Source organism: Bacillus sp. AFS002410 (genome assembly GCF_002556365.1).
Classification (GTDB): domain Bacteria; phylum Bacillota; class Bacilli; order Bacillales; family Bacillaceae_G; genus Gottfriedia.
Map to the genome: position 1 here is coordinate 1 of NZ_NUEU01000105.1, position 45,139 is coordinate 45,139.

A 45,139-nucleotide genomic window follows, 5' to 3' on the forward strand; every position below is an offset into this window, starting at 1 on the left:
ACCAGTATTACCAGTAGCACCAGTAGGACCAGTAGCACCAGTAGGACCAGTAGGACCAGTAGCACCAGTATTACCAGTAGCACCAGTATTACCACTAGCACCAGTATTACCAGTAGCACCAGTAGAGCCAGTAGCACCAGTAGCACCAGTAACCCCAGTAGAGCCAGTAACACCTGGATCACCAGTAGCCCCAGTTAGACCAGCAGCACCTGTAGTTCCACTTGATCCTGTAACACCGGTAGCACCTCTTTTACCTCTTTCCCCTTCTTCGCCTTGTTTACCTCTTGGCCCTCTAGGTCCCGGAGGCCATGGAATATAACAACATTGACAATTACCATGGCTGTAGCAACCACATTCGCTATGACAATCACGTTGTTTACAATGATTGCATTGACAATTACATTGTTTAGATTTGTTACAATTACAACCATCATTTTTTTTTCGATCTTCTTTGCCCAATAAATCACCTTTTCTATATTTATATAGACAATTTTCCTCAATTGATAGCTAGCTTGTCCTATTTATAACTAGCCCTATATTACTATGCTTACTTGACATGTTTTGTTCATACATTTAACTAGTTTATTAATATTCTTATTTTTATTTCAAATAGATTTGTTCCCTAAAAAATGAATCGATTTTTAGTAAGGTTGAGGATGACCAACACTGAAGTCTAAATAAATAGTTTAAATCTATTAAAGCTTTATTTAACTTACTTAATTACAGTTTCTTTTGAGGTAAAAAGCAAATGGTTAAAGATGAAAAGAAGGAGATTTACTAAGTAAATTGAATTAAAGTTAAAGGTTAATTAAAATTATTTAGTTTTTTGGCAGCTCTTATTCTACGTATCTGACAAAATAACTATAAAAATAACTACTTTATATTATTTAAATGTACTAAATGACAAAGTTGATAGGAGAAAGATTTAATATGAACTACATAAAAGAAATGAGAAAGTTAATTGGAAATGAAATACTATTTACAGTTGGTTGCGGGGTCATTATTGAAGAAGACAATGCTATATTATTACAGCACCGTACCGATGAAGATAATTGGTGTATTCCTGGTGGAGTAATGGAAATTGGAGAAACATTTGAAGATGCTGCAATGAGGGAAACATTTGAGGAAACAGGTTTAACAGTTAATGAAATAGAGTTATTTGGTATTTATTCTGGAGAAAGCTGTTTTGTTGAATATCCTAATAAAGATAAGGCTTACAGTGTCCAAGTAATTTTTAAGACAACAAAATTTACTGGTGAGTTAATACAAAAAGGGATTGAAAGCAAGGAGCATAAATTCTTTAGCAAAATGGAATTACCGAGTAACTTAAATCCGCGTCAAAAACCATTTATTCTTGATTGGGTAAATGGAAATAAAAGCCCAATAATTAGCTAATGAATGATTTTGACTATTAAAACATTCGATCAAAAGGATATTATACTCATTAATTGGTTAATCATATAAATTTATATTAATTACATAAGTCTGTGGAGGTAAAAATGACGTTTAAAAGAAAAATGCTTAACTCTAGTTTATTCATTTTAACAACTATTACACTAGCAGCATGTAATACTGAAAATATTTCAACAAAAAAAGCGACAGTAAATAAAGCAGTCATCTCTTCAAATGAAATACAAAAAGGTTTTACTTTAGAAGAATTAGATATTGAAAAGATTAATGAATCGGATTTAAAACAAAAAATTAATATGCAAAATGATAATGGTGTCTATTTATATGATTATAAAAGTAAAAAAGAAATATATATTTTGTTTAATGGAGTAGGTACAAACTATTCCAATATTAAATTCAAAATGAACGGTCAAAAATTAGCAATCTCATATCGATCAACAGTAGATAAAGGTATGAACATACAGTCATTATTTGAGCTTAAATCAACTAAACAATTCGATGGAAATTTTACAATCATTTTGAAAAATAACGATAAAGAAACTGCATTTGCTAATATTTATACACAGTAAATATAAAAGCACTTCAAATAATCTTGGAGTGCTTTTCTGTTTACTTAAGAGCATTTATCTATGTATATAGATGTTTTGTTGCATAATCAGTTGGATATGGATGGGAAAATAAAATTAAATATTTACCATTAGGAGAATTATTATGAAAAAGTTACTTAAAATCTTTAAAAATATGTTTTTGGATATATTTTCAATGGGAAAGGGTTTTATATATGGCTTTTTTATGATAGGGTTATTAGTTATAATTGGTAGTACTATTGTTTACGGAGTTCTTTTATTAAAAAATATTATTTTTTAATGATTAAATCTTATTATAGAACTAACTGAACGTTAGTCGTCAATATGTAGTTTAATGTCGTATATTAATGAGGTGTTTATTTGAGTAAAGCTAAAGGTAAAGGCGGAACAGGTAGAGGTACAGATAAGAAGGGTTGGAATAGGTGGCAAGCTAGTGCAAAAAAAGCAAAAAGTGCGAAACCGTATGTAAGTAAGGGTACCAAAAATAAGACAAAAACAAATGAAAGTAAATAAATAATATAATATTTTTTAGGTGAATTTGATTATTTTTAAGTTTATTGTTAAAATTGGAATATTAAAATGTGTGTAACTCACACAAGGAGGAAACATTAATGGAACATGGTAAAGTAAAATGGTTTAATGCAGAAAAAGGTTTTGGATTTATCGAGCGTGAAAATGGTGATGATGTATTCGTTCATTTCTCAGCAATTCAAACTGATGGATTTAAATCATTAGATGAAGGACAAGCAGTTACATTTGAAGTAGAACAAGGTCAACGCGGACCACAAGCAACTAATGTAAAAAAAGCATAATTTAACTAAAAGAAGTCGGACTCTATGAAATAGAATCTGACTTTTTTTCTTAATAAATATAAACTTATTTAGAATAACTTTAGGTATTTTTTTTAGTAATAGTTTTTTAATGAAAGTTTAATCAGCAATCGTTGGAACTTGTTTATTAAATAACTAAAGGAGAAAATTAAATGAAAAAGTATTTGTTGTTTGTTTTAAGTTTTATTTTATTATTTGGTGTTATAAATGTTTTTTCAGGAATGTTGCAAACTGTTTTTTATCAACCTGATTTTTCTAATTTATGGAACAATGTTGAGCAATTACATAATGAAGTGATCTTTGTAAAAAGTTCATCAACTCCAACTATAATTGTTACGCTGATTTCTGCTACGATCGCTTTTTATCTGCAAAGTCGCTTAAGTAATAAGTCAGTTTTAACTAACTAATTCTTTGTTAGTCAATAAAAAATGAGTCACAGCAGTGGCTCAATTTTTTATGATTCATAGTTAAAAGATATTGGTATGAAAATGAGAAGTTACATAAAGGGTGTTGCAAAATGAATAAAAGAATTTGTGGTAAGATTGTCACAGAGGGCGATGAACTATTTTACAAAGTAACTGGGAATGGGGTACCGCTAATATTAATTCCTGGTGGTGGCGGTGATGGAGATACTTTTCTGCCACTAGCTGATGCGATGTCTAATCAATTTAAAGTGATCACTTTTGACCGTAGAGCAAATGCAAGAAGTACAGCAAATAATACGGAAAATTTTTCAGTTGCACAACAAAGTCGTGATGTGCTTGCTGTCATTGGAGCAGTTGGCGAAGAATCTGCCTTGTTTTTGGGAATAGTAGTGGGGGAGTAATTGCACTGGAGCTAGTTCAGAATTTTCCCGAGGTAGTTCGATTAGCGGTAATTCATGAACCACCGTTAGCAAACTTTGCGAATGATCAAGAGAGATGGTTGAAATTCTTTGATGACTGCTATCAACTAGCTTTGAGCAAAGACTCAAATAAGGCAGCTACAAAGTTTGGAATGGGTGTTATGGGACGTAAAACGATCGCACCTTTGCTATCAGATATCAGGTTGAAAGCATACTTGAGGAAAGAGCCAAAACTTCCAGGAGAGGTGCGTATACCTGAAAGAATTGCTGATGCTATTTTTATCAAACATGAATTAATTGCAGTAACAAATTACATACCAAATATGGATATCTTGCGTGAACATAAAGAAAAATTAATCTTTGCAGCGGGCGACTGGTCTGTGAATAAGAATGTTTGGTTTGCTGAGGTGGCACAAAATCTATCTAATGAAATTGGTAGTACATTGATCACACTCCCAGGCTCGCACGTATCATTTATGGATAAGCCTAAAGAATGGGCAAGGGTCTTAAGCGCTTGCTACAATAAACCACAGTAATTTAGGTAGTGCCGAGTGTTTAGGGGTACCTTGGAGCCTTTTAAAGTTTAGCAAAAAAAGGAAAGATATGATCGAGCATTTGGAAATAATACAGTGAGTTGTTCACAATTGGTCGTCTTCATTATTTAGGTTCTAGGAAATTGCTTACTTGAATAAATCAGGTGTGTGGAGCAGTAATTCAAGGAGGAATATGCTCCTTTTTGCTGAATGTATCTTGAAAGCAATTATTTTGTGAAATTTAACAACGAAAATTTATCATTAGAGGTATTGTGATTATGGGGAACTTAAAAAGATATGTTAAATGGGTTTTCAAATTTAACAATAGAAAATATGATTTAATCGAATTATTATTAGAGATTATATTTTTGCCTTTAATTTTTGTTGGAGCTAGATTTCTTCTAAGTCATTATCCTTTTATGGTTACTTTATTAGCGGTGTTTGTGGCGATCAATCTTTATGCATTCGCAGATACCTTATTGAGAAAAACTTTGGAAGGAATTAATGTAAATATTCCAAAATGGATTAGTATTATTCCGAGTATATGTGTCTTTGCTTGTATTATTTTTATTTATAAGTAGAGGTGATCATTAAACTTACTCAACAAAGAGAACAATTTTTCAAATTTAATTTAGAAAATAAAGTGTATTAGTTCAATAAACGCATATATACCAGTCTAAAGTAAGACCACATTTTTTATGGTCTTTTTCTTTTGTTCAAAAATCATCATTCAAATTTATTAGAATCTATTAAATAAATGTAGGACTAATTTAAAACATATAGAATATTTATTTTAAAGAATAAATGGACTTTGGAGGAGAAAAAATGAAAATTGCTTTGTTAATTATTGATATGCAAAAGATATTTTTAGAGGATAAAAAAGAGCAGTTGAATGTCGAAGGTGCTTGTGAGTATATTAACTATGTTGCTGAGTCGATTCGGTCAAAAAAACATTTAGTCATACATGTTCAGGATGTTGAAGGTGCCGATGAGATTAATTCTGAATCGCTTGCTTTTATTCCTGAAATAAATGTAGATCAACAAGATATTTGTATTAGGAAGGAACAGTCAAATGCATTTTGGAATACAGAATTGGAATCGATTTTAAAAGAAAATGATGTTAAGTTAGTGATTGTGGCTGGCTTTGCAGCAGAGCATTGTGTACTTTTTACATATAATGGAGCTATTGAGAGGGGATTTAAAGCGGTTATATTACAAAATGGGATATTAAGCACAAAAAGTGATGTAATAACTCAAACATATCGTGATCGTAATATAATTTCTTATAATGTATTGCCATTTATTGTATAAGCTTTTGTATTCAAGTAGAATTTCAAAGTATGTTTATAAAGAAAAAGGTCCTCAACTTTAGGAGCAAACAAAAAACCACAAGTTAATTTAAACTTGTGGTGATTTTTTTTATATTTATCTTTCTATAGCAATCTTAAATTTTTTAGTGTATGCGAATTAATTCATAAATATCAGAGTCAAATCGAACTCTTGTATGTTTAGATTCAATTCGTTCTAGTTCTTCTGCTTCTTCTCTCAACTCTCCAAACCACCAAAATTTGATTTCAGTTAATAAATTAGTAAGCATCTTATTCCCCCTAGGTTGAAAATACCTTAACACTTATAGATTATAAAACTCTTTTTTTAAGCTAAGATTAATCTGATGTAAAATGATGGAAAAGTTTTTATGAAGTGAACGCAACGAACTCTATTAATTGTAGGGAGTAGAAACTGTTAAAAATAAATCCAATGACGCTAAATAAAAATTTTGAAAATTTGAATTAAATAAAAGGGAAATTATGGATAGATGTAGAATACTAAATTATACCTCAAAGATTTATCCTTTATGTATAAATCCCAAAAAGGAGCTGGTAGCATGTCAAAATTTAGATTAATTCCTTTTAAGTTGGAAGAAGTTAAGGATTATACGAAGGAAGTACCACCTGGAGTTCAGTTAATCGAAGCTAAGTCTATTTGGGAAAAAGGGTGTCAAGGGGAAGATGTGGTCGTTGCAGTTATTGATACAGGCTGTCAAACCGACCATCCTGATTTACAAGATCGAATTATTGGTGGATATAATTTTACTGAAGACTACGGTGGAGATCCAAACGTATTCTTAGATAATAATGGACATGGGACACATGTATGTGGAACGATTGCTGCTTCTGAAAATGGAGAAGGAGTAGTCGGCGTTGCTCCAAAAGCAAAGATTCTAGCTCTTAAAGTACTGACTGGTGCTGGTGAGGGAAGTATTGAATCAATTGTACAAGCCATTGATTATGCAACAAATTGGAAAGGTTCTAATGGAGAAACAGTGCGAGTGATTTCAATGTCATTAGGTGGACCAGGGGATGATACTTCGTTACATGCGGCGATTCAAAGAGCGGTTGAACAGAATATTGCCGTTGTATGTGCAGCTGGAAATGAAGGTGACGGAGATGGATCGACTGATGAATACAGCTATCCTGGTGCATATGATGAAGTAATAGAAGTAGGTTCTGTAAATCTTCAAAAACGGTTATCACAATTTAGTAATACAAATGATGAAATTGATTTGGTTGCACCAGGAGAAAAGATTCTATCGACCTATCCAACAAATCAATTTGCCGTACTTTCAGGTACTTCGATGGCAACACCGCATGTTTCAGGAGCGCTTGCTTTATTAATTCAACTATACGAAACTGAGACGAACAAGAAAATCACAGAATCAGAACTATTTGAGCTTCTAATTAGTCACACTGTCCCACTCGGATACAGTACACTAGAGGAAGGTCATGGACTTTTAAATCTAGGCGTAAATGTTCCTGCTAAATCTGGAATGTAATATATTAATAGGTAAGTCCCGGGTAGTGTTAGTAGACTATTCGGGACTTTTTTTGTTAGATTGAAAATAACTAATAAATGGGGTGAAATTGATGTTCAAAAACCAAGTAACAGAACTTTTAAATATCGAATATCCAATTATTCAAGCACCAATGGCTGGCGGAATTACAACTTCGAATCTTGTTGCCGAAGTATCAAATTGCGGTGGTTTAGGTACAATCGGGGCCGGATATATGACGCCTCCGCAAATACGTGAACAAATTAGAGAAATAAAAAAATTAACCACTAAACAATTTGGAATAAATTTGTTTGTTCCAAATGATTTCAAAATTGATGAAAATGAAATAGAAGCAAGTAATAATTTGTTATTACCAATAAATGAAGAACTAAATTTAAAACAAGATGAGCGGGTACAAGTACCAAATTTTAATAGACTTACAGAAACATTTCATGAACAAATTAAAGTAATTATTGAAGAGAAGGTTCCTATTTGTTCTTTTACTTTTGGTTTACCGTCTATTGAATTAATTAAAGAATTAAATTTTCATAATATTATTTTGATCGGAACAGCTACAACGGTAAAAGAAGCGATTGAAATCGAAAAAGCAGGAATGGATCTAGTTGTTGTTCAAGGTAGTGAGGCAGGTGGACATAGAGGTAATTTTATAAGTGACGATCAAGAAAGTTTAATTGGGTTAATGTCACTAATTCCACAAGTTGTAGATCACGTGAATATTCCAGTAATTGCTGCAGGCGGTATTATGGATGGAAGAGGATTAACTGCGTCCATGTGCTTAGGGGCAAAAGCGGTTCAAATGGGTACTGCATTTTTAACTTGTATGGAAAGTGGGGCACATGAAGTACATAAAAATGCAATTTTAAATGCAACTGAAGAGCAGTTAGTTTTGACACGAGCATTTTCAGGGAAATGGGCAAGAGGAGTCGGAAATAAATTTGTTATGGAAATGAGACAACACGAAAACACATTTCCTCAGTTTCCTATACAAAATACGATAACACAATCAATTCGAAAAGCAGCTACCATACAAAGTAATAAAGGGTATATGTCTCTTTGGTCAGGACAAAGTCCGAGATTAGCTAATCATGTAACTGTAAAAGAATTGATTACTAAAATAATAGATGATGTCAAAAAAATAAAAATAGAATTTTAACATCTAATGAAAATGCGATTAAATAAGGTTCTTATTTTAGTTCTCGTAAAGCTAATTAAAGAACCTTATTAATCTATTAAAGTAAAGATTTTTCGACTACTTCAATAACATTTGATCAATATAAGTCTTAATCGCATCAATATTACCAGAAACTTGCTCTTCTCTAAGTTCATCCTTTTTCAATTTATGTAGTGACTTTTCCAAAATTGTTTGTGCATCAGATTGAGGGATTACAACAACTCCATCAGCATCACCTACAATAATATCTCCTGGGTTTACTGATGCACCTCCACAAGAAATCGGAACATTAATTTCTCCAATTCCATGTTTCCCACTTGAAGCTACAGTGGTGCCTTTACAAAATACTGGGAAATTTAATTTCTTCGTACCGCTTATATCGCGAATTACCCCATCAACAACAATCGCACTAACCCCCATTGTTTTTGCCATTCCTACAACAAAGTCTCCTGCGATTGCTCGATACTGATCTCCTTTAGCGTCAATGACAATCACATCTCCAGGAGTCGCTTCTCGAATTGCTTTTAACACTGCTAAATTATCACCAACAGGAATTTTAACTGTCAGTGCTTTTCCTACAAAATTATATTCTTCTTTTAAAGGCTTAATGGAAGGATCCATATTATTTAATCCATCCATCACATCTGAAATGCAAGTTGTTGGGATATTTTTAAATTGATTAATCATAAAAATCACTCCTCAAGTCGATTAGTTCTTATATTATTGTACAAAAAACTTAATTAAGTGAGAATTTTAAAAAAATTATTGAGCTTGATAAAAAATAATTATCGATTTAAAAAAGGTTGCAATGGATTAATATAGAATAAAATAAGTTGATAATAAAAATTATTGAATTTTTAATACAGACGTTTGGGATGTTTGTCTCAATTTGAATGAAAACTGTCAAACGTAAAAAACAACAAACCCATTATTATTAATATTTTATATATGATACTTTTTAGACCAAACATAGCTCAATTATATGTACATACAGTGCATGTAATGTAACATGATTGACTTCATTTTTTAATATATAGATACATCCTTGTATAGTAACATTTAATTAAGGAGTTGAGGTGCTTGAGAGGAAAAGCTAAATACGTCTATATAACTCACAAAGTTAAAATAGAATCTACAGAAAAATTAGAAAAGCTATCCCAACTTACAGGGAAAAGCAGTGCAGAACTATTGGAAAAAATGATTGAAGAAATGTACGAATTTCAAATAAATCAAAATGAATTTGAAAATCATAATGAATTTGAAAATCATAATGAATTTCTTAACAATAATGTAGATTCGGATAGTATAACAGATCAGGAAATAAGAGATGCAGAACAAAGATGGAGAAACTCAAAAGAAGGCGTAAAAGATTTTAGTCAAAGAATGGAAGACTGGAAAAGGGAAGAAAAAAGAAAAAATGCTGAGAAAGCAAAAGAATACAAAAAGAAAATAGTTGATTGGGCTAGAGTATGGGAAGAGTATTTAAGAAATTACTCTACTTCAATCAAAAAAAATAAAAAACATAATTTTAAGTACTTCGATCCTAATGAACATGCTGAAGTTTGGAAGAAGCAAATGAGAGAATATACAAAAATGTGGCATCCAGATTATGCACCGGATAACGGAAATGCTCAGAAGTTTGGTGAGATGAAGGCCGAATACGATATTTTAAAAGGTAAAATTCCGACTGAGAAATATAGTTTATAAAATGTCTCTAATACATAATAATTCAATATAGTATTAGTAATAGATAAATAGTAGTGGAGCAAAATAGTTCCACTACTCTTATTAGCATATTCTAGATAGATTTTTAATCTTCTTTTGCACTATCCTCAGCGATCACTCTAAGCTCTTGATAAAAGATATCGTGATTGCACTCCGGATTTTCTGCTTGTTTATATTTGTCAACAATTTCAAGCAATTCACCAGTGTCACCTTTTGCATTTATTATTTCCAACAACTGATTCATATCATCAGTATATTCATCCTCTTTTTTCATTACATAACCCCCATTCATTACGTTTTGGTACATATTTGCAACCATGTATTATTTAAACAAATACTATAATTGTTATCTCCTTACTAATTGTAAAAAATTCTTCATTCATTAAATTTAAAACGACGCACAGCAGTAAACTCCTATTTTGACTCAATTATATTTCTAATTAGAATGACCAATTCATCGAATCTTAAAGTTTCTTGTGTATTTTCACGTACTAACAATTTTAAATAGAGCAGCATTATGAGTATTAAATTAAAAATTTGAAGAATATAGATTTGATTTTTTTTGTGAAATAGTATAATTAGGATATAAATTACGTTTGCAGAAATACTATTAGTTAACTAAAAACTTAATTATTGTAATCACTGATTGAATGAAGAACGGTAGGGGATTAATATGACATTTAACTTTAATGAAGAACATAATCGAAGAAAAACGAATAGTACGAAGTGGGATTCAGTTGATAAAGTATTTGGTAATACAGAAGTTTTACCTTTATGGGTTGCTGATATGGATTTTGCTTGTGCTCCTGGAATTGTAGAAGCGATCACTAAAAGAGCCCAACATCCTATTTACGGGTATGGCCATATTCCTGAAGATTTTTTTGCTTCAGCTATGAAATGGGCAAACAAGCGCTATAATACTTCAATTAAACGCGAATGGTTAACGACTGTACCTGGTGTAGTTCCAGCGTTAAATTTAGCAATTGATGCATTTACGAAGCCTGGAGATGAAATCATCATTCAACCACCAGTTTATTTTCCATTTTTCAGTACGATCAAAAATAATGGTAGAAACATCATTGAAAATTGTTTAATCGAAGAAGATGGCTATTACTATATGGATTTAGAAGATCTACAAAATAAAATTACAACTAAAACTAAAATGATAATTTTATGTAGCCCAGCAAACCCAATCGGAAGAGTATGGACGAAAGAAGAATTATCAGGACTATTAGAAATATGTAAAAAGAATAAAATTATTGTCATAGCAGATGAAATTCACGCTGATTTAGTTTATGAAAAAGGAAGTCATACACCATTTTATTCTTTAAGTGAAGACGCGGCAAACATGAGTATAACGTTTATGTCTCCAAGTAAAACATTTAATATTGCGGGCTTATTTTCTTCACTTGCTATTATTCCAAATCCAGATCTATCAATTGAATTTACACATGCTATTGCACGTGCGAGTTTGGAAAATTTAAATATATTTGGTATTGAATCAGTAATTGCAGCCTATAACGAAGGAGAAGAATGGTTAGATGAGCTACTGGTCTATTTAAAAGGGAATGCAGAGTACATACATAATTACTTAAAAACGAATATTCCAGAAGTGAAAATGAGAGTTACTGAAGCGACCTATTTAGGATGGCTTGATTTTAGAGGTCTAGGCCTAAAAGGCGACCATTTAAACGAATTCATAATAAACGATGCGAAATTAGGTTTAAATGAAGGTCGTGGTTTTGGACAAAATGGTGATGGCTTTATGCGATTAAATTATGCCTGCACTAAAAAAACATTAGAAGAAGCGATGGCACTTTTAGAGAAAGCAGTCAAAGCTTATAAATTAAACGTTTAATCAAAATTAACAAGGAGGTGGTTTTAATGACTATGAAAATTACACCATGTATTGTAATGAGTGGTAATGCTAAAGAAGCAGTTCATTTTTATGAAAGGGAACTTGAGGCAAAAATTCTTTCTATACAAACTTATGGAGAAATGCCATTCCCTTGTTCTGAAGCCTTAAAGAGTCGTATTTCTAACGCAATACTAAAAATTGGTGAAAGTGAACTGATCTTATTTGACGCACCTACTCAGACAAATCCAGACGTAAGTAGTGAAGAAGTGGAATTTGTACAACCTGCTCAAAATAAAAAAGTAGAAGTTACCATTAACCTTTCAGTAGATAATGTAGAAAAAACTAGACGTATTTTTAATTCATTACGACAAGGTGGACAGATCATCGCACCACTAGAGGAGGTTCCATTTAGCCCTGCATTTGGAACAGTAACAGATCAGTTTGGCGTTACATTCATTTTAATTACTCAACAATAAAAAATAGATTAATTGTTAATGTTTTATAAAATGAGCATTAACACTGAGGAGAAAAAATGGAAAATATTAATGTTGATTTAGTTAAAAACTTAATCAAAGAACAATTTCCACAGTGGTCTAATTTAGAAATAAAACCTGTTGAATTAAGCGGACATGATAACAGAACCTTCCATTTAGGAGATCGAATGAGTGTTAGATTACCAAGTGCAAAAGGCTATGTCCCTCAAGTTGAAAAGGAACATACTTGGCTGCCAAAATTGGCTAGTAAACTAAGTTTACCGATCTCTAAACCGCTAGCTAAAGGAAAACAAAGTAAATACTATCCATGGCCTTGGACTATAAATGAATGGATTGCTGGGGAAACATTGAATAAAAATAATATAAGTGATTTAAATAATTTCGCAACTGATCTAGGGCAATTTTTAAATGAACTACAGTTAATTGACGCAAGTCACGGACCAAAAGCAGGAGAGCATAATTTCTATAGAGGCGGAAATCTAGCTGTTTACGATAAAGAAACAAGAGAGACAATCGATCAAACAAAAGAGATTTTTAACGAAGATTTAGTAACAGAAATTTGGCAAACAGCTCTTAACTCCAAATGGGACCGAGTACCAGTATGGGTACATGGTGATATTGCTCCTGGGAATTTACTTGTAAATAATGATAAGCTATGTGCTGTAATTGACTTTGGAATTCTTGGCGTAGGAGACCCTTCTTGCGATGCTGCAATGGCGTGGACATTTTTCGATGCTCCTAGTAGAAAAACCTTCAAAGAAGTTTTAAAGTTTGATGAAAACACTTGGAATAGAGCAAGAGGTTGGGCATTATGGAAGGCTTTAATTACTTATGATGCAAATAAGGGATCTAATATAGCAATTGAAGATGAAGCATTTAACACGATTAATATCATAGTTAAAGAATACATTTCTAATAAGTATTAAATTGAATTGAGCTGCGAATATTGCAGCTCGATTTTTTTTTTGGTAAACGTTATAAAGGAAAAAACATGAAAGTATTAAATCTTGTTCATACTAAAGTTGGGAGGTAATCCAACTATGTTGCAAAAATTATTAGCTAGTTTTTTCATATTAACACAATCTGTTGAACTTCCTGACAGCTTAACTGTTATTCAACAGGGTCATCCAATTGCAGTTGTAAATCGGACGGATTTTACAATAGCACTACCAGGGACACCAATGATAAATGATAAAAAGTTTAATGAATTTATTGAAAAACTTGATCAACAAATTTACCGTAAACCGATCAATGCATCTATTAATGATGCAGGTAGAATTGTGCCTGGTCAAGTCGGTTACAGACTTTATCGAAAAGAGTTTAAAGATAAATTTACTACATATTTTTATGGAAAAGGTCCATCACAAATTGAAGTACCAGAATTAGATATTTATCCGAAAGTTGATAGCGAATTATTAGCCCACATTAAAATTCAACAAATCGGTCAATATGTAACATATTTTAATGCAAATAATACAAGTCGTGTACACAATATTTCACTTGCTGCAAAAGCAATAGATAATTATGTGGTTTTCCCGAATGAAGTTTTTTCCTTCAATAAGGTTGTAGGAGAAAGAAGCGGCGCAAAGGGATATAAACGAGCACCAATTATCGTAAGAGGCGAATTGTCTGAGGGCGTTGGAGGAGGAATATGCCAAGTGTCTTCAACACTTTTTAATGCCGTTGATCGTGCGGGTTTAAAAATAATTGAACGATATTCACATAGTAGGCGAGTACCGTATGTACCTGCAGGCCGTGATGCGACAGTTAGCTGGTACGGGCCGGACTTCCGTTTTCAAAATAAATATAATCAACCAATCTTAATTCGAGCAAAAAGATATGGTGCTAGCATGATTGTTACACTACATTCTTCTGATGTGATTAATTATGAAATGAAAAATGTTCCGATTGCACCAAAACGTCTACCTGAGGAAATAAATACAGAAGAAGACCGACATCATTCCAATCCTTCTAGAAAAGGAAAAATTGTACCACCGCATAATTTGGTTGGGGATTAAAATTATTGAGCAATTATATGGTGACCCACAAGGTAAATTAATTTACCTTGTGGGTTTTTAATGTTTTTCGTGAATCGGTGGGTATAATTAGTCGATTAGGTGATATATCAACGAGAACAATCAATATATCAACGAGAATAGCCTATTTATCAACGAAAACTAGTATTATATCAACGGAGTTCACAACTTTATCAATATTGTTCACTTAGTGTTCGTAATTTAAGAAATAAACTTCAACCCACAGAATACGCCTCAAACCCGTTATGCACGAAATTCCGTATTTTATGAACAAAAATCAGTACTTTATGCACGAAAATACTTACTTTATGAGCAAAGTTCACAACTTTATGAATAAAGTTCAAAATTTGTTCGTATTTAGGTAAAAGCATGCCATTATATTTAATTCAAAATTATGTGAAATCTAATACGTTCAACCCTAGACATATAGAAACGAAGGATTTAGAATGATAAGAAAGATTGGAAAACAAAGGAGAATTGCATGACAAAAAGAACTGTCTTATTTGATTCGAAAGATATGGAACGAAATACTTTACCTTTTTATTACGATTACGGGAAGATCATCTCAACAATCCAACATAAGCTTTTTGAACGATTTGATGTAGAATTCCAAATGTATTCTGATGAAGAAACAACAAATGAAATTTGGGAAATTCTTGAAGAGGATCTTAAAGAGGAATCGATTGAAGTTCAATTAATCAGCCATATTTATAAAGAGCTTGAAACAAAAACTATTTCTTCGAATCACACTGAAAAAGTAATGGAACTCATTATTAAACCTCGAGTTGAAAATGGGCTATATTATTATCCGAATTATGGGGTAGCTTTATCGAAAGCAATGATTTTTGAAGCTGATAATCAGTATAATAGAGACTTAATTTTTGCTAAAAATGATGCGTGTCTTTCATCCTTTTTTCAATATGTGTTAAAAAGAAAACGAGATTATATTAAAAATTATGTAACGGTATATACAGATACAGATGACGGTGTAGAGACTTCAATTGAAAATATCACTAAAATGGTTAGTAGGGAAGATGTGTTTTTAGAGGAGCCGTTAAAAAGAGAAATTTATCGATCAATTGACCATTTTTTTAATGAAGGGCGAGAGTTCTTTAAAACTTATGATATCCCTTATAAACGAGGATTTTTATTGTTTGGAGATCCGGGTAATGGAAAAACGACTTTAGTAAAATCAATCGCAAGTAGTATTAATGCACCAGTTGCGTATTGGCAAATAACAGAATATACATCAAGCTACACAATTAAGGAAGTCTTTAGTTCAGTATTAAAATTAACGCCAATGGTATTGGTAATAGAGGATATTGATAGTATGCCTGCATCAGTACGTTCAGTATTTCTAAATACGATTGATGGTGCAACTTCAAAAGAAGGTTTATTTTTAATTGGGACAACTAATTATCCTGAAAGAATCGATCCAGCATTAATGAATCGCTCTGGTAGATTTGATCGAGCTTATGAAATTAAGCAACCAACAAAAGAAATGCGCTCTAGTTATTTACAGAAGAAAAAACTATCTAGGATTTTAAATGATGATGAAATGCAGTTATTAATTGATTCAACAAGTGATTTTTCATATGCCCAATTGAATGAGTTATATATTTCAATCATTATCGAGTGGGATTGTGAACAAAAGGTTGATATTATTCGTCTTTGCGATGAAATGAGATCAAGTTTACGTAAACAGAAAAAACAAAATTGGGAAAAGGCTCAATCTGTTGGGTTTTCTTTTGAATAATTGGATTCAGTATTTGGGTGTACATTGGATATGAAAATAAATTAAATTAAAGATAGAAGCCGAATTGTGCTTCTATTTTTTTTTACGAAATTGACTACTTGAGCAGGATGACATTAATCCGACAAATTTTCAGTAATTTTTTTTATTTATTCTTCAATAGTTTTTATATAGTCTCTTATAGCTTTTTCTGTCTTTTTTCTATAAAACCATTTGAGAATTGGTTTTAATAGATTTAACATTGCAGCCAATGTTGTCTCACCTTCACTTAGTTTTAATATTCTTAAATGTCGACATTAAATACATTATTCAATCCCTTTCAATTGGACAGGGTGATTAAATTAGTTAGTATATAATTTTTCTGTCAGTTTTACGTAAATAATACGATTGCCTACAAAAAAAGTTGCCTAAGCAACTTTTCGTTCTTTAAGTTAAATAAATTTTTACTGTGAATTTACTTCATACGCAACTCGAATGCCAGATTCAATCGCACCTTGCATCCAACCTGGTATTGATGATGTGTGTTCACCTGAAAAATGTATTCGTCCTTCTGGAGAACCGATATAATCTCCAATTTCCTTTTGTTGATCTGGCTTTAACATGGAAACTGCTCCGGCTGCATATGGATCTTGGGTCCAGCTATGAGTGAAGCCTGTTACAAATTCAGTATATACTTGATTGCCAAATAAATAGGATAAATCTTTTAATGCTTGTTGAATCCGTTCATTTTCAGACAGACTATCCCAATATAAGGCATCGTCCTCCCAAGTGTAGCTAGCTAAAACAGTTCCAGGTCCATCACTGCCTAAATTTCTACTAGGATAATAGGTAAAACGTATAGGTAAATCAGTAATTGACCTTCCTCCATATATTCCTTCTTTCTCCCAGAATCTCGTATTAAATTGTAAACCAATTTTAGTGGATGCCAAATAGTGAGTGGTTCGGATTGCTAGCCACTTACTATACGATATGGAATTCTGAGGTATGATTTCTACAAAATTAAGTACTGAGAATGGAACAGTAATAATCGCCAGATCTGAAGAAGTTTGAAATGATTCGTTACTTTGTGTGTGTACCGTTTGAATTGTTATTTGCTCCTTATCTTGAGTTATTTTTGTCATTTTTTGACCATAAAATAGTTCTTTTTTTAATTGAGATAAAAATGCATTTGGCAGTTTATCGTTTCCCCCAGTAATTTCATATAAATTGGGGTTTGAAAATAAAATCATGAATTCTCTTAATATACCTGTAAATGCTAATTCTGGAAATCCTCTTGTACCTACAAGGGCTTTAATTGATTCAACAGCATTTTGGGATAATTTAGTACCGTTCGGATTATATTTTAAAAACTGATCCATCGAATAATGGTCAAAATGCTTGATAACCTCTTCCCAATGAGCATCAGGATTTTGATTAATATAATCTAAAATAGGTTTAAGAACTAATTCTAAAAGCTGTTCATAGCTCAATCCATTTTCTGAAGGAGTGACTGGATAGCCTAAAATATCTGGATTTTGTTCGTATTCCTTTTTTGTAGTTTTTACTCCATTAATATAAATCAAGTCATTCTGAGTACTATTAATAAACCTATGAACAGATAAATTAAATTTATTAATATATTCAAAAACAAGATAATGAGTTTCAGGTATACGCATAGCACCATAATCCATGTATTGGCTATTGGTAAAAGCTTTTCTTTCCGTATAAACTCTCCCACCTACACGATTATTTGCTTCTAATATGATCACTTGATGACCTGATTCCTTTAATAATGAAGCGGCTACTAGACCTGCCAATCCTGCTCCGACAATCGTAATTTTTTGTGGATTATTCGTTTTAGTTAATCCATTACGAATGATGGAAATCATCTGGTCCTTTGAAAGTTTATGGATTAGACTCATAAGAACCAACTCTTTCTATAAATTTTTTTATCATTTGAAATTTTATTCTCTTTTAATCATATTTAGAATAATTAAGGCTACTGCTATATAAAAACTGCGCAAAGACAACTTACTTAAAGGGAAGTTTGCAAGTAAGCAAAAAAAATATACTTTTAATCCCATTTTTGAATAAAGTTAAACGAAGAATTAATAAATAGTTGGAAATTATCAGAAAAAACTGATTGAAAAACGACATCGGTGTCGCTATAATTAAATAAAAAAGACACCAATGTCGTTTTAAGGGGGTAAGTTTGATGAAGGGGATCATGAATAATAAAGGTTTCTTGACATTAATGACGGCTCAAGCAATTTCTAGTATAGGAGATTGGTTAAGTATTGTAGCAATTGTTACTCTTGTTGGGATAAAGTGGAATGCAACGCCGATTGAAGTATCATTTATTATTTTATGTCTTGCTGTCCCAATGGCTTTATTAGGACCGGTAGCAGGGACGATAGCAGATCGGTTTGGGCGAAAATATTTAATGGTTATCTCTGATCTTGTTCGGGCGGGATTGTTTGTTATCCTTGCATTAGCAAATACTTTGTGGATGGTTTATATTTGTTTGTTTACAATTGGCCTATTTTCTGCAATTTTTAATCCTGCAAAAAACGGTAAATTAAAAGAATTAGTTCCGAATGAAGAAATAAAGAGTGCGATGTCTATTACAACGATGATTGACTCGGCAACGAAAATTTTTGGACCGATTTTAAGTGGGATACTAGTTTCAGCAGCTGGTACTACGCCAGTTTTTTATATTAATTCAGTTTCTTTTATTATCTCGGCAATCTTAATTTTCTTTCTGCCAAAAGCTGTTGAGCAAATTAAAGAAGAAAAAGAAAAGGGCAAATCTACTTTTAAAGCTGAATTTTTGGAAGGCGTTACATTTATTAAATCAAATACACAAATTTTAGTAGGTATGTTGTTTTTAGGTTTTAGTCTATTAATCTTGCAATTATCAGATTCACAAATTATCGTTTTAATCAGGGAACTTAAAAATGCATCTCCAGGTTTATTCGGCTATTTAGTAACTGGATCTGGGGTTGGAATGTTTTTTTCTAGTTTAATTTTAGTTAAGAAAACGAATTATCGTGCCTATCCTTTAATGTTAATTGGAGTTTGTGGAATCGGACTTGGTTTTGGTATGATGGCGGTATTCACACATTATAATGTCGATTATTCAATTGTTTGGGCACCGTTATTAGGTCTGTTTGCAGGCTTTGCAGCTTGTTTAGTTTTTGTACCATTCCAGGCATCAGTTCAAGTCGAAACACCTGTTGCGTTAACAGGAAGAGTATTTGGTGTAATAGGTAGTGTAACAACTACTGCAACAATTATCGGCCCGTTATTAGGAGGGTGGTTATCAACGGTTTTAGGTGTTATTCCAACATTTATAATAACTGCGTCTCTTTTAGTGTTTGTTTCACTAATCGGACTTTTAACAAAAAACAGATTAGAGCGGAGGAAGAAAGATGTCTCCGAAAGTCAGCAAGGAGCACCAACAGCAACGTCGAACTAAAATATTAGAAGCTGCTAAACAAGTATTTATTGAAAATGGTTATGAAAGAACTACGATGAAGCATGTAATGGATGCATCAAACGTAAGTCGAGGTGGATTATATCAATATTTTGCTAATAAAGAAGATTTGTTTGAAGCCATCCTAGCTGATTCACTTTCGAGGGTGTATGATGAAACACGTAAGAAGTTAAATCAAAAAGTTGATTCATATTGGGAGTTACTTTTACTAAGACTATTTGGTGAAAGCAGGGTGCCAAATGATAAAATGGATCCTTTGGCACCAAGTACTTTAGAGTTTTTTATTACTGGTCGAAATGATAGCAGAAGAAGAAAATATGGAAAAGAGCGCTATCATTTTGGGATAAAAATCTATTCTGATGTCATTAAAGAAGGTCAAAAAAATAAAGAATTTAGCACTAAGTATGATAGTGAAATAGTAGCAAGAATGATTGTTTCTTTTATTGATGGACTAGCGTTAGATTATGCAATCATTTCGAATGAGGAATTGATGATGAGAGAACAATCAATCTTGTTTGTAGAATTTTTAAAAATGGCTCTAGAAGTCTAATAAAAAAGTGGGTGTCCAATAGGCTATATGGACACCCTCATTTTCTATATATGGAAAATATTCTGAAGAAAAGTGGTTGAAATAAAAGTCGGAGTGCAAATAAAACTGTGCAATGTGCAAATAAGAAATTAGAGACTGCAAATAAAGGCCGAAGTGCAAATAAAACTGTTCAATGTGCAAATAAGAAATCAGAAACTGCAAATAAAATCAGTAAAACTGCAAATAAAAATATAGAAACTGCAAATAAAATCAACGAAACTGCAATTAAATTCCCTGTTAGATAGGAAAATACCCATACCGGTTAGGGTACTTAGCCTGATTATTGTTCAAAAGTAGATGTACAAAGCTAGAAATTTAAAAAAATTGCTCTAATTCTTTCTGAAACGCCTAAAAAAGTGAAGAAATCTACTATTTATCTATAAAAAAAATCAACTCTAATTGAAAAACAGCACTAAGATACCCCACTTAAATAAACGATATTTCTCGTAAATAAATAAGGGCTGCCTATTCGTTAGTTGCGCTGACTTTTAGGACGTTCTCAAGTAGCCGTTTATTCTCTTTTATCACTACTACTAATTTATGACACTTAAATTTTTATCATGTAGTAAAAGATTTCTAAATAAAGAAGTTTTCATTATGTGAAATGGAAGGTAAATAGATAAAATAATTGAATTTACATATTATGGGAAAACAAAAGTTAGGAGGACGGCACATAAAATTGAAAACTAAGATTATGGCAATACTATTGATGAACAAAGGAGTGATTACATGAATTTTCGAACGAAGGAACAAATTTTAGAAGAACAGCCATCTATCGAAAGAAAAATAGAATTTAGAGGTAATAAATACAAACTAATAAATACAGTTCACGATGTTTCACACGGTGGAATTGAAGATCTTACATGTTATACATACCGAAATGAAACGGAAAATGCAGAAATATTATTATATGTACAACAAGGGAAAATTGTTATTGTTGAACTATAAGAATAAGATTAAAGACTGTCTTATACAATAAAGGCAGTTTTTCTTTTTTTAGGTTAAAATGACGATATTTAGAGATATTAAATAGAAAAATTAAACGATAGATTTGGAAAAGTAGGGAGGCTTTTAGTGAATTGAAAAAAATAATTCTTTTATTCTCAATTCTTTTCATAACAGCTTGTTCGCATGGTAATAATGCAGTTGAATCATTAAAAAAAGAATATCCTAAAACTGTGAAAAATGTGGTAGATCAATTACCTAAAGATGTACAAAAAGAACTAGTAGTACCAGAAAGGTTACCATTTAGAGCAAATGATGTCACAATGGATATGTTAAAAAATAAAGCAAATGGAGCTATTAATGCTACTTCTTTTAATTACTCAAATGAAGAAGAAGAGATCACAATGTTTGTCATCACTTATCATAATAAAAAGTACACCTTCCCCAAAAATCAGCAACCATTAAAAACAACAAAGTTAAAAGATGGTACAAAAGTTTTAATTGTTGATGATGATGATAATACAAAAACGATTCGTTGGAAGAAAGATGGGCTATATCATTCAATTTCACTTCTTTTTTCAGAGGAAACAGGTAAACAATTTACTATTAGAGATTTAGTAAAAACTGCAGATTCGATGAGTAAATAACTAAAAGAAAATATTAATTCTATAAGGAATTAGCGCACTTAACATACGAATTAAATTATCATTCTATTTGATCAAAATGCTCGTTAATATTATTATTCCAATGTATTCAATGTGCACAAGAGTTAACAGTATTGACACTACTTGATTACCAAAAGTTTCTTGTACCATGCTATAATTTTGCAAAGAGCTAAGAAAGTGAATTGATAATATTGGAATATCGGAATATGTCCGTCCGGGATAATACTTTATTATGACTTTAAATCCATTATGGTTAGATGTACCCTTTAAAAAAGGTGAGTGAAGCAATGGTAAAAGAAATAAATGAGTTTGAAAAAGGGTTCCCAGATGGAGTTTATGTAAATCCGAACGTCAAGAAAGCAGCGATAGTTCGAGTTAAAGCAATGTATGATTACTGTAACGAAAAAGGAATTAAACCTAAAGATTTAACTGAAAAAGAAAGAGAACAGTTCCTTATATATGAATGAGGTATTGTCTCATTCTGATAAAAGAGACCGCCAAATAATTTGACGGTCATTTTTTTATTGATTTTTAGTTTCATTAAGAGCTTCAGTATTTGACTTACTTGGGGCAAAATAGCCTTCAGAATTGATTGCAGCTGGTGTTGGTTGCCCTTTATCTTTGTTTTTCTTTTTTACATGTGGATTTTGATTGTGACCCATAATTATCACCTCCAAAATTAGTATGTGCCACAATTCTAACTTACTTTCAAAAGTGATGTTAACAAATTGTGGGAAAGAATTGTTAAGCGATTTTCTTCTCTTTTTGGTGTTGTTTCCTAGAGCGACTAAGGATTAATAATGCCAATATTGAAAAGAAGATTGGACCTGCTATCATCCATATTGTCGAGTTAAAATCACCTTCAATAGCTGGTTGGATGATTGTAAAAAAGTTAGCAAATCCAACTACTAATATGACGAGTATACTAGCAAATAAAGCAGTAGAATTTGACTTTAATATTTGAAATGGTTTGTCGATTCGATCATTCTTTTTAAACATTGGATAGGCAATTCCTAAAAATATATAAGGTAAAGTCATCGAAACATTAGTCATTAGAGTCAATTTGTTAAAAAATGAAGATGCGCCTTGGCCCCCAAAAGAAGTAAGGATAATGATAATTGAAACAATTGCAAATTGGATCCACATGGCATTTACTGGTATACCTTTTTCATTTGTATCTGAAAATTTAGTTGGCCATAAGTATTTTGGTGTTCCTTTAATAATCGTTTTTAATGGTGCATATATTAAGGTGAAAAATGCTCCAGTGTAGGCAAGGAACATTGATAAACCAGTGATTCTTGCAAACCAAGTGCCTATAGTATCTGATGTAGCTGACGAAAGATTAAAAGCTTTTCCAAGCTCTAAACCTAAATTATACATGAGTACATATGTGATGTTTCCTAGATTGGTCGAGCTCGCGCTTAAATCATGCGACCAGTTTATAAAAATACCAACTAAAAAGATTCCTAATGAATAGCCAACTGAAATAATAATTGCTGATATTGTAATCCCTTTTGGAAAATTGCGTTCGGCATTCTCTGTTTGATCAACTAAACTTCCAATAGCTTCTAAGCCACCGTACGCAAAAATGGCAAATACTACGAATGATAATATGGCAAGGCCGGATATATAATTTGGATTCGGCGAGTGAGCGAATGCAGATGAAAAAGTTTTAATAGGTTGAGCAAATTTTCCTCCATTAAATACAAAAATAATGATACTTGTGATTAAGAGTACTATATTTAATGAGGATACAGTTATTCCACCAATGGTTGTAACTTTACTAATACTTTCAATTCCTTTTGAAGCAAAATAAGTAACAACTAGCATCCAAAGTAATGCTAATAAACCGATTGATTGTGTAGAGGAAAGGCCAAATAAGGAAAGTGATTGCGTTTTGTCTCTACCAAAAATGAACGTTGAAAGTGGTATCCAAACCTTTGAAGAAACGCTTACCATATAGATTACATAGGATGAGAACCACATAAATGTACCAATAAAGGCAAACTTTGGTCCAACTGAATCAGCCATCCATGTATAAATACCACCTTCAGAATGCTTGTAAGCTGCTCCGAACTCAGCCATCATAAAAGCAAATGGAATAAAAAACGTAATAGCTGAGAGTAAATACCATGGAATTGCACTATATCCCATTAAATAAAAAGCAGTTGGTATATTACCGAAGCCATATACAGTTGTAAATACCATTAATATTAAACCGACTAGCGAAAGTTTTTTACTCAAGACCTCACCTCAATAATTTATTGATTATGAAAGAATATAAATATTTTCTTCAATAATCGGTAAATTATTAGTCGCTAAAATGAAGAGTATAAATTGATTCATTAGCGTGATTAGAAATGGAATCAGATTGAAGAAACAAAACTTTCAATTCTAAATTTGTTTACTTTTGTAAAGATATAATTTGGAAAAATGGAGATGATAGCTACTTCTTTTCAATAGTTGTATACAATTGGTGTATCTCGAAGGTTAGAAAACATTATTTTTTCTATATTAAGGAATAGTTTATTTCGATTTTTCAAACGCTAAGTTGATTAGTAAGTACATAAAACTGCTTTGTTTGAAAGAAAGGATGAAATAAATGAGCTTAAATGAAGTTTTATTTAGAGTTATATGCTCATTTTTTGTTTTATTTATTTTAACTAGATTAATGGGGAAGAAAGAAATTAGCCAATTAGATGTTTTTACATTTATTACGGCTATTACGATTGGAAATATTGCTGCATCACTTACGACATCTAAAACATTAGATATTGAGGATGGCATAACTGGCTTAGTTGGCTGGGCAGTTCTGACGATCATCATGGGGTATATAAGTTTAAAATCTAAATCTGCCCGTCGACTAATTCTTGGAGAACCTATTATATTAATTAGACAAGGTAAAATAATGGAAAACGCATTAAAAAAGGCTAAATTAGATACTGAGCAATTTCAAGGGATGCTCCGAAGTGAAAATATTTATTCTTTCAAAGATGTAGAATACGCAATTTTTGAAATTGATGGAAGTCTATCGGTTATGAAAACAAAAGATGTTAAAACGAAAAAAAATAAAGCGTGGAAAAAAACATTGGTATTTCCAACTTCAACTGCTGTGATTACTGATGGGGAAGTAAATGAAGATGCACTATCAGATTTAAATTTAGATAAAAAATGGTTAAATGCTCAGCTTGAAAGGGCAGGAATTCACTCAATTTCAGATGTATTTTTAGTAGAAGTACAAACAGATGGATCGTTATATATTGATTACCGGGAAGATCAATTAAATGAAGTAGAAAAATAATTGACTCACATCCTAAAATGGATATGAGTCAATTGATTTTTATATACGATTATTCGTAAATAGGTACCCATCCTTCAGTCGTTACAAATAGTCTAACAGCTACTACTTTACGATCATCTGCTAATGTGAAATAGTGACGAACATTTGGTGGTACTGAAATTAGATCACCGGGATTTAATTTAACATGGAAGAAACCTTCAGTTCCTTCAATAATAAAAGAACCATGGCCGCTAACAATGAAACGAACTTCATCATCCGTATGATGATGCTCACGATTGAAGTTTTTTAATAAATCATCAAGATTTGGTGTTGCTTCTGAAAGCGTAATAATATCATTTGCTAAATAGCCACGTTTTGAAGAAATATCATCGATTTCAGCTTTAAATGTTTCAAGGATCGATGCTTTTTCATCATCTGATAAGAGAAATTTTTCTTTTAATGAGCTATGTAATTGCTCGATATTCCAATTTTCATAAATAACCCCTTGTTCCTCTAAATAGGCTTTTACTTCTACATCACTTGTAATATGATAATCTTTTTTTTCTACCCAAATTGTTGCCATAATTCATTCCTCCAACTAATTAATTTTTAATAAATAAATTTTTTTGTATACCCTGTAATGCGTATTGGAATAGAAACTCATAAGCTTCTAAATGCTTCTTCGCTTCAAATGCTGATTCTGCCCACACTGTAATACCGTGATTATGAATTAGGACTGCTCCATGATCGTTTTTAATATGTGGAAGAAACTCATTTGCTAGAGTAGGGATATGTGCATGATTTTTAATAATTGGAATTGTAATTTCTGCATCTTCTTCCCATAATCCTAATGCTTTTATAATTTCGATACCTGAAAAAGATAACTCATCTTGGTATGGAAAATCTTTTGTTACAAAGTTATTTGCTAAAGTGTGTACATGAAGAACGCATTTAGCATTCGTATTTTGATAAATTAAACGATGCAAAATTGCTTCAGCTGAAGGTTTCTTTGTATCATCCCAAACAGATTGATCAAATTCATTCACGAGTAAAAAATCGTCATACGTATGTTTTGTTTTATCTTTACCACTAGTTGTAACTAGGAAGTTTAAAGGTTCGTCATTTACTTTAATTGATAAATTTCCACTAGTTCCTAAAAACCAATCGCGGTCAGCAAGTACTTTTTTTACTTCGCGGATTTCATCATAATGTTTGAAAAAGTCTTTCATACTAATACCTCCTTCTCTAGTGAAGCTCGGATATCATAGAAGTTTTCAAAAGGAATATACGGAAGGGAAAGTTCCTCGCATTTATTCTTTAAGAAATCTCTAGCAAAAATCAAATTAGCTTCTTTTGCAATTTGTAAGTCAGTAATTGAATCTCCAATGACTATAATAAAATCATTTGATTCACTAAATTTTCTCTTAACAGAAGGCTTGCACATTCCACAGTCATTCGAACACAATCCATCACATGAATGATCCCAATGAATTTTTACAGTTGAACCTGTAAAGTCAGTACGATTACATAAAATAGCAGAAGGTGGAAGGTACTCTGCTAAAATAGGATGAACGAAAAAGTCTAAGCCGCCACTAACAACCTTTAACTCAATTTGTTGCTCGTTTACAAATTGAATAAAATCGTTAAAACCATCTCGAATGACCGTACGATCTATTACATAATCAGTCATTGCTTGTTTTTTCGTTGAAGGGATTGTAGCGAACATTTTCTCGACGCCTTCACGAATCGATATTTTGCCATTTAATACTTCGCTTGTTAATTCGCTTACTGAAGGCGGAGCAAATTGCTTAATTAAATTGACGATATTGTCTCCTTCTGTAATAGTTCCATCAAAATCACAAAAAATCTTTATTGCCATTGTTTATTTACCCCCAAAGTTGTAATGCTTTCTCAAGTGATGTATTTGGAAGTGCATAATCTTTTAATTCAACACCAGATAAAGTAGCAGATATCGCTTCTCTAAATGCATTTCCTCCACCAATCGGACCATCTGGATGACCGTGTATACCACCACCAGCGTTTATAACTTGCTCAATTCCAAAATCTTGAATTAATTGAGGTACAAGTGCTGGGTGAATTCCCGCAGATGGAACAGGGAATGTTTCTTTTAATCCATTTGATTCTGTTAAATTTTCAGCGATTTTTAATGCTGTTTCTTTTGGTAATGCAACCGAACCGTATGGTGACGGGAATAAGCTAAAGTCGGCACCTGCAATACGTAAAAGTTTACCAAGTAATAAGCCAGCATCAATACCATAAATCGGCGATGCAGTAAAAGCTCCTGAAACAGCAGGGTGAGCCATAATTGGAACATTGATTGAAGGATCTTCAACTAAACCTTGAAGTACATCAATTCCATAAGAAAATACATTTAATAAAAATACATCAGCACCAGCTTCAGCTGCACGTAACGCTTTTTCTTTTAACTCATATGTACGGCCAGTTAAATTCACCGCATATAAAGTTTTGTGTCCCGTTTTTTCGTAGACTTGATTCAAAATATTTTTCCCGTGAGTGACACGGTCAGTTATTGATGTGATTGTGTCAAAAAGAATCTCGTCATCTTTTATTAAATCGACGCCACCTAATGCTTGTTTTTTTAATTCTTCCGAAATGTATGGAAGATCTCTACCAATGATTGATTTGAAAATGCTCATTAATAAAGGGCGATCATATACGTCCAATTTTTCTCGAATACCTTTAATACCAAATTTTGGTCCTGGAAACAGTCTTAATAAATCATCCGTAAAATTTAAATCAATTAGTTTGATTTCGCCATCAAGTGAAAGTTTTCCGAAAACAGTTGTTAAAATTGCTGGAATATCAGCTGAAAAATTTAAACTAGGATAGTAGATTTCAATAATTCCTTTTGTCGGTTTATAGCCTAAAAAGTTAATGACATTTTCTTCACACCCAACCTCGTGAACAGAAAGTACCTTGCCTTTATGCTTTTGCAATTGGATTTGATCGTTTTGTGGTAATGTCGTCCAAGAACCAACTGTCAAACCAAGTGCGATTGACTCTGCCTTTTTTTCTAAATTGTGATTTTTATCGTAAACTTGGTAAGTTGCTATTATTCCACTCATTTCATAACCTCCGAAAGTATTTATTAAAAACAAAAAACCTCTCGCTAAGGAGAGGTTTACCTACACCTTATCTGTCAGCAAAACGCTGCGAGAATTAGCACCGTGCTAGCTAACTAGCCGGTTGCCGGGTTTCATCGGGCTCGGTCCCTCCACCTACTCTGAATAAGTTAATATTTAATTTTGAATTCTTGATATAATCGCATTATTTCATGAACAATTCTAAATGTCAAACATTAAATTTTGAAAATAATTCGATTTCTTTTAATCTAGTAACCGCTTCCTTTAGTCTTTCGGTATCTGATAATAGACCAACTCTTACATAACCTTCACCGAATTCGCCAAAACCATTCCCAGGAGCAACTGCAATATGTGCCTTTTCAAGTAATAAATCTGCAAATTCCTGTGAAGTAAATCCTGAAGGAACTTTTAACCAAGCAAAGAAGGAACCTGCTGGGGCCGTTACTTCCCAACCAATTTCATGACAACCGCTAATAAAGACATTTCTGCGATCTTCATAAAGTGCTAACAATTTTTTCACACTTTCTTGAGATTCTGTTAATGCAACAGCGGCAGCCTCTTGAATAGCTGGGAAAATACTAACGTAAAGATGGTCCTGTAATAGATTAATAGCTGAAATGACCTCTTTATTACCAACTGCAAACCCAATTCTCCAACCAGCCATATTATAAGTTTTAGAAAGTGTATAAATTTCAATACCACACTCTTTTGCACCAGGAGTTTGAAGATAACTTAATGGTTTTTTGCCATCAAATCCAAAAGCACCGTATGCAAAATCATGGCAAACTGTAATATGATTATTTCTTGCTAACTCCACAGTATCTTTAAAAAATTCTTCTGTTGCGATTGCACCAGTAGGGTTATTTGGATAATTAATAAATAAAATTTTACTAGCATCTAAAACATCCTGAGGAATTAAGCTATAATCTGGTAAAAATTGATTTTGCTCAAGTAACGGAAGCATATAAGGTACCGTTTTAGAAAGAGAAATACCAGATAAATAGTCAGGGTATCCTGGGTCTGGAACTAAAATCGTATCTCCTTCGTCACATAAACAAAGTGGTAACTCTACTAATCCAGCTTTTCCGCCAAATAAAATAGCTACTTCTTCCTCTGGGTCTAAGTCAACATCATACTCGCGTTTATAAAAATCTACAACAGCTTTTTTTAATGTACTCATCCCTCTAAAAGGTGAATAACGATGAGTTGTTGGATTTTCAACAGATTGCTGCAATGCTTTTATAATATGGTCTGGTGTTGGTTGATCTGGATTTCCTTGACCAAGATTTATCACATCATGACCTTTATTGATTGACTCATTAACTTTTTGAACGAGTGAAGCAAAAAATTGTTTAGGTAAATTGTTTAATAGCTTATTATGAATCAAGTTAATCACTCCAAAAATAGAATTTATTTAAGTAGATTAGATCGTTTTGTAATCGAATGATTTGCATGAACGACTGTTGCAATAACTTTCACCATCATATATGCTCGATTTAAAAATGTCTATAAAATTTAGAATAGGGTGAATAAATTATGTTGAAAATTGCTTGCATTCAATCTGATGTTATTTTAGGCAAATCAAGAGCTAATTTTGAAAATATGAAATCTAAAATTATTGAGGCTGTAAAAGAAAATGTAAAGGTAATCGTATTACCGGAGTTATGGACAACAGGCTATTGTTTGGAAGAAATTGGATTGCATATTGGTGATCAAGAGGAAATCATTTCTGAACTCCAGTTAATAGCAAAATCAAATAATGTAACACTAATTTGTGGATCATTTCCAATTGCTCGAGAAAATGGTGTCACCAATACTTTAATTGTTATAAGCAAAACAGGTGAAATCGTTAAAGCGTATGATAAAATTCATTTGTTCCAGCTAATGAACGAGCATCACTATCTTCAAGCAGGTGAGACCGATGGACTTTTTGAAATTAATGGTTTAACTGCCGCAGGTTTTGTTTGTTATGATTTGCGTTTCCCAGAATGGATCGGAGCTCATTCTCAGAAAGGTGCAAAAGTTTTATTTTTTGTTGCAGAATGGCCAATTCAACGAATGAATCATTGGGAAACTTTATTAAAAGCAAGAGCAATTGAAAATCAATGCTATGTCGTAGCATGTAATCGAGTAGGTAAGGATTTAGCGAATACATTTGGAGGAGGCTCGATGATAATCGATCCTTGGGGAGAAGTAATTTCAAAAGGTAGTCCGAATGAGGAAATCATTTTTGGCGAAATTGATCCTAAAAAAGTCGATGAAATACGCGGTACAATCCCAATCTTCGAAGATAGAAGAGAAGGAATCTATAAAAAATTACAAAAAAGTAATTGACAAACTAAAATTCTTTAAATTAAAATACGAATATAAAATCAAATATGCGAACTCTTATTTCGAGTAGGCGGAGGGATTTGGCCCGATGATGCCCAGCAACCGACTGTAATACCATTGTGAGATGGGGCGTAATAAATACGCCTGAGCTTAATTGCTCAGTAAGGCACGGTGCTAATTCCAACAGAAAAGTAATTTTCTGGTAGATAAGAGACGAAAGCCAATTAACATTGCCTCTTTTCGTCTCGGAAAAGAGGCTTTTTATTTTGTCAAAATCGAGGGGGATGAATTGTATGACTGTCATTCAAAGAAAAGAATATAGACCTTTAACAGAGGCAACTGCAGTTACTTACTTACAAAAATTAGGTTATTTTACAAATGAATTATGTGAAAGTGTAGAGATCGGCGATGGAAATTTAAATTTAGTTTTCAAAGTTACACCAGTAGGAAGTGAAAAAGGTTTAATCATAAAACAAGCTCTACCTTATGCAAAAGTTGTTGGTGAAAGCTGGCCTCTGACATTAAATAGAGCAACGATCGAGAGTAATGCAACAAAAATATATAATGATTTAATTCCATTACATTCACCAGAAATTTTAGAACATGATGAAGAGCAAGCTGTAACAGTAATGGAAGACCTTTCTCATTTACAAATTTTACGAAAAGGCTTAATTGAGAAAAAGAGTTATCCGTTTTTGGCAGAACATATCGGTGAATTTTTAGCAAAATCATTGTTTTTCACTTCTGATTTTGGAACAACTCCAGCTAAGAAAAAAGAGCTAGAGTATCTATTTAACAATCCAGAACTTTGTGATATAACAGAAAATCTTGTTTATACTGACCCATACTTTAACTGTGAAACAAACAGTTATGAAGAAGAGCTAACAGAAGTAATTCAAGAACTTTGGAATGATGAAGCTCTGCAAATAGAGGTAGCAAAGTTAAAATTAGACTTTTTATCAAAAAAAGAAGCGTTATTACACGGAGATTTACATACAGGAAGCATTTTCGTGTCTGCAACAGAAACAAAAGTTATTGACCCAGAGTTTGCGTTTGTAGGACCAATTGGGTTTGATTTAGGTCAAATTCAAGCGAATTTAATTTTTCAACTTTTCAGCCGAACTGAGCAAAAAGAAGAAATTGTTGAACACATTTTAAACATTGAAAAAGTTTTTAATGAAACATTTATTCGATTATGGGAAGAACACAGTGTTAGACCATTTAACCAACAGGCTCTAATTAAAGAAAAATTAGAGGGGTATTGGGTGGATGCAATTGGAGTAATTGGATGTGAATTAATCCGAAGAAGTATCGGTCTTGCTCATGTTGAAGATATTGACTCACTTGAGGAAAATCAAAAAATTCAAGTAAAGAAAAAAGTCTTAAAATTCGGAGCATTTTGTATTAAAAATAGATTTAATATTAGCAATATTGGTAATTTACTAATTGGATTGGAGAAATAATCGATGACTACATTACAGCAAATACCTGAATCTTTACAATGGAACGGTGAGAGTTTAAAAATTTTAGACCAAACTAAATTGCCAACTGAAATATATTATTTTGATGCAACTACATTACTTGATGTACGAGAAGCAATCGTTAAGCTACAAGTAAGAGGAGCACCAGCGATTGGTTTAGCAGCAGCTTATGGTCTATATTTAGGCGTTCGAGAAATTCAGACTGAACAGATCGATGAGTTTCATACTCAAGCAAGAGTATTAGCTGACGAATTAATTAGTGCAAGACCTACTGCAGTAAATTTAGCTTGGGCGGTTGAAAGACTAATTAGAGCTAGTAAAGAAGCAAAGACAGTTTCTGAAGCTAAGTTAATCATTATGGAAGAAGCGATCAAACTACATGTAGAAGATGAAGCGACTTGCAAGGAAATTGGTGAAAATGCTTTAACATTATTGCATAATGGAGCGGCTGTTTTGACCCATTGTAATGCAGGTAGTATTGCTACAAGTCGATATGGTACAGCACTTGCGCCATTGCACTTAGCAAAAGAAAAAGGCTGGGAAATTTCTGCTTATGCAACCGAAACAAGACCAGTATTTCAAGGTGCTAGACTTACATCTTGGGAGCTAAACCAAAGCGGTATCCCAGTTACATTACTAACTGATAATATGGTCGGCTACTTATTACAAAATAAAAAAGTGGACGCAGTCATTGTTGGCGCTGATCGTATTACTGCAAATGGTGACACTGCAAATAAAATTGGAACATTACAATTAGCGATATTAGCAAACTTTTATCAAATTCCATTTTATGTAGCTGCGCCATTATCAACAATCGATACATCAATCGAATCAGGTAATGAAATTGTCATCGAACAACGCGACCGAACAGAAGTAACACATATCGGAAATGTTCAAATTGCACCTGAAGGAATTAATGTTCTTAACCCAGCATTTGATGTAACACCTAATGAACTAATAACAGCAATTATTACAGAAAAGGGAATCGTTTCAAGCAATTTTAAAGAAACATTTAAAGGTTGGGAAGAAGTTTAATATAAATAATGCATTATCTAGTGATTTAGTACAAAGTTATTCCGAAATTACTTATATTAGGAAGAAACTAGTAAAAGCGGATGAATATTTTTATGCGAAGTTTGTATATTCCAATGAAGTTAGATGTACTCTTTTTGCATTAACTAAACGATTTTTATAATTGTATATTAATAGAAAAAGGATGCCTTAAAAGTGTAACATTTTTAGGGCATCCTTATTTTTATATTTATAGGAAATTTAAAATAAGCGTAGTTAGAGTTGAAAGTGCAAATAAAACTGTAAAAGGTGCAATTAAGTAAAGTGAAACTGCAAATAAAACTGTGAAAGGTGCAAATAAGTAATGAGGAACTGCAAATAAAGGTCGTAATGCAAATAAAAATAGAGAATCTGCAAATAAAAATAGTGAAACTGCAATTAAAATGAACAAAACAGCAAATAAAATTGGTGAAACTGCAATTAAATTCCCTGAAATCGCATATTAGATAGGATAATACCTATACCGGTTAGGGTATTTCACAAGAATAATTGCTCAAAGGTAGATACACAAATTTGAAATTTAATAAATTGCGCTAATTCTCCTTAAATGAACTAAAAAAGTGAAGAAAACTGCTGGAAATCTATAAATGGGGATCATACATGCAAATCTAAATGAAAAATACTTCAAAAATACCCCACATTTAGCTGTAAGACAGATGTAGAACTACAATTTTTTGGTATTAAAAATAGTCCGCCTATGTGTCGATACGCAGACCTCTAAGATGGCCTCTTTTTTTAAAAAAATAGTAGAATTTTAATAAATATTGCATAGTATAAAAAACAAATAATTTCATGTTAGATTTTCTAACATCGTATTGACAGATTATCTGACATGGAATAAAATACTAATAGATGAACGAAAGGAGCATTGCTATGAATGATCAAGTAAGACGCTCAACGCCACTTTTCCCAATTGGAATAGTCATTTCGTTAACTGAATTATCTGCAAGACAAATTCGATATTATGAAGAGCATGATTTAATTCGACCGGCACGAACGGAAGGTAATCGTAGATTATTTTCTTTCAACGACGTCGATCGATTATTAGAGATAAAAGCATTTATCGAACAAGGCTTGAATTTAGCAGGAATTAAAGAAGTACTCCATTTAAAATCGTCAGAAAAATCCAAAGAAACTATCGTGCAACAAGTTATAGTTGAAAAATCAATATCAGATGAACAGCTTCGAAAAATGCTTCGCCAAGAGTTATATCAAAATGGTAAATTAGGAAAAACTTCTTTACGCCAAGGAGATATGTCTCGATTCTTTCATTAAGATATTGATTAAAAACGGATTTTTCTAGCTTTTATATTTATATGGGGGGAAATATAAATGATTAAAGAAACGATTTTAAATTCTGTTGATAAGCATAGTCTTGAGTTTGTACAGTTATTTTTTACAGATATAGAAGGAGTATTCAAACATTTAGAACTACCGATTACTCAAATTGAAAAAATACTTAAAAACGAAACTATGTTTGATGGCTCAAGTATTAATGGCTTCACGAAAATTGAAGCAAGTGACATGATGCTTTTTCCAGATTTAAATACTTGGAAAGTTGATGTTACAGAGAAAGTTGGACTTTTCATTTGTGATGTTCATTTCCCTGATGGGACACCGTTTGAAGGTGATCCAAGAAATGTACTGAAACGAGCAATTGAAAAAGCAACTGATAAAGGATTTACTTCATTTAATGTCGGCCCTGAACCAGAATTCTTCTTATTTTCTAAAGAAGGAAATCAATTAGTGCCAAATGACAACGGTGGATATTTTGATGTAGCTCCCCTAGATAAAACAGTTACAATACGTCGTGAAATTACGAAAGCACTTCAGGCATTAGGATTAGAAGTTGAGGCTTTACATCACGAAGTTGCAATCGGTCAACATGAGATCGATTGGAAATACGCACCAGGATTACAAACAGCTGATAATATTCAATTATTTAAATATACAGTTAAAACAATTGCTGAAAAACATGGTTTAGTTGCAACATTTATGCCAAAACCAATTTTCGGTGAAAATGGCTCAGGTATGCATTGTCATATGAGTCTAGGAAATGATAATGGTAATGCCTTTTATGATCAACATGATTCAATTGGATTATCTGAAACAGCTCGACAATTTATTGCAGGTGTATTAACACACGCTCGAGCAAATGCTTCAGTCACAAATCCAACTGTTAATTCATATAAACGTTTAGTTCCAGGTTATGAAGCGCCAGTCTATGTAGCTTGGTCACAAAGTAATCGAACATGTACCATTCGTATACCAGCTGCAAGAGGTGCAGGTACTCGAATCGAAGTGCGAAATCCAGATCCATCTGCAAATCCATATTTAGCTTTAGCTGTATTACTTTCTGCAGGATTGGATGGGATTGAAAGAAAATTAACTCCACCATCTGAACGCAGTGAAAACTTGTATAAGATGGATGATGTAACAAGAAAAGCAGAAGGGATTGAAACATTACCTGGAAGTTTACTTGAAGCAGTTACAGAATTAGAAAACAGTGAATTTTTACAGCAAGTATTAGGAAAACACGTATTTTATTCCTTCCTTCAAAACAAAAAAGAAGAATGGGATGCATATCGACTGCGTGTATCAGAATGGGAAAAAGAAACATATTTAAACTGCTAATCACTAAAATTTAAAATAAAAAAATAGAAAAGTGGAAGTAGAAACTCTCTACTTTTCTATTTTAAAGTGTGTTAGACTAATTTTGTTTGTTGCATACGAAAGGGGAACTTTTATAATGGCTAAGTTTACTAAAGAAGATATTTTCCGTATTTCAAAAGAACAAAACGTAAAGTACATACGTTTACAATTTACGGATTTACTAGGAATTATCAAAAACGTTGAAATTCCAGTAAGTCAGCTTGAAAAAGCTTTAGACAATAAAATGATGTTTGACGGTTCATCAATCGAAGGATTCGTTCGTATCGAAGAATCAGATATGTACTTATTCCCTGATTTAGACACTTGGGTAGTATTCCCATGGACTGCTGAAAAAGGAAAAGTTGCTCGTTTAATCTGTGATATCTACAATGCAGACGGTACTCCATTTGAAGGAGATCCTCGTAATAACTTAAAACGTATGTTAAAAGAAATGGAAGCTTTAGGCTTCACAGATTTCAACTTAGGACCTGAGCCAGAATTCTTCTTATTTAAATTAGATGAAAAAGGCGAACCAACTCTTGAATTAAACGATAAAGGTGGTTATTTCGACTTAGCTCCAACTGACCTAGGTGAAAACTGCCGTCGTGATATCGTTCTTGAACTTGAAGAAATGGGCTTTGAAATCGAAGCTTCTCACCACGAAGTAGCTCCAGGACAACATGAAATTGATTTCAAATATGCTGGCGCAATCAAAGCTTGTGATGACATTCAAACATTTAAATTAGTTGTAAAAACAATCGCACGTAAACACGGTTTACACGCAACGTTCATGCCAAAACCATTATTCGGTGTTAATGGATCTGGTATGCACTGTAACTTATCATTATTTACAAATGGCAAAAACGCATTTTACGAAGAGTCTGGTGAACTAGGTTTAAGCGAAACTGCTCGTCACTTTATCGCAGGTATCTTAAAACACGCACCAAACTTTACAGCTGTAACAAACCCAACTGTAAACTCGTACAAACGTTTAGTACCAGGTTACGAAGCTCCATGTTACGTTGCTTGGTCTGCAAGAAACCGTAGTCCACTAATTCGTATTCCTGCATCTCGTGGTTTAAGTACACGTGTAGAAGTACGTTCAGTTGACCCAGCTGCAAACCCATACTTAGCATTATCAGTATTATTAGCAGCAGGCTTAGACGGAATCAAAAACAAATTAGAAGCTCCAGCTCCAGTAGACCGTAACATCTACGTTATGTCTAAAGAAGAGCGCGAAGAAGTTGGTATCATCGATTTACCAGCAACTTTAGCAGCTGCTCTTGAGCTATTAAAAACTGATGAAGTTATCGTAGGTGCTTTAGGATCTCACTTATTCGAACACTTTGTTGAAGCAAAAGAAATCGAATGGGATATCTTTAGAACCCAAGTACATCCTTGGGAGAGAGATCAATACATGTCAGTGTATTAATCAAATCAACCCTTGACGCTATTGGCGTTGAGGGTTTTTTCTATTATCGGGCAATTTTCGTATTATAAAATATTTCAAAAAATGCCAAATAAATGCCTGGAAAATTATTTAAAAAAATTAAAGTGAACACTGCCTACATAGAAAAATCTTCATTGAAAGGTGAATGTTTAGTATATTGCTTACGTACTTTTATGTAATCAAAATTATAGTCGTGAATTAGATGGAACGTAAAAAGGTATGCTGAATTAATGGCGTAATTTTGGCTATGTCTTGAAACTAAGATTATGAATGAAGGTTGGGCAAGTTATTGGCATATAAGAATAATGCGTGAACTAAATCTTGATTCAAATGAAGCGATTGAGTACGCAAAGCTTAATGCAGGAGTAGTTCAGCCATCAAAAACAAGCATTAACCCGTATTATTTAGGACTAAGAATGTTTGAAGATATTGAAGAGCGATAAAATAATCCCAACAAGAAATGCGTGAATTAGGTGTTAAACCTGGCAGTGGACGAGAAAAAATGTTTGAAGTACGAGAGTTAGAGTCTGATAGTTCATTCATACGAAACTACTTAACGAAAGATCTTGTCATGCGTGAAGATATGTATCTATTCCAGCGACAAGGTAAGGAATATAAAGTTACTGATATGGCATGGGAAAATGTACGAGATCAACTTGTAGTTAGTCGAGTAAATGGAGGATTCCCTTATATTGTAGTTCAAGAGTTACTTTCTCATCCTAACATTAAATGAAGAGGCAGATGCCAAAGTGAATTATTTGTTTCGTTATTATCCTAGATGGAGTAGAATTCCCCTAATAATATTCTTTATTTTAGTTTCTAGTAATACAAAATTAATTTTCGGATGAACTGCTGGTTAAAAATAAAAGACGATGCTACACTCCTAAAATTCTATTATTCAAAATAAATACTATATTTATATCTAAAATTTTGGTAATATAATAAAAAAGTAGTTTGTAAGAAAAGTAATTAAAATCATTACTTCTTAACTTTTCATCATTGTATGAAACGAAGAAAGAAAAATGTCCATTAGGTTATTTGTTTAAGTTAGAATTACAAAATGGATTTAGACGTATTACTTATTAAGGATCTAGATAACTTGGTACGAATTAAAATGTTCATCTTTATACTAATGAAGGTGTTTTTAATTGTGAAGAAGAAAAATTATACTAAAACAATGGTAGTAAATCTAAGGAAAATAATGTTTAAGATTGGGGAGTAAATGATGAAATTTAAGTCAAAAAAGATAGCTGGATTGGGTGAACATGTATTTTTTAAGAATGGAATTAAAGGGATTGTTGAAAAGGTCAATGAAAATACAGTTATTGTAAATATAATTGATAATAAAACGGAATTGGTGTTTGAAGGAAACAGAACTGTTATATCACATAAAAATTACAAAGTGATTGATGGTGTATGAAGGAAAAGAAAAGTCAGTTATTCACGAGTTATTAAAATATTTTTAACGAATATTCTAAAAATTGAAAATGTAAGCGTTTTCTGTTATGCTAAATAGTAGGTTGGATGGCATGTGTGGCTATCATCGTATTTGGCGTAGGTGGGGCCAATACCAGGGAATAATGAAATAGTATATGTGATGTAATTTGTTAATGTTTTTGAAAATGTGATGAATAAATAAAAAGAAATAAGAGTAATAATGTAATTGGATAAAAAGAAATTACTGGATAGTTTTAAAAGCTATCCAGTTTTTGTTTGCTAAAAAAGTCTCACTAGCAATGACTAGTTGCATAACAGGAATGACATTTCATCGATTTTTTTATATTAGTTAACGATTTCTTTAGTAGAAAAATAGAATGCGCTTTTTAATTATGGATTTTATGGAGTAAAAAATTTAGTAATAAATGTGGTCATAAAACACAATTACATATGTATTTTAATTTAATTATGAAAGTTATATTATGTTAAACAAATAAAAAAAGACATTGATATTTGTAAATTTAATGCCTTTAATTCTGAAGTCTAAGCTTAATAAAAAAAATTACGTCGTTTCCTAATTTCATACGTAGATTTTGAAGAAATAATACTACCTCAAATCCTTCACGATAAACTGAAGTAAGACCCAGTAAAAATAAGGACCAAAATGTATTTTTTGCAACACTTTCAAATGAATTTGTTGTTATTTTTTGTTTTTTTCGATTATGTAGGTTAATCCAACCTGTCCAGTAAAGCTTATGAAAGAACCAAATAGAACAACAACAGCTAATATTCCAGTTGCAGCTTGAATATGAAGTTCTGAAGCATTTACAGAAGAAATAATTGCTACTACGATAAACCATGTTGCAATAGTTGCTTAGAAAGATACACCTGCTCCTACAGAAATAGGTTTCCAATAATTATCCTGTTTCTTTTTTACTAATCCCGAAATAATAGCTGATAATACTAAAATTGCTTCTAACCCTTCACGAAAAATAAGAATAGATGTATTAATCACAGCAGCACCTGGTATTAAATTTTTAGAGGTAGGATCAGGATTACCGTGAAAATTTAATCCTTGCCAAACAATAACTGTTATTAATACTAGTAAAGAGATTGATATAAGAATAGTTTTTAGATAAAAATTTTCTTTAACAAATTAATTTCCCTAAATTTTAAACAGTAATATTGATAATCATTATCGTTGTACGAAGTGTATTTCACCGTCTTATATTTGTCAATAAACTTAATGAAATTATAATTTTTCACATTAAATTTTAACTAAAGTTTAATGTGAAAATTTGTGCAATGATTTAAAGAATGTATTCCAACTACTCGTTTTGTCTCAATTCTTATTACGTTTACAGTTGGTTCAGTGAAATACCAAAATCCAATGATTAAAGCTAGTAAACTAGTATAAGAGAGCCTTTTCAGATATCCCAATCCTAATGAACGGTCCATATAATTACAATAAGCAGTTTCCTAAGGACTGGTTAAAAAAATTTACAATAATGCTGGAAAAAGTAAATGCATATTGATCACCGAATTGTGTGTATTTTTCACATAGTGGACATATTAAAAAAGTTAATAGCAAGTGAAGATGAACTTTCAACATTCTATTTTCCAAAAACGGAAACTGTCTTAATTTGAAATTATGATCTTAGTTTACTTTGCATATTGCTAAATATTTATTTTCGTTGATCCACACATTTCTTTCAAAAGGAAAACCTCTTTTATTTTGGATAAAAGAGGTTTTCCTAATGGAATCAAATTCCTTGTGAAGGGCTTTTTTTATTTTTATTGAAGTTACTGGCAGTTTAATTGAAGTTCTTTTTTGTATACTCCAAAAATTAAATAGAAATGGAACATATTTTCATCAAGTTTTCATTTTAATTTTGTATCGTATCTAATTGTAATGCTAAATATCTATTTAAAGTTAAAGAGGCTTTGATAACCGCTAGTATTATCGGTATTAAAGAATCTCTATAATAGGTGGTGATGTATATGTAATTAGATTATAACAATGTTACCTAAGTTACTTTCTTATTTGTTTATGAAATTGTTTTCTTGTTTAAAATGATTTAAGTGTCCAACTCAACCTTTTAGATTAGAAATACATAAATGCTACTTCTTTTTTTGGTTGAACTAGGACGAGAAAAGAATTTATTTAAAATACTTTAATTAAAATAAGTAAATGGAGGAAATGGTTATGAAGAAAAAAAATCTTATGATCCTTTCAAGTCTTACAATTGGTGGAGCTTTACTAGGAGGTACGGTTTTTGCTAATGCCTCTCAAGTATCTGGTTATGAAGCATATAAAGAAGCTGTAATACAAACTAAGCAATTAACAAATGAAACAGTTGCTTTACATGTTGCTGTTAAGGATAATGGAAATCAATTATTTGATGCTAGCACGAAGATAAAACAAAACCAAAAAGAAAATGCTTCTAGCAGCACAAAGACGGTTACAGTAGGAACTAAGTCTGTAACAATTGATTCCTACAATCAAGGTGGAAAAGAAATTACGAAATCAAGTAGCAGTAATCAATATTTAGTTCATGAAAATGAATTTGAAAAATTTAAAGACCATCATGATCAATTGAACCCTCAAATACAAAAAAGTGTGGGAGTTATCATTGACTCTTTAGTTGGAAATATGAAAGATAATGTAACAGCTAATCAAGATGGTTCAAAATTAACAATTGCAATGGATAAAAATCAAGTTACTCCATTAGTAAATGCATTTGCATCAATTGCTTTGACAAAAGCTGGTGAATCTCATCACGAAATGGATAATAACAAAGAATATAACAAAGATGAGCAATTTACGGATGTAGAAAATTTTAAAAATTTAATTCCACAACTTCAGAGCGATATTACAATAAACAGTGTGAAATCTAATGTAGATCTTAATCAAAATAAAATTATTAATCACCAAGATGCTGTAATCGTAATAAATGGTACAGATGCTAAAGGTAAAGCTCACAGCATCGAAATTAATGTAAATCTAGATTTATCAAACATAAACAAAACAACTCCAGATAATATTAACTTATCTGGTAAAAAAGTAAAGGTTATCACTAGCCATTTTAAAGAAGATCATAGAGAATAATATTAATGAGATTGGGAGCAATCCAAAAGCTTAGCTTTCGGATCTCCCCCTCTTTGTTTTTCAAATTTATGGTTGAACATGAAAAAAACAAACTCATTTTTATTTCAAATTTCTATATTTTAGCACCTTAATAGTAGCTAAATATTCGAGAAAAACATCTTAATTGGTCTGGCATTGACATAGGCACTTGGCTTTTCTAAATGGAGGCATATATGGAAAAAATTCTTGAGGTCAATAATGTAACAAAGATATATAAAAATGGTAGAGGAGTTAAAAATATAAACTTTGAAGTTTATAAAGGTGAAGTTTTTGGATTTCTTGGGCCTAATGGAGCAGGCAAAACAACAATAATGAAGGCGATAGTCGGATTAAATACAATTCAATCTGGGACCGTGAACATATTTGGAACAAACTTGCATGAAAATTTTGAAGAAGCTATAAAACATGTTGGATCGATAATTGAAACAGCTGATTTATATTTATTTATGACCGCTTATAATAATTTGAAAATAGCAACAAGATTTTATAAGTCAGTAAGCGAATCGGATATTGATGAGATTCTCGACGTCGTTAAAATAAAAGAATATAAAAACGAGAAAGTCAGAAATTTTTCATTAGGTATGAAACAAAGACTAGCTTTAGCTATAGCACTGTTATCAAATCCTAAGTTCGTTATATTAGATGAACCCACAAATGGTCTCGATATAGAAGGTACCATTGAAATGAGAAATCTAATAATAAAATTAGCTAAAGAACAACAAATTACATTTTTTATTTCTAGTCATCTTGTCCATGAAATTGAACTTATGTGTAGTAGAGTTGCCATTATCCATTATGGAGAACTAGTGAATAATGGAAGAGAAATTTCTGAAATAAAAAAAGAGTTTAATTCATTAGAGGAATTTTATATGTCCTCAATAAAAAAAGAGGTATTAAAATAATGTATATATTGGTTGGTAATGTTTTAAACGAAACACAGAAGCTTTTTTTGAAAAAAAAGACAATTGTCTCTTTACTTTTAATAGCTTTGATCAGCTTCTTACCTGCATTCTTTATCTCTTCAATTAAACAAAAATTAATTTTTATAGCGATGGATTCTATAGATTATCCTTCCATTATCTTAAGTATACTAACGAATTTACTATTACCATTATTTATATTTATGGTATCTGCAGAACTTTTTTCTGGAGAAGTAGCGGACGGAACAATGAAATTAGTATTGATTCGACCGATAAGTCGTTTAAAAGTTTTTATTTCAAAAAATATAGCAATTGCTTTTTATATTATTAGTTGCTTAGTAATGGCGTTATTGGTTTCAATTATTTCAAGTATGATATTAAAATTACACATTGACCATACTTTATATGTGATAAGTGCTTATTTTGTGGATGTTATTCCAGCTGTTGTTTTTATGGTTTTCGCAACCTTTGTGGTGCAATTTTTTAAAAGTAGCAGTACAGCTCTGATCAGCGGAATTTTAGTGTATATCGGTATACAAATATTGACTCTATTTATTTCAGGTCTTAATAATATACTTTTTTCCAATTATTTGAACTGGTCACACGAATGGTTATCAAGTGGAACACTTTTATTCAATCTAAATCATTTTTTCATGCTATTAGGATACATGATCGTTTTTTTTATAATCGGATATTATTTTTTTGATAAACAAGAGTATTAATTTAGTAATCTAAGTTGGTTTTACTAGCCTTTATTTCTCTGATTCTTTGTTTATAGGATCAGTTTAAAGTTAGATTTACACTGAAAATTGATTTTAAATGTATTTCTGAAGAGGTATGAAGTTTAAAATAAGAAAGTACAAAATACTTTAAAACTAGCAAGTTATACTTTTATTAAATGCCACTTATTGAAAAAAAAGGCCCCAAATATTTCAACAAATAAAAGAAGATGATCAGTATTTGAACATCCTCTTTTTTCCTAAATGACAGGATAGATCTAAGAAGGGTAAATTGCTTATGCACAAAGAATTAATGCATTAAGGAAAAATACGGATTAAATAATTAGAGGATGTTAAAGATACTTTAATAAATTGAAACAATAAAATAATTAAGAAAAAAGGTAGTGTTATGTTAAAAAAATGGGGTTGTGGGGTAGAGGGGTACATTTAGAGACAAATATTGAGAATAAGTCTGCTTTGTTTAGTTATGATGGGAAGAATATTCATCGGTAGTATATTTAAGGCCACCTTTTTTAGGTGGTTTTCTTAATGGATTAGAAAGTATAAAATTCTTTTTTGGTAAGTGAAACATTTGCAACTAATTGGCAGTTTAGTTGAATTAGAATTCGTATATTTTTTGGGTTAATTAACACTAATTAAAGACACTTTTTACTTTAAGAACTAATTAATGCTATTATATCAAGATTTTAATAACCCAACTTTAATATTGAAGGAATGAGGAACATAATGTAGAAAATAACTATATGGAGTTTATTGGTAAAAAATAACAACGAGAGGAAGATATTGAGTTGGTAAAAATCTGCTTTATACTAGGTGCAATTTTTTTACTTATTTCAGGAATATTTATTGGAGCTTTTCAATCACCTGACCAACAGCGAGTAGTAAAAGATGATTTTTTCAAATTAGGACATTTTAATAAGTTTAAATTTTCAGTTTGGACTGGAATTCTTGGTGTTTTTTTTATTGGCATTGGGACATTGGTTTATTATACATAAGGTAACTAAAGCATACGATTCTTCCATAACGAAGGATCGTTTTTTATGCAGCTAAATGGCAGTTTAGTTGAATAACTTTATCTGAAAATCTATGTAAAAATGGCGAAATTCCCCCAAGTTACAGTCGTCGTTATGGACTGTATAATTTACTTTAGAACCAAAGTTTAAAGGAGACAGAACAATGATTGAAGAGTTATATAGAAAATATCAAAGTTCTAATTTAACCATTAGAAAACATTCATTAAAAGAAATAAACTCTATTTTGAAACAAAAATTTCAAGCTGAGGATATAGATAAAATGGATTTTCAGGAATTGAAGAATGACCCTTATATTTATTTTGATGATATTTGTGCAGGTTATAAAATTAACGGGGATATTGTAACAAAGTTACTAATGGACGATGAAAAAGAACTTTATGAAGTGATATATAATAATATCTTAAATGATGATGCTCTCAGTGATGTTGACAAACAAAAAGAGTATGATGATATAAATACAGTATTAATTTTTTTACAATCTAAAGATTTACAATATCCAATGGATGATGTTTATTCAGTGGTTACTGGGTATGTTCCATCTGTGGTATTTCATTATATTATGATGATTCTTGAGGGACATGCAATAGACGAAGATAAACATGACATGCATAACTATGAATTCCAGGCGTATTTAAAAGCGTTACACATTATAGGATACCTTGTCTAGAGAATATACAAACTTAAGAACTAACGCATGCATGTGC

The 45,139-nt window shown here is 31.8% G+C and carries 49 protein-coding genes, 3 pseudogenes and 2 riboswitches; of the genes and pseudogenes, 39 read left to right on the forward strand and 13 right to left on the reverse strand.

Annotated elements, in window-relative coordinates; translation table 11 throughout:
* Positions 1–459, reverse strand: a pseudogene (locus CN692_RS24520) (hypothetical protein); the annotation flags it as partial.
* 471 nt (positions 460–930) lie between these two features.
* Between CN692_RS24520 and CN692_RS24525 the strand changes: the two are divergent.
* The 10 genes from CN692_RS24525 to CN692_RS24565 all read left to right on the forward strand — a co-directional run bounded on the left by CN692_RS24525 (position 931) and on the right by CN692_RS24565 (position 5,515).
* Positions 931–1,395 carry an NUDIX hydrolase gene (locus CN692_RS24525; protein ID WP_098121754.1) on the forward strand — a complete coding sequence of 155 codons (465 nt, stop codon included), beginning with the start codon at positions 931–933 and terminating at the stop codon, positions 1,393–1,395.
* A 104-nt stretch (positions 1,396–1,499) separates the two neighbouring features.
* Entirely contained in the window at positions 1,500–1,979 is a 480-nt protein-coding gene (locus CN692_RS24530) for a hypothetical protein (protein WP_098121755.1), read from the forward strand.
* Between the two features lie 142 nt (positions 1,980–2,121).
* Positions 2,122–2,277, forward strand: coding sequence for a hypothetical protein (locus tag CN692_RS26405; RefSeq protein WP_179874548.1), 156 nt, complete (start codon positions 2,122–2,124; stop codon positions 2,275–2,277).
* 80 nt (positions 2,278–2,357) lie between these two features.
* Positions 2,358–2,510: a DUF3934 family protein gene (locus tag CN692_RS24535; RefSeq protein ID WP_098121756.1), complete on the forward strand. Its 153-nt coding sequence runs from the start codon at positions 2,358–2,360 to the stop codon at positions 2,508–2,510.
* A gap of 98 nt (positions 2,511–2,608) precedes the next feature.
* Complete coding sequence (locus tag CN692_RS24540) at positions 2,609–2,809, forward strand: cold-shock protein (protein ID WP_069032402.1); 201 nt, start codon at positions 2,609–2,611, stop codon at positions 2,807–2,809.
* Positions 2,810–2,979: 170 nt separating this feature from the next.
* Positions 2,980–3,234, forward strand: a complete 255-nt coding sequence (locus CN692_RS24545) for a hypothetical protein (RefSeq protein WP_098121757.1) — start codon at positions 2,980–2,982, stop codon at positions 3,232–3,234.
* 110 nt (positions 3,235–3,344) lie between these two features.
* Positions 3,345–3,653 (forward strand): alpha/beta fold hydrolase, encoded by a 309-nt coding sequence (locus CN692_RS24550; protein ID WP_098121758.1) that lies wholly within the window; start codon positions 3,345–3,347, stop codon positions 3,651–3,653.
* A 233-nt stretch (positions 3,654–3,886) separates the two neighbouring features.
* Positions 3,887–4,207 (forward strand): hypothetical protein, encoded by a 321-nt coding sequence (locus CN692_RS24555; protein ID WP_142317573.1) that lies wholly within the window; start codon positions 3,887–3,889, stop codon positions 4,205–4,207.
* 275 nt (positions 4,208–4,482) lie between these two features.
* Positions 4,483–4,785 (forward strand): hypothetical protein, encoded by a 303-nt coding sequence (locus tag CN692_RS24560; protein WP_098121760.1) that lies wholly within the window; start codon positions 4,483–4,485, stop codon positions 4,783–4,785.
* 244 nt (positions 4,786–5,029) lie between these two features.
* Positions 5,030–5,515, forward strand: coding sequence for a cysteine hydrolase family protein (locus tag CN692_RS24565; RefSeq protein ID WP_098121761.1), 486 nt, complete (start codon positions 5,030–5,032; stop codon positions 5,513–5,515).
* Between the two features lie 142 nt (positions 5,516–5,657).
* On the opposite strand, the gene CN692_RS26410 is transcribed toward CN692_RS24565, so the two are convergent.
* The gene (locus CN692_RS26410; RefSeq protein ID WP_172445037.1) at positions 5,658–5,801 is read right to left on the reverse strand and encodes a hypothetical protein; all 144 of its coding nucleotides are present in this window, start codon (positions 5,799–5,801) and stop codon (positions 5,658–5,660) included.
* Positions 5,802–6,059: 258 nt separating this feature from the next.
* On the opposite strand from CN692_RS26410, the gene CN692_RS24570 reads away from it, so the two are divergent.
* Both CN692_RS24570 and CN692_RS24575 read left to right on the forward strand, forming a co-directional pair.
* Positions 6,060–7,037 carry a S8 family peptidase gene (locus tag CN692_RS24570; protein ID WP_373605056.1) on the forward strand — a complete coding sequence of 326 codons (978 nt, stop codon included), beginning with the start codon at positions 6,060–6,062 and terminating at the stop codon, positions 7,035–7,037.
* Positions 7,038–7,128: 91 nt separating this feature from the next.
* A complete protein-coding gene (locus tag CN692_RS24575) occupies positions 7,129–8,208 on the forward strand; it encodes an NAD(P)H-dependent flavin oxidoreductase (protein WP_098121763.1) in 1,080 nt (359 codons plus the stop codon).
* Between the two features lie 96 nt (positions 8,209–8,304).
* Here CN692_RS24575 and CN692_RS24580 read toward each other — a convergent pair whose 3' ends face one another.
* Positions 8,305–8,913 (reverse strand): RraA family protein, encoded by a 609-nt coding sequence (locus CN692_RS24580; RefSeq protein WP_098121764.1) that lies wholly within the window; start codon positions 8,911–8,913, stop codon positions 8,305–8,307.
* 393 nt (positions 8,914–9,306) lie between these two features.
* On the opposite strand from CN692_RS24580, the gene CN692_RS24585 reads away from it, so the two are divergent.
* Positions 9,307–9,933, forward strand: coding sequence for a hypothetical protein (locus CN692_RS24585; protein ID WP_098121765.1), 627 nt, complete (start codon positions 9,307–9,309; stop codon positions 9,931–9,933).
* A 103-nt stretch (positions 9,934–10,036) separates the two neighbouring features.
* Here CN692_RS24585 and CN692_RS24590 read toward each other — a convergent pair whose 3' ends face one another.
* A complete protein-coding gene (locus tag CN692_RS24590) occupies positions 10,037–10,225 on the reverse strand; it encodes a hypothetical protein (RefSeq protein WP_069034362.1) in 189 nt (62 codons plus the stop codon).
* A gap of 399 nt (positions 10,226–10,624) precedes the next feature.
* Here CN692_RS24590 and CN692_RS24595 point away from each other — a divergent pair, with 399 nt between their 5' ends.
* The 5 genes from CN692_RS24595 (at position 10,625) to CN692_RS24615 (ending at position 16,095) form a co-directional block, all read left to right on the forward strand.
* A complete protein-coding gene (locus CN692_RS24595; RefSeq protein ID WP_098121766.1) occupies positions 10,625–11,809 on the forward strand; it encodes a MalY/PatB family protein in 1,185 nt (394 codons plus the stop codon).
* Between the two features lie 26 nt (positions 11,810–11,835).
* Positions 11,836–12,285, forward strand: a complete 450-nt coding sequence (locus CN692_RS24600) for a VOC family protein (protein ID WP_098121767.1) — start codon at positions 11,836–11,838, stop codon at positions 12,283–12,285.
* Positions 12,286–12,341: 56 nt separating this feature from the next.
* Positions 12,342–13,229 (forward strand): aminoglycoside phosphotransferase family protein, encoded by an 888-nt coding sequence (locus tag CN692_RS24605; protein WP_098121768.1) that lies wholly within the window; start codon positions 12,342–12,344, stop codon positions 13,227–13,229.
* A gap of 114 nt (positions 13,230–13,343) precedes the next feature.
* Positions 13,344–14,321: a VanW family protein gene (locus CN692_RS24610; protein ID WP_098121769.1), complete on the forward strand. Its 978-nt coding sequence runs from the start codon at positions 13,344–13,346 to the stop codon at positions 14,319–14,321.
* A gap of 499 nt (positions 14,322–14,820) precedes the next feature.
* Positions 14,821–16,095, forward strand: a complete 1,275-nt coding sequence (locus CN692_RS24615) for an ATP-binding protein (RefSeq protein WP_257144122.1) — start codon at positions 14,821–14,823, stop codon at positions 16,093–16,095.
* A 440-nt stretch (positions 16,096–16,535) separates the two neighbouring features.
* Here the strand turns inward: CN692_RS24615 and CN692_RS24620 are convergent, their stop codons facing one another.
* Positions 16,536–17,993, reverse strand: a complete 1,458-nt coding sequence (locus tag CN692_RS24620; RefSeq protein ID WP_098121770.1) for a flavin monoamine oxidase family protein — start codon at positions 17,991–17,993, stop codon at positions 16,536–16,538.
* 293 nt (positions 17,994–18,286) lie between these two features.
* On the opposite strand from CN692_RS24620, the gene CN692_RS24625 reads away from it, so the two are divergent.
* The 6 genes from CN692_RS24625 (at position 18,287) to CN692_RS24645 (ending at position 22,233) form a co-directional block, all read left to right on the forward strand.
* Positions 18,287–19,549, forward strand: a complete 1,263-nt coding sequence (locus tag CN692_RS24625) for an MFS transporter (protein ID WP_257144123.1) — start codon at positions 18,287–18,289, stop codon at positions 19,547–19,549.
* A complete protein-coding gene (locus CN692_RS24630) occupies positions 19,503–20,117 on the forward strand; it encodes a TetR/AcrR family transcriptional regulator (RefSeq protein WP_098121771.1) in 615 nt (204 codons plus the stop codon). The genes CN692_RS24625 and CN692_RS24630 overlap by 47 nt, the downstream gene beginning before the upstream one ends.
* Before the next feature lie 107 nt (positions 20,118–20,224).
* A complete protein-coding gene (locus tag CN692_RS26415; RefSeq protein ID WP_179865705.1) occupies positions 20,225–20,401 on the forward strand; it encodes a hypothetical protein in 177 nt (58 codons plus the stop codon).
* Positions 20,402–20,885: 484 nt separating this feature from the next.
* A complete protein-coding gene (locus CN692_RS24635) occupies positions 20,886–21,104 on the forward strand; it encodes a hypothetical protein (protein WP_098121772.1) in 219 nt (72 codons plus the stop codon).
* A gap of 131 nt (positions 21,105–21,235) precedes the next feature.
* On the forward strand, positions 21,236–21,748 hold the full coding sequence (locus CN692_RS24640; RefSeq protein ID WP_098121773.1) for a hypothetical protein: 513 nt from the start codon (positions 21,236–21,238) through the stop codon (positions 21,746–21,748).
* Positions 21,749–22,053: 305 nt separating this feature from the next.
* A complete protein-coding gene (locus CN692_RS24645) occupies positions 22,054–22,233 on the forward strand; it encodes a hypothetical protein (protein ID WP_257144124.1) in 180 nt (59 codons plus the stop codon).
* A gap of 54 nt (positions 22,234–22,287) precedes the next feature.
* Here CN692_RS24645 and CN692_RS26420 read toward each other — a convergent pair whose 3' ends face one another.
* Positions 22,288–22,428, reverse strand: a complete 141-nt coding sequence (locus CN692_RS26420) for a hypothetical protein (RefSeq protein ID WP_179865704.1) — start codon at positions 22,426–22,428, stop codon at positions 22,288–22,290.
* Positions 22,429–22,510: 82 nt separating this feature from the next.
* Positions 22,511–24,010 carry a glutamate/gamma-aminobutyrate family transporter YjeM gene (gene yjeM / locus CN692_RS24650; RefSeq protein WP_257144125.1) on the reverse strand — a complete coding sequence of 500 codons (1,500 nt, stop codon included), beginning with the start codon at positions 24,008–24,010 and terminating at the stop codon, positions 22,511–22,513.
* Between the two features lie 358 nt (positions 24,011–24,368).
* On the opposite strand from yjeM, the gene CN692_RS24655 reads away from it, so the two are divergent.
* Complete coding sequence (locus tag CN692_RS24655; protein ID WP_098121775.1) at positions 24,369–25,067, forward strand: DUF421 domain-containing protein; 699 nt, start codon at positions 24,369–24,371, stop codon at positions 25,065–25,067.
* Between the two features lie 49 nt (positions 25,068–25,116).
* Here the strand turns inward: CN692_RS24655 and CN692_RS24660 are convergent, their stop codons facing one another.
* The 5 genes from CN692_RS24660 to CN692_RS24680 form a co-directional block, all read right to left on the reverse strand.
* On the reverse strand, positions 25,117–25,629 hold the full coding sequence (locus CN692_RS24660) for a cupin domain-containing protein (RefSeq protein WP_098121776.1): 513 nt from the start codon (positions 25,627–25,629) through the stop codon (positions 25,117–25,119).
* A 19-nt stretch (positions 25,630–25,648) separates the two neighbouring features.
* Positions 25,649–26,275: a methylthioribulose 1-phosphate dehydratase gene (locus tag CN692_RS24665; protein ID WP_098121777.1), complete on the reverse strand. Its 627-nt coding sequence runs from the start codon at positions 26,273–26,275 to the stop codon at positions 25,649–25,651.
* Entirely contained in the window at positions 26,272–26,925 is a 654-nt protein-coding gene (locus tag CN692_RS24670; RefSeq protein ID WP_098121778.1) for a 2-hydroxy-3-keto-5-methylthiopentenyl-1-phosphate phosphatase, read from the reverse strand. The genes CN692_RS24665 and CN692_RS24670 overlap by 4 nt, the downstream gene beginning before the upstream one ends.
* 7 nt (positions 26,926–26,932) lie before the next feature.
* Positions 26,933–28,153, reverse strand: coding sequence for a 2,3-diketo-5-methylthiopentyl-1-phosphate enolase (gene mtnW, locus CN692_RS24675; protein WP_098121779.1), 1,221 nt, complete (start codon positions 28,151–28,153; stop codon positions 26,933–26,935).
* A gap of 64 nt (positions 28,154–28,217) precedes the next feature.
* A riboswitch (SAM riboswitch) is annotated at positions 28,218–28,322 on the reverse strand.
* Between the two features lie 57 nt (positions 28,323–28,379).
* Entirely contained in the window at positions 28,380–29,567 is a 1,188-nt protein-coding gene (locus CN692_RS24680) for a pyridoxal phosphate-dependent aminotransferase (RefSeq protein WP_373605057.1), read from the reverse strand.
* Positions 29,568–29,710: 143 nt separating this feature from the next.
* Here CN692_RS24680 and CN692_RS24685 point away from each other — a divergent pair, with 143 nt between their 5' ends.
* From CN692_RS24685 to CN692_RS24725, 8 genes and pseudogenes are all read left to right on the forward strand, one after another.
* On the forward strand, positions 29,711–30,505 hold the full coding sequence (locus CN692_RS24685; protein WP_098121796.1) for a carbon-nitrogen family hydrolase: 795 nt from the start codon (positions 29,711–29,713) through the stop codon (positions 30,503–30,505).
* Between the two features lie 51 nt (positions 30,506–30,556).
* Positions 30,557–30,715, forward strand: a riboswitch (SAM riboswitch).
* Between the two features lie 80 nt (positions 30,716–30,795).
* Positions 30,796–31,965, forward strand: a complete 1,170-nt coding sequence (gene mtnK / locus CN692_RS24690) for an S-methyl-5-thioribose kinase (RefSeq protein ID WP_098121781.1) — start codon at positions 30,796–30,798, stop codon at positions 31,963–31,965.
* A 3-nt stretch (positions 31,966–31,968) separates the two neighbouring features.
* Positions 31,969–33,018 (forward strand): S-methyl-5-thioribose-1-phosphate isomerase, encoded by a 1,050-nt coding sequence (gene mtnA, locus CN692_RS24695; RefSeq protein WP_098121782.1) that lies wholly within the window; start codon positions 31,969–31,971, stop codon positions 33,016–33,018.
* A 909-nt stretch (positions 33,019–33,927) separates the two neighbouring features.
* Complete coding sequence (locus CN692_RS24705; protein WP_098121784.1) at positions 33,928–34,329, forward strand: MerR family transcriptional regulator; 402 nt, start codon at positions 33,928–33,930, stop codon at positions 34,327–34,329.
* A gap of 57 nt (positions 34,330–34,386) precedes the next feature.
* Positions 34,387–35,688 carry a glutamine synthetase family protein gene (locus CN692_RS24710; RefSeq protein WP_098121785.1) on the forward strand — a complete coding sequence of 434 codons (1,302 nt, stop codon included), beginning with the start codon at positions 34,387–34,389 and terminating at the stop codon, positions 35,686–35,688.
* A gap of 115 nt (positions 35,689–35,803) precedes the next feature.
* On the forward strand, positions 35,804–37,138 hold the full coding sequence (glnA, locus tag CN692_RS24715) for a type I glutamate--ammonia ligase (RefSeq protein WP_098121786.1): 1,335 nt from the start codon (positions 35,804–35,806) through the stop codon (positions 37,136–37,138).
* A gap of 257 nt (positions 37,139–37,395) precedes the next feature.
* Positions 37,396–37,889, forward strand: a pseudogene (locus CN692_RS24720) (SpoVR family protein); the annotation flags it as partial.
* A gap of 492 nt (positions 37,890–38,381) precedes the next feature.
* The gene (locus CN692_RS24725; protein ID WP_098121787.1) at positions 38,382–38,576 is read left to right on the forward strand and encodes a DUF2187 family protein; all 195 of its coding nucleotides are present in this window, start codon (positions 38,382–38,384) and stop codon (positions 38,574–38,576) included.
* Between the two features lie 891 nt (positions 38,577–39,467).
* Here the strand turns inward: CN692_RS24725 and CN692_RS26425 are convergent.
* Complete coding sequence (locus CN692_RS26425) at positions 39,468–39,608, reverse strand: FTR1 family protein (RefSeq protein ID WP_179874549.1); 141 nt, start codon at positions 39,606–39,608, stop codon at positions 39,468–39,470.
* A 1,191-nt stretch (positions 39,609–40,799) separates the two neighbouring features.
* Here CN692_RS26425 and CN692_RS24730 point away from each other — a divergent pair.
* The 6 genes and pseudogenes from CN692_RS24730 to CN692_RS24755 all read left to right on the forward strand — a co-directional run bounded on the left by CN692_RS24730 (position 40,800) and on the right by CN692_RS24755 (position 45,102).
* Entirely contained in the window at positions 40,800–41,702 is a 903-nt protein-coding gene (locus CN692_RS24730; protein WP_098121788.1) for a hypothetical protein, read from the forward strand.
* A 212-nt stretch (positions 41,703–41,914) separates the two neighbouring features.
* Positions 41,915–42,643 carry an ABC transporter ATP-binding protein gene (locus CN692_RS24735; RefSeq protein WP_098121789.1) on the forward strand — a complete coding sequence of 243 codons (729 nt, stop codon included), beginning with the start codon at positions 41,915–41,917 and terminating at the stop codon, positions 42,641–42,643.
* Positions 42,643–43,383, forward strand: coding sequence for an ABC transporter permease (locus CN692_RS24740; RefSeq protein ID WP_098121790.1), 741 nt, complete (start codon positions 42,643–42,645; stop codon positions 43,381–43,383). The genes CN692_RS24735 and CN692_RS24740 overlap by 1 nt, the downstream gene beginning before the upstream one ends.
* A gap of 423 nt (positions 43,384–43,806) precedes the next feature.
* Positions 43,807–43,893, forward strand: a pseudogene (locus CN692_RS26960) (SpoVR family protein); the annotation flags it as partial.
* A gap of 296 nt (positions 43,894–44,189) precedes the next feature.
* Positions 44,190–44,396: a hypothetical protein gene (locus CN692_RS24750; protein WP_098121791.1), complete on the forward strand. Its 207-nt coding sequence runs from the start codon at positions 44,190–44,192 to the stop codon at positions 44,394–44,396.
* Between the two features lie 181 nt (positions 44,397–44,577).
* Positions 44,578–45,102 carry a hypothetical protein gene (locus CN692_RS24755; protein WP_098121792.1) on the forward strand — a complete coding sequence of 175 codons (525 nt, stop codon included), beginning with the start codon at positions 44,578–44,580 and terminating at the stop codon, positions 45,100–45,102.
* Positions 45,103–45,139 lie beyond the last annotated feature (37 nt).

Excerpts from the sequence above, each read along its gene's own strand:
- glnA (WP_098121786.1), top strand. The coding sequence starts at position 35,804 with ATGGCTAAGTTTACTAAAGAAGATATTTTCCGTATTTCAAAAGAACAA.
- CN692_RS24580 (WP_098121764.1), bottom strand. The coding sequence starts at position 8,913 with ATGATTAATCAATTTAAAAATATCCCAACAACTTGCATTTCAGATGTG.
- CN692_RS24735 (WP_098121789.1), top strand. The coding sequence starts at position 41,915 with ATGGAAAAAATTCTTGAGGTCAATAATGTAACAAAGATATATAAAAAT.
- CN692_RS24595 (WP_098121766.1), top strand. The coding sequence starts at position 10,625 with ATGACATTTAACTTTAATGAAGAACATAATCGAAGAAAAACGAATAGT.
- CN692_RS24755 (WP_098121792.1), top strand. The coding sequence starts at position 44,578 with ATGATTGAAGAGTTATATAGAAAATATCAAAGTTCTAATTTAACCATT.
- CN692_RS24655 (WP_098121775.1), top strand. The coding sequence starts at position 24,369 with ATGAGCTTAAATGAAGTTTTATTTAGAGTTATATGCTCATTTTTTGTT.
- CN692_RS24635 (WP_098121772.1), top strand. The coding sequence starts at position 20,886 with ATGAATTTTCGAACGAAGGAACAAATTTTAGAAGAACAGCCATCTATC.
- CN692_RS24660 (WP_098121776.1), bottom strand. The coding sequence starts at position 25,629 with ATGGCAACAATTTGGGTAGAAAAAAAAGATTATCATATTACAAGTGAT.
- CN692_RS24740 (WP_098121790.1), top strand. The coding sequence starts at position 42,643 with ATGTATATATTGGTTGGTAATGTTTTAAACGAAACACAGAAGCTTTTT.
- CN692_RS24670 (WP_098121778.1), bottom strand. The coding sequence starts at position 26,925 with ATGGCAATAAAGATTTTTTGTGATTTTGATGGAACTATTACAGAAGGA.
- CN692_RS24550 (WP_098121758.1), top strand. The coding sequence starts at position 3,345 with ATGAATAAAAGAATTTGTGGTAAGATTGTCACAGAGGGCGATGAACTA.
- CN692_RS24725 (WP_098121787.1), top strand. The coding sequence starts at position 38,382 with ATGAAATTTAAGTCAAAAAAGATAGCTGGATTGGGTGAACATGTATTT.
- CN692_RS26420 (WP_179865704.1), bottom strand. The coding sequence starts at position 22,428 with ATGGGTCACAATCAAAATCCACATGTAAAAAAGAAAAACAAAGATAAA.
- CN692_RS24710 (WP_098121785.1), top strand. The coding sequence starts at position 34,387 with ATGATTAAAGAAACGATTTTAAATTCTGTTGATAAGCATAGTCTTGAG.
- CN692_RS24645 (WP_257144124.1), top strand. The coding sequence starts at position 22,054 with ATGGTAAAAGAAATAAATGAGTTTGAAAAAGGGTTCCCAGATGGAGTT.
- CN692_RS24565 (WP_098121761.1), top strand. The coding sequence starts at position 5,030 with ATGAAAATTGCTTTGTTAATTATTGATATGCAAAAGATATTTTTAGAG.
- CN692_RS24545 (WP_098121757.1), top strand. The coding sequence starts at position 2,980 with ATGAAAAAGTATTTGTTGTTTGTTTTAAGTTTTATTTTATTATTTGGT.
- CN692_RS24590 (WP_069034362.1), bottom strand. The coding sequence starts at position 10,225 with ATGAAAAAAGAGGATGAATATACTGATGATATGAATCAGTTGTTGGAA.
- CN692_RS24730 (WP_098121788.1), top strand. The coding sequence starts at position 40,800 with ATGAAGAAAAAAAATCTTATGATCCTTTCAAGTCTTACAATTGGTGGA.
- CN692_RS24570 (WP_373605056.1), top strand. The coding sequence starts at position 6,060 with ATGTATAAATCCCAAAAAGGAGCTGGTAGCATGTCAAAATTTAGATTA.
- mtnW (WP_098121779.1), bottom strand. The coding sequence starts at position 28,153 with ATGAGTGGAATAATAGCAACTTACCAAGTTTACGATAAAAATCACAAT.
- CN692_RS24705 (WP_098121784.1), top strand. The coding sequence starts at position 33,928 with ATGAATGATCAAGTAAGACGCTCAACGCCACTTTTCCCAATTGGAATA.
- CN692_RS24620 (WP_098121770.1), bottom strand. The coding sequence starts at position 17,993 with ATGAGTCTAATCCATAAACTTTCAAAGGACCAGATGATTTCCATCATT.
- CN692_RS26405 (WP_179874548.1), top strand. The coding sequence starts at position 2,122 with ATGAAAAAGTTACTTAAAATCTTTAAAAATATGTTTTTGGATATATTT.
- mtnK (WP_098121781.1), top strand. The coding sequence starts at position 30,796 with ATGACTGTCATTCAAAGAAAAGAATATAGACCTTTAACAGAGGCAACT.
- CN692_RS24610 (WP_098121769.1), top strand. The coding sequence starts at position 13,344 with ATGTTGCAAAAATTATTAGCTAGTTTTTTCATATTAACACAATCTGTT.
- CN692_RS24630 (WP_098121771.1), top strand. The coding sequence starts at position 19,503 with ATGTCTCCGAAAGTCAGCAAGGAGCACCAACAGCAACGTCGAACTAAA.
- CN692_RS26410 (WP_172445037.1), bottom strand. The coding sequence starts at position 5,801 with ATGCTTACTAATTTATTAACTGAAATCAAATTTTGGTGGTTTGGAGAG.
- CN692_RS24665 (WP_098121777.1), bottom strand. The coding sequence starts at position 26,275 with ATGAAAGACTTTTTCAAACATTATGATGAAATCCGCGAAGTAAAAAAA.
- CN692_RS24605 (WP_098121768.1), top strand. The coding sequence starts at position 12,342 with ATGGAAAATATTAATGTTGATTTAGTTAAAAACTTAATCAAAGAACAA.
- CN692_RS24560 (WP_098121760.1), top strand. The coding sequence starts at position 4,483 with ATGGGGAACTTAAAAAGATATGTTAAATGGGTTTTCAAATTTAACAAT.
- CN692_RS24540 (WP_069032402.1), top strand. The coding sequence starts at position 2,609 with ATGGAACATGGTAAAGTAAAATGGTTTAATGCAGAAAAAGGTTTTGGA.
- CN692_RS24525 (WP_098121754.1), top strand. The coding sequence starts at position 931 with ATGAACTACATAAAAGAAATGAGAAAGTTAATTGGAAATGAAATACTA.
- CN692_RS24625 (WP_257144123.1), top strand. The coding sequence starts at position 18,287 with ATGAAGGGGATCATGAATAATAAAGGTTTCTTGACATTAATGACGGCT.
- CN692_RS24615 (WP_257144122.1), top strand. The coding sequence starts at position 14,821 with ATGACAAAAAGAACTGTCTTATTTGATTCGAAAGATATGGAACGAAAT.
- CN692_RS24600 (WP_098121767.1), top strand. The coding sequence starts at position 11,836 with ATGACTATGAAAATTACACCATGTATTGTAATGAGTGGTAATGCTAAA.
- CN692_RS24530 (WP_098121755.1), top strand. The coding sequence starts at position 1,500 with ATGACGTTTAAAAGAAAAATGCTTAACTCTAGTTTATTCATTTTAACA.
- CN692_RS24575 (WP_098121763.1), top strand. The coding sequence starts at position 7,129 with ATGTTCAAAAACCAAGTAACAGAACTTTTAAATATCGAATATCCAATT.
- mtnA (WP_098121782.1), top strand. The coding sequence starts at position 31,969 with ATGACTACATTACAGCAAATACCTGAATCTTTACAATGGAACGGTGAG.